53 protein-coding genes, 1 tRNA gene and 1 pseudogene (2 of these 55 cut by a window edge) are annotated in these 57,671 nt (G+C 60.3%); 24 read left to right on the top strand and 31 right to left on the bottom strand.

Features of this window, described 5'->3' with window-relative positions:
* The 4 genes from fixL to ACFPTO_RS02300 all read left to right on the top strand — a co-directional run.
* Positions 1-1,175, top strand: the final stretch of a protein-coding gene (fixL, locus tag ACFPTO_RS02315; RefSeq protein ID WP_377709191.1) for an oxygen sensor histidine kinase FixL. The gene continues 1,345 nt to the left of window position 1, outside the view; only the last 1,175 of its 2,520 coding nucleotides appear in the window; its start codon lies off the left edge, out of view; it ends in the stop codon at positions 1,173-1,175.
* The gene (fixJ, locus tag ACFPTO_RS02310; RefSeq protein WP_296651790.1) at positions 1,172-1,819 is read left to right on the top strand and encodes an oxygen response regulator transcription factor FixJ; all 648 of its coding nucleotides are present in this window, start codon (positions 1,172-1,174) and stop codon (positions 1,817-1,819) included. The genes fixL and fixJ overlap by 4 nt, the downstream gene beginning before the upstream one ends.
* A gap of 270 nt (positions 1,820-2,089) precedes the next feature.
* Positions 2,090-2,947 (top strand): bifunctional methylenetetrahydrofolate dehydrogenase/methenyltetrahydrofolate cyclohydrolase FolD, encoded by an 858-nt coding sequence (gene folD / locus ACFPTO_RS02305; protein ID WP_377709189.1) that lies wholly within the window; start codon positions 2,090-2,092, stop codon positions 2,945-2,947.
* Positions 2,948-3,319: 372 nt separating this feature from the next.
* Positions 3,320-5,419 (top strand): M3 family metallopeptidase, encoded by a 2,100-nt coding sequence (locus tag ACFPTO_RS02300; RefSeq protein ID WP_377709187.1) that lies wholly within the window; start codon positions 3,320-3,322, stop codon positions 5,417-5,419.
* Positions 5,420-5,604: 185 nt separating this feature from the next.
* Here ACFPTO_RS02300 and dinB read toward each other — a convergent pair whose 3' ends face one another.
* From dinB to ACFPTO_RS02285, 3 genes are all read right to left on the bottom strand, one after another.
* Positions 5,605-6,759 (bottom strand): DNA polymerase IV, encoded by a 1,155-nt coding sequence (dinB, locus tag ACFPTO_RS02295; RefSeq protein ID WP_377709397.1) that lies wholly within the window; start codon positions 6,757-6,759, stop codon positions 5,605-5,607.
* 370 nt (positions 6,760-7,129) lie between these two features.
* A tRNA-Met gene (locus ACFPTO_RS02290) sits at positions 7,130-7,206 on the bottom strand.
* Positions 7,207-7,330: 124 nt separating this feature from the next.
* Complete coding sequence (locus ACFPTO_RS02285) at positions 7,331-7,918, bottom strand: PadR family transcriptional regulator (RefSeq protein ID WP_377709185.1); 588 nt, start codon at positions 7,916-7,918, stop codon at positions 7,331-7,333.
* 216 nt (positions 7,919-8,134) lie between these two features.
* Here ACFPTO_RS02285 and ACFPTO_RS02280 point away from each other — a divergent pair, with 216 nt between their 5' ends.
* From ACFPTO_RS02280 to ACFPTO_RS02270, 3 genes are all read left to right on the top strand, one after another.
* Positions 8,135-9,127: an NAD(P)H-dependent flavin oxidoreductase gene (locus tag ACFPTO_RS02280; protein WP_377709183.1), complete on the top strand. Its 993-nt coding sequence runs from the start codon at positions 8,135-8,137 to the stop codon at positions 9,125-9,127.
* 458 nt (positions 9,128-9,585) lie between these two features.
* Positions 9,586-10,836, top strand: coding sequence for a tyrosine-type recombinase/integrase (locus ACFPTO_RS02275; RefSeq protein ID WP_377709182.1), 1,251 nt, complete (start codon positions 9,586-9,588; stop codon positions 10,834-10,836).
* Positions 10,837-11,238: 402 nt separating this feature from the next.
* Positions 11,239-11,679 (top strand): hypothetical protein, encoded by a 441-nt coding sequence (locus ACFPTO_RS02270; RefSeq protein ID WP_377709180.1) that lies wholly within the window; start codon positions 11,239-11,241, stop codon positions 11,677-11,679.
* Between the two features lie 220 nt (positions 11,680-11,899).
* Here the strand turns inward: ACFPTO_RS02270 and ACFPTO_RS02265 are convergent.
* Positions 11,900-13,020, bottom strand: a protein-coding gene (locus ACFPTO_RS02265) for an IS3 family transposase (RefSeq protein WP_377709178.1) whose coding sequence is annotated in 2 segments (ribosomal slippage) — positions 11,900-12,762 and positions 12,762-13,020 — 1,122 coding nt in all. Because the reading frame shifts where the segments join, the coding sequence is not laid out codon by codon here.
* 653 nt (positions 13,021-13,673) lie between these two features.
* Between ACFPTO_RS02265 and ACFPTO_RS02260 the strand changes: the two genes are divergently transcribed.
* Both ACFPTO_RS02260 and ACFPTO_RS02255 read left to right on the top strand, forming a co-directional pair.
* Positions 13,674-15,095 (top strand): PIN-like domain-containing protein, encoded by a 1,422-nt coding sequence (locus ACFPTO_RS02260; protein WP_377709176.1) that lies wholly within the window; start codon positions 13,674-13,676, stop codon positions 15,093-15,095.
* A gap of 5 nt (positions 15,096-15,100) precedes the next feature.
* The gene (locus tag ACFPTO_RS02255) at positions 15,101-15,475 is read left to right on the top strand and encodes a barstar family protein (RefSeq protein WP_377709174.1); all 375 of its coding nucleotides are present in this window, start codon (positions 15,101-15,103) and stop codon (positions 15,473-15,475) included.
* 210 nt (positions 15,476-15,685) lie between these two features.
* Here the strand turns inward: ACFPTO_RS02255 and ACFPTO_RS02250 are convergent, their stop codons facing one another.
* The 3 genes from ACFPTO_RS02250 to ACFPTO_RS02240 form a co-directional block, all read right to left on the bottom strand.
* Positions 15,686-15,859, bottom strand: coding sequence for a helix-turn-helix transcriptional regulator (locus ACFPTO_RS02250; RefSeq protein WP_377709396.1), 174 nt, complete (start codon positions 15,857-15,859; stop codon positions 15,686-15,688).
* Positions 15,860-15,887: 28 nt separating this feature from the next.
* A protein-coding gene (locus ACFPTO_RS02245) for an IS3 family transposase (protein WP_377709173.1) occupies positions 15,888-17,029 on the bottom strand; the annotation gives its coding sequence in 2 pieces (ribosomal slippage) (positions 15,888-16,783 and positions 16,783-17,029; 1,143 coding nt in all).
* Positions 17,030-17,229: 200 nt separating this feature from the next.
* Positions 17,230-17,619, bottom strand: coding sequence for a hypothetical protein (locus ACFPTO_RS02240; protein WP_377709171.1), 390 nt, complete (start codon positions 17,617-17,619; stop codon positions 17,230-17,232).
* A gap of 939 nt (positions 17,620-18,558) precedes the next feature.
* On the opposite strand from ACFPTO_RS02240, the pseudogene ACFPTO_RS02235 reads away from it, so the two are divergent.
* Positions 18,559-18,819 (top strand): annotated as a pseudogene (locus tag ACFPTO_RS02235) (energy transducer TonB); the annotation flags it as partial.
* 355 nt (positions 18,820-19,174) lie between these two features.
* On the opposite strand, the gene ACFPTO_RS02230 reads toward ACFPTO_RS02235, so the two are convergent.
* The 5 genes from ACFPTO_RS02230 to ACFPTO_RS02210 form a co-directional block, all read right to left on the bottom strand.
* On the bottom strand, positions 19,175-21,883 hold the full coding sequence (locus ACFPTO_RS02230) for a phage tail tip lysozyme (RefSeq protein WP_377709170.1): 2,709 nt from the start codon (positions 21,881-21,883) through the stop codon (positions 19,175-19,177).
* Positions 21,884-21,994: 111 nt separating this feature from the next.
* The gene (locus ACFPTO_RS02225; RefSeq protein ID WP_377709169.1) at positions 21,995-22,294 is read right to left on the bottom strand and encodes a hypothetical protein; all 300 of its coding nucleotides are present in this window, start codon (positions 22,292-22,294) and stop codon (positions 21,995-21,997) included.
* Between the two features lie 57 nt (positions 22,295-22,351).
* Entirely contained in the window at positions 22,352-22,927 is a 576-nt protein-coding gene (locus ACFPTO_RS02220) for a hypothetical protein (RefSeq protein ID WP_377709168.1), read from the bottom strand.
* 26 nt (positions 22,928-22,953) lie between these two features.
* Positions 22,954-23,295, bottom strand: a complete 342-nt coding sequence (locus ACFPTO_RS02215) for a hypothetical protein (protein ID WP_377709167.1) — start codon at positions 23,293-23,295, stop codon at positions 22,954-22,956.
* Complete coding sequence (locus ACFPTO_RS02210; protein WP_377709165.1) at positions 23,265-23,471, bottom strand: helix-turn-helix transcriptional regulator; 207 nt, start codon at positions 23,469-23,471, stop codon at positions 23,265-23,267. The genes ACFPTO_RS02215 and ACFPTO_RS02210 overlap by 31 nt, the downstream gene beginning before the upstream one ends.
* A 325-nt stretch (positions 23,472-23,796) precedes the next feature.
* On the opposite strand from ACFPTO_RS02210, the gene ACFPTO_RS02205 reads away from it, so the two are divergent.
* The 11 genes from ACFPTO_RS02205 to ACFPTO_RS02155 all read left to right on the top strand — a co-directional run bounded on the left by ACFPTO_RS02205 (position 23,797) and on the right by ACFPTO_RS02155 (position 34,035).
* A complete protein-coding gene (locus tag ACFPTO_RS02205) occupies positions 23,797-24,423 on the top strand; it encodes a hypothetical protein (RefSeq protein WP_377709163.1) in 627 nt (208 codons plus the stop codon).
* A complete protein-coding gene (locus ACFPTO_RS02200) occupies positions 24,420-24,614 on the top strand; it encodes a hypothetical protein (protein ID WP_377709161.1) in 195 nt (64 codons plus the stop codon). Before ACFPTO_RS02205 ends, ACFPTO_RS02200 begins: the two co-directional genes overlap by 4 nt.
* A complete protein-coding gene (locus tag ACFPTO_RS02195) occupies positions 24,611-24,871 on the top strand; it encodes a hypothetical protein (RefSeq protein WP_377709159.1) in 261 nt (86 codons plus the stop codon). The genes ACFPTO_RS02200 and ACFPTO_RS02195 overlap by 4 nt, the downstream gene beginning before the upstream one ends.
* 197 nt (positions 24,872-25,068) lie before the next feature.
* Positions 25,069-26,937: a hypothetical protein gene (locus tag ACFPTO_RS02190; protein ID WP_377709157.1), complete on the top strand. Its 1,869-nt coding sequence runs from the start codon at positions 25,069-25,071 to the stop codon at positions 26,935-26,937.
* Positions 26,938-26,980: 43 nt separating this feature from the next.
* Positions 26,981-27,406 (top strand): BRO-N domain-containing protein, encoded by a 426-nt coding sequence (locus tag ACFPTO_RS02185; RefSeq protein ID WP_377709156.1) that lies wholly within the window; start codon positions 26,981-26,983, stop codon positions 27,404-27,406.
* Positions 27,407-27,493: 87 nt separating this feature from the next.
* Positions 27,494-28,240: a DUF2971 domain-containing protein gene (locus tag ACFPTO_RS02180; RefSeq protein WP_377709155.1), complete on the top strand. Its 747-nt coding sequence runs from the start codon at positions 27,494-27,496 to the stop codon at positions 28,238-28,240.
* Positions 28,241-29,128: 888 nt separating this feature from the next.
* Complete coding sequence (locus ACFPTO_RS02175) at positions 29,129-29,905, top strand: hypothetical protein (RefSeq protein WP_377709154.1); 777 nt, start codon at positions 29,129-29,131, stop codon at positions 29,903-29,905.
* 208 nt (positions 29,906-30,113) lie between these two features.
* A complete protein-coding gene (locus ACFPTO_RS02170) occupies positions 30,114-30,653 on the top strand; it encodes a hypothetical protein (RefSeq protein WP_377709152.1) in 540 nt (179 codons plus the stop codon).
* A gap of 75 nt (positions 30,654-30,728) precedes the next feature.
* A complete protein-coding gene (locus tag ACFPTO_RS02165) occupies positions 30,729-31,430 on the top strand; it encodes a hypothetical protein (RefSeq protein WP_377709150.1) in 702 nt (233 codons plus the stop codon).
* 45 nt (positions 31,431-31,475) lie between these two features.
* A complete protein-coding gene (locus ACFPTO_RS02160) occupies positions 31,476-32,099 on the top strand; it encodes a hypothetical protein (RefSeq protein ID WP_377709148.1) in 624 nt (207 codons plus the stop codon).
* A 292-nt stretch (positions 32,100-32,391) separates the two neighbouring features.
* Positions 32,392-34,035: a restriction endonuclease gene (locus ACFPTO_RS02155; RefSeq protein ID WP_377709147.1), complete on the top strand. Its 1,644-nt coding sequence runs from the start codon at positions 32,392-32,394 to the stop codon at positions 34,033-34,035.
* 387 nt (positions 34,036-34,422) lie between these two features.
* On the opposite strand, the gene ACFPTO_RS02150 is transcribed toward ACFPTO_RS02155, so the two are convergent.
* From ACFPTO_RS02150 to ACFPTO_RS02095, 12 genes are all read right to left on the bottom strand, one after another.
* Complete coding sequence (locus tag ACFPTO_RS02150; protein ID WP_377709145.1) at positions 34,423-34,728, bottom strand: Rha family transcriptional regulator; 306 nt, start codon at positions 34,726-34,728, stop codon at positions 34,423-34,425.
* 52 nt (positions 34,729-34,780) lie between these two features.
* Entirely contained in the window at positions 34,781-37,165 is a 2,385-nt protein-coding gene (locus ACFPTO_RS02145; RefSeq protein ID WP_377709143.1) for an ATP-dependent nuclease, read from the bottom strand.
* Positions 37,166-37,317: 152 nt separating this feature from the next.
* On the bottom strand, positions 37,318-37,803 hold the full coding sequence (locus ACFPTO_RS02140; protein ID WP_377709142.1) for a Rha family transcriptional regulator: 486 nt from the start codon (positions 37,801-37,803) through the stop codon (positions 37,318-37,320).
* 289 nt (positions 37,804-38,092) lie between these two features.
* Positions 38,093-38,932, bottom strand: a complete 840-nt coding sequence (locus ACFPTO_RS02135) for a hypothetical protein (protein ID WP_377709141.1) — start codon at positions 38,930-38,932, stop codon at positions 38,093-38,095.
* 688 nt (positions 38,933-39,620) lie between these two features.
* Positions 39,621-40,415: a hypothetical protein gene (locus ACFPTO_RS02130; RefSeq protein WP_377709139.1), complete on the bottom strand. Its 795-nt coding sequence runs from the start codon at positions 40,413-40,415 to the stop codon at positions 39,621-39,623.
* Between the two features lie 482 nt (positions 40,416-40,897).
* Positions 40,898-41,035 carry a hypothetical protein gene (locus ACFPTO_RS02125; protein WP_377709138.1) on the bottom strand — a complete coding sequence of 46 codons (138 nt, stop codon included), beginning with the start codon at positions 41,033-41,035 and terminating at the stop codon, positions 40,898-40,900.
* A 61-nt stretch (positions 41,036-41,096) separates the two neighbouring features.
* A complete protein-coding gene (locus ACFPTO_RS02120; protein WP_377709137.1) occupies positions 41,097-41,612 on the bottom strand; it encodes a hypothetical protein in 516 nt (171 codons plus the stop codon).
* Between the two features lie 75 nt (positions 41,613-41,687).
* Positions 41,688-42,224, bottom strand: coding sequence for a hypothetical protein (locus tag ACFPTO_RS02115; protein ID WP_377709135.1), 537 nt, complete (start codon positions 42,222-42,224; stop codon positions 41,688-41,690).
* Between the two features lie 50 nt (positions 42,225-42,274).
* A complete protein-coding gene (locus ACFPTO_RS02110; protein ID WP_377709134.1) occupies positions 42,275-43,240 on the bottom strand; it encodes a BRO-N domain-containing protein in 966 nt (321 codons plus the stop codon).
* Positions 43,241-43,253: 13 nt separating this feature from the next.
* Positions 43,254-43,604, bottom strand: coding sequence for a hypothetical protein (locus tag ACFPTO_RS02105; protein ID WP_377709132.1), 351 nt, complete (start codon positions 43,602-43,604; stop codon positions 43,254-43,256).
* Positions 43,601-44,833, bottom strand: a complete 1,233-nt coding sequence (locus tag ACFPTO_RS02100) for a hypothetical protein (protein ID WP_377709130.1) — start codon at positions 44,831-44,833, stop codon at positions 43,601-43,603. The genes ACFPTO_RS02105 and ACFPTO_RS02100 overlap by 4 nt, the downstream gene beginning before the upstream one ends.
* Entirely contained in the window at positions 44,833-45,189 is a 357-nt protein-coding gene (locus ACFPTO_RS02095; protein ID WP_377709128.1) for an AP2/ERF family transcription factor, read from the bottom strand. The genes ACFPTO_RS02100 and ACFPTO_RS02095 overlap by 1 nt, the downstream gene beginning before the upstream one ends.
* Before the next feature lie 552 nt (positions 45,190-45,741).
* Between ACFPTO_RS02095 and ACFPTO_RS02090 the strand changes: the two genes are divergently transcribed.
* Entirely contained in the window at positions 45,742-46,167 is a 426-nt protein-coding gene (locus tag ACFPTO_RS02090; RefSeq protein ID WP_377709126.1) for a helix-turn-helix domain-containing protein, read from the top strand.
* A gap of 109 nt (positions 46,168-46,276) precedes the next feature.
* Entirely contained in the window at positions 46,277-47,062 is a 786-nt protein-coding gene (gene xth / locus ACFPTO_RS02085; RefSeq protein WP_377709124.1) for an exodeoxyribonuclease III, read from the top strand.
* 30 nt (positions 47,063-47,092) lie between these two features.
* On the opposite strand, the gene ACFPTO_RS02080 is transcribed toward xth, so the two are convergent.
* The 4 genes from ACFPTO_RS02080 to glnA form a co-directional block, all read right to left on the bottom strand.
* Positions 47,093-49,183: a prolyl oligopeptidase family serine peptidase gene (locus ACFPTO_RS02080; protein WP_377709122.1), complete on the bottom strand. Its 2,091-nt coding sequence runs from the start codon at positions 49,181-49,183 to the stop codon at positions 47,093-47,095.
* Positions 49,184-49,292: 109 nt separating this feature from the next.
* A complete protein-coding gene (ntrC, locus tag ACFPTO_RS02075; RefSeq protein WP_377709120.1) occupies positions 49,293-50,849 on the bottom strand; it encodes a nitrogen regulation protein NR(I) in 1,557 nt (518 codons plus the stop codon).
* A gap of 37 nt (positions 50,850-50,886) precedes the next feature.
* Complete coding sequence (gene glnL, locus ACFPTO_RS02070; RefSeq protein WP_377709118.1) at positions 50,887-52,029, bottom strand: nitrogen regulation protein NR(II); 1,143 nt, start codon at positions 52,027-52,029, stop codon at positions 50,887-50,889.
* A gap of 229 nt (positions 52,030-52,258) precedes the next feature.
* Positions 52,259-53,674 carry a type I glutamate--ammonia ligase gene (gene glnA / locus ACFPTO_RS02065; RefSeq protein WP_296660823.1) on the bottom strand — a complete coding sequence of 472 codons (1,416 nt, stop codon included), beginning with the start codon at positions 53,672-53,674 and terminating at the stop codon, positions 52,259-52,261.
* Positions 53,675-54,164: 490 nt separating this feature from the next.
* Here glnA and ACFPTO_RS02060 point away from each other — a divergent pair, with 490 nt between their 5' ends.
* The gene (locus tag ACFPTO_RS02060; RefSeq protein WP_377709116.1) at positions 54,165-54,629 is read left to right on the top strand and encodes a rhodanese-like domain-containing protein; all 465 of its coding nucleotides are present in this window, start codon (positions 54,165-54,167) and stop codon (positions 54,627-54,629) included.
* 196 nt (positions 54,630-54,825) lie between these two features.
* Here ACFPTO_RS02060 and ACFPTO_RS02055 read toward each other — a convergent pair whose 3' ends face one another.
* The 3 genes from ACFPTO_RS02055 to ACFPTO_RS02045 form a co-directional block, all read right to left on the bottom strand.
* The gene (locus tag ACFPTO_RS02055; protein ID WP_377709114.1) at positions 54,826-55,659 is read right to left on the bottom strand and encodes a competence/damage-inducible protein A; all 834 of its coding nucleotides are present in this window, start codon (positions 55,657-55,659) and stop codon (positions 54,826-54,828) included.
* A gap of 55 nt (positions 55,660-55,714) precedes the next feature.
* Positions 55,715-56,536, bottom strand: a complete 822-nt coding sequence (locus ACFPTO_RS02050) for an EI24 domain-containing protein (RefSeq protein ID WP_377709112.1) — start codon at positions 56,534-56,536, stop codon at positions 55,715-55,717.
* A 236-nt stretch (positions 56,537-56,772) separates the two neighbouring features.
* On the bottom strand, positions 56,773-57,671 hold the 3' portion of the coding sequence (locus ACFPTO_RS02045) for a YVTN family beta-propeller repeat protein (RefSeq protein WP_377709111.1). Its footprint extends 115 nt past the window's final position; 899 of the gene's 1,014 nt are visible here — the last part of the coding sequence; its start codon lies beyond the right edge, outside the window — the gene reads right to left on this strand; the stop codon is at positions 56,773-56,775.

Raw genomic sequence — 57,671 nt, 5'->3', positions numbered from 1 at the left:
ACGAACGCTTCACGACCGTGCTGGAAAGCCTCGACGCCGCCGTGTCCGTGCTCGCCGCCGACGAAGCCGAACTGCTGTTCGCAAACCGCTACTACCGTCACCTCTTCGGCATCCGGCCGGACGGCCACCTGGAGCTGGCCGGCGGCGGCGGGTTCGATTCGGCGAACGCGTCGTCGGACTCGATCGACATGGTCGACGCGTTCGCGGGCCTGCCCGCCACGGCGCTCACCGAGAGCACCGCCGACGCGCAGGAGGTGTACGTCGAGAGCATCCAGAAGTGGTTCGAGGTGCGGCGCCAGTACATCCAGTGGGTGGACGGCCACCTCGCACAGATGCAGATCGCGACCGACATCACCACGCGCAAGCAGGCGCAGGAACTCGCGCGGCAGCAAGACGAGAAGCTGCAGTTCACGAGCCGCCTGATGACGATGGGCGAAATGGCGTCGTCGCTCGCGCACGAACTGAACCAGCCGCTCGCCGCGATCAACAACTACGCGTCAGGCACCGTCGCGCTCGTCAAGTCGGGCCGCGCCGCGCCCGATACCCTGCTGCCCGTGCTCGAAAAGACCGCCCAGCAGGCGGTGCGCGCGGGCATGATCATCAAGCGCATCCGCGAATTCGTGAAGCGCTCCGAGCCGAAGCGCCAGGCCACGCGCGTGGCCGACATCGTCGCCGACGCCGTGGGTCTCGCCGAACTCGAAGCGCGCAAGCGCCGCATCCGCATCGTGACCGACATGCGCTCGCGCATGCCCGTGATCTACGTCGATCCGGTGCTGATCGAGCAGGTGCTCGTCAATCTATTGAAGAACGCGGCCGAAGCGATGTCCGAAGCCCATCCGAACGCCATGGATCCGCTGATCCGCGTGATCGTGAAGCGCGACGGCGGCCACGTGTGCATCAGCGTCGTGGACCAGGGTCCGGGCGTGGACGAAGCCACGGCCGAACGCCTCTTCGAACCGTTCTACAGCACCAAGTCCGACGGCATGGGGCTGAACATTTGCCGTTCGATCATCGAATCGCACCGCGGGCGCCTGTGGGTCGTCAACAACATTGAAGCCGACGGCCACATCAGCGGCGCCACGTTCCATTGCAGTCTGCCGATTGGCGAACCGGACACACCGTCTCGCGACGGCGCCGACGAGCCGACTCCATCAACCGTTACGGGAGAGCCATGAACAGCCCAGTCACCACCCAGGAAACTGTCTTTGTTGTCGACGATGATGAGGCAGTACGAGATTCCTTGCGCTGGCTGCTCGAAGCGAACGGCTACCGGGTGCAGTGCTTCCTGAGCGCCGAAGAGTTCCTCGAAGCGTATCAGCCGGCCCAGCATGCCGGGCAGATCGCCTGCCTGATTCTGGACGTCCGGATGTCGGGCATGAGCGGGCTCGAATTGCAGGAACGCCTGATCGCCGAAAACGCTTCGCTGCCGATCATTTTCGTGACCGGCCACGGCGACGTGCCAATGGCCGTCTCGACGATGAAGAAAGGCGCGATGGACTTCATCGAGAAACCGTTCGACGAAGCCGAACTGCGCAAGCTCGTCGAGCGCATGCTCGACAAGGCACGCAGCGAGAGCACCAACGTGCAGCAGCAGCGCGCCACCGCCGAGCGCCTCGGCAAGCTGACCGCACGCGAGCACCAGGTGCTCGAGCGCATCATCGCGGGCCGCCTGAACAAGCAGATCGCGGACGATCTCGGCATCAGCATCAAGACCGTCGAAGCGCACCGCGCCAACATCATGGAAAAGCTGAACGTCAACACGGTCGCCGACCTGCTGCGTCTCGCGCTCTCCAACAAGCCGAACCAGCCGCAAGCGTAAGCGTTCGTCAGCGCCCTCAAGCACCCTTAAGCGCCCTTAAGCACTCACCCTGCCCGATGTCGCTGTGCGCGCCGCCTGCCCAATCGGGCGGGCGGGTTCGCGCGGCACGCGGCATCGCTGCACATCGCTGCAGATCGCCGCGCCATCCCAGGCACGCCGAAGCGCGTGCGCCGCGACGGTATAATGTGACGCTTCGCAACAAGCGCGCCCGGCTCGCGCCGGGCGCGCTTTCCATTGCCCCCGCACTGCCCACTCTCATCTCGACCGACCATGACAGCCACCCTCATCGACGGCAACGCCCTGTCCAAGCAACTGCGCGCCGACGTCGCCACGCGCGCCGCCGCCCTCACCGCCCGCGGCCATCAGCCGGGCCTCGCCGTCGTCCTGGTCGGCGACAATCCGGCAAGCGAAGTCTACGTGCGCAACAAGGTGAAGGCCTGCGAGGACAACGGCCTTTATTCGTCGTACGACCGCTATCCGGCCACGCTCTCCGAAGCCGCCCTGCTCAAGCGCATCGACGAGCTGAACAACGATCCGAAGATTCACGGCATTCTCGTGCAGTTGCCGGTGCCGAAGCACATCGACAGTCACAAGGTGATCGAGGCGATTGCGCCCGAGAAGGACGTGGACGGCTTTCACGTCTCCAACGCCGGTGCGCTGATGACGGGCCAGCCGCTCTTTCGCCCGTGCACGCCCTATGGCGTGATGAAGATGTTCGAGGCGTACGGCATCCCGCTCGCGGGCGCCAACGCGGTTGTGATCGGCCGCTCGAACATCGTCGGCAAGCCGATGGCGATGCTGCTGCTCGAAGCGGGCGCGACGGTCACGATCTGCCATAGCAAGACGCGCGATCTCACCGCGCACACGCGCACGGCCGATATCGTCGTGGCGGCCGTGGGCAAGCGCAACATTCTCACCGCCGACATGGTGAAGCCAGGCGTGACGGTGATCGACGTCGGCATGAACCGCGACGACAACGGCAAGCTGTGCGGCGACGTCGACTTCGCCGGACTCAAGGAAGTGGCCGGTCACATCACGCCGGTGCCGGGCGGCGTCGGCCCGATGACGATCACGATGCTGCTCGTCAACACGATCGAAGCGGCCGAGCGCGCCGCCGCGAACGCGTAACGCCGCTTTCATTACGCGTTTCATAGCGCCTGTCATAGCGCGTTTCATTACGCACCTTTCAGTTGGGTGGCCTGCGTCGCAGCGATTGCGCGCGGCCAACGAAAAGCGGCCTTGCTTCGAAGGCTGCTTTTTTTACGCCCTCTCCCTGCGCTGCGCCAGGCGGTGCATCGCTTCGTACATCACGCAGCAGCCGCATCGCGTGAAGCACCGTTTCGCCATCGCATCCCGACATCTGTTAATTTTGCAGACATCGCCCGGTTGGAAAGTGCGCACCGCGCCCCAATAACTCGTACATCGGGGTGCGCGCCGCATGCACGTTCATCGGCCGGACACCCTCCCTCGAACCGCGACAGACAGGACACAGGACGCATCATGGCTACTTCTTCCTCCGATAATCCGCTGCTCGATTTCACCGGCCTGCCGCGCTTTGGCGAAATTCGCCCCGACCACGTGACGCCCGCACTCGACGTGCTGCTCGCCGATGCGAGCGCCGCAGTCGAGCGCGCAGCCCAGCCGATGACGCCCGCGCAATGGAGCGACGTAGTCGAACCGGTCGAGCGCGCCACCGAGCCGCTCTCGCGCGCGTGGAGCGTGGTCGGGCATCTGAACGCCGTCGCCGATACGCCGGAATTGCGCGCCGTCTACGGCGAGAATCTGCCGCGCGTGACCGAGTTCTGGTCGAGCGTCGGCCAGAATCTCGCGCTCTACGAGAAGTACAAGGCGATCACCACGCACAACACGTTTGCGCTGCTTTCGGGCGAGCGCAAGAAAATCCTCGACAATGCGCTGCGCGACTTCCGCCTGTCCGGCGCCGAGTTGCCCGAAGATCAGAAGCCGCGATTCGCCGAACTGCAGGAGCGCCAGGCGGCGCTCTCGAAGGCGTTCTCCGATCACGTGCTCGACGCGACCAACGGCTACGCGTTCTACGCGACGAGCGAAGCCGATCTGGCCGGATTGCCCGACGATGTGATCGCGGCGGCACACGAAGCAGCCGAGCGCGAAAACAAGGAAGGCTGGAAGTTCACGCTGCATTTCCCGTCGTATTTTCCGGTGCTGCAGTATTCGGAAAACCGCGCGATGCGCGAAACGATGTACCGCGCGTACGTCACGCGCGCCTCGGAACTCGGCCCGGTTTACGGCAGCGGCAATGCAGAGTGGGACAACACGGCAATCGTCGACGAGCAACTGAAGCTGCGCGCCGAAGAAGCGAAGATGCTCGGCTACGACAACTTCGCCGAAGTCTCGCTCACGCCGAAGATGGCCGAGTCGCCGCAACAGGTGATGAGCTTCCTCGAAGACCTCGCGACGCGCGCACGCCCGCACGCCGAAAAGGACTGGCAGGAACTGCGCGAATTCGCCGCGAGCGAGCTGGGTCTCGCGCAGATCGAGCCGTGGGACATGGCATTCGCGGCCGAACGTCTGCGCGAGAAACGCTACTCGTTCTCCGAGAACGAGGTGAAGCAGTACTTCCCCGAGGACTTCGTCCTGCAAGGTCTGTTCAAGGTCACCGAGACGCTGTTCGGCGTGCGCATCCGTGACGACAGCGCGCCGGTGTGGCATCCGGATGTGCGCTTTTTCCGCGTCGAAAACACCGACGGCACGCTCGTCGCGCAGTTCTATCTCGACCTCTATGCGCGCGAAGGCAAGCGCGGCGGCGCGTGGATGGACGATGCGCGCTCGCGCCGCAAGCTCGAAGGCAATGCCGTGCAGACGCCGGTTGCGTACCTCACCTGCAACTTCTCGGCTCCGGTCGGCGGCAAGCCCGCGTGCTTCACGCACGACGAAGTCATCACGCTGTTCCATGAGTTCGGTCACGGCCTGCATCACATGCTCACGCGCGTGGATGAACTAGCCGTGTCGGGCATCAATGGCGTCGAATGGGACGCCGTCGAATTGCCCTCGCAGTTTATGGAAAACTTCTGCTGGGAGTGGGACGTGCTGTGCGAAATGACCTCGCACGTCGATACCGCAAAGCCGCTGCCGCGCGAACTGTTCGACAAGATGCTGGCCGCGAAGAACTTCCAGAGCGGCCTCGCCACGCTGCGCCAGATCGTGTTCTCGATGTTCGACATGGCCTTGCATGTCGACTTTGAAGCCTCCGCAGGCAAGAGCGCGAACGACCTCGCGCGCGAAATCAACGCGCGCTATCACGTCATCCCGCAGGCCGCGTTCTCGCGCTGGCCGAACACGTTCAGCCATATCTTCGCGGGCGGCTACGCGGCGGGCTACTACAGCTACAAGTGGGCTGAAGTGCTCTCCGCCGATGCCTACGCCGCGTTTGAAGAAGCAGCGCAGGCGGCAAAGTCGAGCGTGCTCGATGTGGCCACCGGCACGCGTTATCGGCAGGAAATTCTGGAGGTGGGCGGCAGCCGCCCGGCGATGGAATCGTTCAAGGCGTTCCGCGGACGCGAGCCGCGCATCGACGCGCTGCTGCGTCACAACGGCATGGAAGAGCCGCCGGTACAGCAATAAAGCTGGCGCCGAGCCGCATCGAAACGAGCCGCGCACGGGAGCAATCCCGTGCGCGGTTTTTTATTGCCCGCACCGCTCGTGCGATGCACGCCTGAACGCACCGCTTTTCGATAGATATCCGAACTGCTTCGCAGCGCGATATCGACGAGCCGATTCACAATGCCCGCTTGCCGCCAGCGCAGCCTCTACGCGTCGGGCGTAAGGGGGCTGTCGTTGGGGCTGTCGTTAGGGCCGTCGTTGGCATCTTCGTCGGGATCTTCATCGAAGAGCGCGAACTGGCCGCGCAGTGCGGCATTCTCCTCTTCGAGCCGCACGCCCACACCGAGCAGACGCACGGCCTGCTTGCGCCGCGCGAGACCCTTTTCGAGCATGGCGAGGAATATCGGCAGGCTGGTTGCGTCACCGACACACTCGACCGTCGTGCGCTGAAAATTCGCGAAGCGGATCTTCACGAACAGTTTGCGCACCGCATGCGCGCAGCCCGCGCGCTCGATGCGCGCATCGAGTTGCGCGGCGAGCGGCTCGAGCGCGTCGCAGCATGCTTCGAGCGTGAGCAGATCGTTGACGTAAGTCGTCTCGACGCTCACCGACTTGCGCTCCTGGTCCGCGCGCACGGGCCGCTCGTCGATGCCTCGCGACAGTTCATATAGCCGCTTGCCGAACACGCCGAACTGGCGATGCAGATCGATCAGCGACCACGTGCGCAACTGCGCGCACGTCGAGAGCCCGAGCTTTTCGAGCTTCGCGGCCGTCACCTTGCCGACGCCGTGAATCTTGCGCACCGGCAACGCCGCCACGAACGCATCGACTTCGTGCGGGCGCACGACGCACAGGCCATCGGGTTTGTTCCAGTCCGAGGCAATCTTCGCGATGAACTTGCTCGGCCCGACGCCCGCCGAAACCGTGACGCCCACCGTCGCGCGCACGCGCTCACGGATCTCCTGTGCGATCAGCGTGGCGCTGCCCTTGCAGCGCGTGGCGTGCGTCACGTCGAGATAGGCCTCATCGAGCGAGAGCGGCTCCACGTCGGGCGTGTAATCGCGATAAATCGCCATGATCTGACGCGATGCGATGCGGTACTTTTCCATCGCGGTTGGGAGAATCAGCAGATCCGGGCACTTGCGCATGGCGAGCGCCGACGACATCGCCGAATGAATGCCGAAGCGCCGCGCCTCGTAATTGCAGGTGGCAATGACGCCGCGCTGGTCGGGCCGCCCGCCGACGGCAAGCGCGCGCCCGCGCAACGACGGATCGTCGCGCATTTCGACCGACGCATAGAAACAGTCGCAGTCGCAGTGGATGATCTTGCGAGCGGTGCCTGATGCGGCCGGCGACGGCATAGCGGAAGATGACGCGTTCAAGGTATCGATACTGTACAAAAATACAGTATTCTTTTCAAGGCAACTGTCGGCAATCCGACCGGCGCGGCGCTGACGGCCGCTGACGTGACGCGCGCGGGGCTGCTCGGCACACGCTACACGATGGAGCAGGACTTCTATCTGGGCCGATTGCGCGACCGGCACTGCCCGTGTTCGATACCACGGCATTGCATGCGCGCGCGGCGGTCGATTGGGCGATTGATGCATCGATCGATGCGTAAAACGCGGGGAAAATGCGGGTATGAAATGCGCAGTGAAAAATGAAAAGCCCGCATGACTTGCATCATGCGGGCTTTGAGAAACTTGCTAACGGTTAGCTCAGTTGCGTAACTGGTTGCGGGGGTAGGATTTGAACCTACGACCTTCGGGTTATGAGCCCGACGAGCTGCCAGACTGCTCCACCCCGCGTCCGTTAGAGATAAAGATTATAGTCAGCTACAATCACGATGTCAAACATTTTCTTGATGCGGGTAATTAGCGCGGTATCAAACGTGTTGCCGGTCTAAACGTTTAAGCACACGGCGCATGCGATTTAATCTGCACTACGAAGCGGGTCACAACGCCGCTTCACATCGATATCGACATCGGAATCGCCATCAAGCAACGGCAGCACGTCCGCAGCCCATTCGAGCCACACCTCCTGGGCGCGTATCCCCGCCTTCAGAATCGCATACTGCAATTGCTGGCCGCGCATGAGCGACGGCGTTCCGAAGTCGCGCTGCTCGATCTCGCGATACAAAACAAGCTGCGCCCGGTTCTCGTCGATCAGGCGCAACAGTTCGTCGCGAAGACCCAGCGGACCCACCACCGCATCCGCGCGCAGCTTCAACAGGAACGCATTTCGATCCTCGCGCCCGAGCGGCGTCTCGCGCACCCAGCGCACGACTTCCTCGCGCCCCACGGCCAGCACGCAATAAACCTTTCTGCGCGTTGCGGCGTCGGCCTCGTCTTCGACAACGGCCACCCACCCCGCCTCCACCATGCGGCCGAGCTCGCGATAGATCTGCTGATGCGTCGCTCGCCAGAAAAAACCGATCGCGCGATCGAAGCGCCGCGCGAGGTCGTAGCCGCTGGCGGGCTTTTCCAGCAAGGCGATCAGAATGGCGTGGGGTGTCGACATCCGCTGATTCTAAACCACGGGCTGCGCCGCACCGTCCCTCAAATCATTCGAATACGGGCACTATGCAACTGGTTGCATAGTGCCCGGCCGTTTGCTATGTTTATCCCGTCGAGCCTCCGCGCGCCCCGCCGTGCCGTGGTCTCGGTGCCTTCCGAATGCAACGAACAATATGACGGCGCCCGCATTCCGCCGCCGTCGCCCTCCCAGGAGATATGGATGTCCCTGCCCGCCGTGCTGCGACGCGGCCTGTCGATTCCGGTCGTCGGCTCGCCGCTCTTCATCATTTCGAACCCCGATCTCGTCATCGCGCAGTGTAAGGCGGGCGTCGTCGGCTCATTCCCGGCGCTCAACGCGCGGCCCGCGCACGTGCTCGGCGAATGGCTGGATCGCATCACAACCGAACTCGCCAACTACAACGCCAGGCATCCCGACCAGCCCGCCGCGCCGTTCGCGGTGAATCAGATCGTGCACAAGTCGAATGACCGCCTCCAGCACGATCTCGGCGTCTGCGCCCAGTACAAGGTGCCCATCGTCATCACGTCGCTCGGCGCGCGCGAGGAAGTCAATCACGCCGTGCACGCGTGGGGCGGCATCGTGCTGCACGACATCATCAACAATACGTTCGCGAAGAAGGCCATCGAGAAAGGCGCCGACGGGCTGATTGCCGTCGCCGCGGGTGCAGGCGGCCACGCGGGCACGCTCTCGCCGTTCGCGCTGATTCACGAGATCCGCGAATGGTTCGACGGGCCGCTGCTGCTGTCGGGCGCCATCGGCAATGGCAATGCGATCCTCGCCGCGCAGGCCGCGGGCGCCGATCTCGCGTATATCGGTTCGGCGTTCATCGCAACGAACGAAGCGAATGCCGTCGAAGCGTACAAGCAGATGATCGTCGACAGCAATGCGAGCGACATCGTCTACTCCAACCTTTTCACCGGCGTTCACGGCAACTATCTGCGCCAGAGCATCGCGGCGAGCGGGCTCGATCCGGACGCACTGCCCGTGTCCGATCCGTCGAAGATGAACTTCGGCTCGGCGAATGCGAAAGCGTGGAAAGACATCTGGGGTTCGGGCCAGGGCATCGGCGCGGTGAAGAGCGTCGTACCGGCCGCCGAACTGATCGCGCGTCTTAAGCGCGAGTACGAGGCGGCTCACGAGCGGCTCGGCGTTTCGGTCACTGCGGCTGCTGCGGCCGAAACGGTCACGGCATAAGCTGCCCGGAGTAGCACAACCGCGAAGCCGGTATGCGTCGGCTTCGCGTTCATCCCCTCTGCGCCTCGATGCGCACGATCTCGGCTTCCATCGAATTTCAAGCGCGTTTTCAACTTCATGCACGCGCGTCGGCACCGCAAGCGCGACGCACGGTGACGCGATTCACGCCGCCTGTCCGAAGCAGTTCATAATGACGCGTCATGCGCGCCCGTCGCTGCGGCGCGCGTTCCGTTTCAACGCAGTACGCCGACCGAGCCTCACATGAAAATCGCCACCTGCGATTTTCAGAAGAATCTCCCGTTGCATCCACTCCGCTCAAACATCCCCGTAGAATCGCGAAAAACCCTGTAATCTCGCCTCTGCTTGTCTCATCCTGTCTCGGCATGGCTCACCCAAAGTGGGTAGCTAAGTGGGTAGCTAGGCATATAATTCCTCCTAGCTACCCACCGCGAGCCGCCATGTCCAAACAGACCAACATACTCGAAGACCTCCAGATAAAACGCCTGATTGCAAAGGGGGAACCTATCGCGAAGTCTGATGGGGACGGACTCACCTTCACCCTGTCAAAGGCGGGCACCGCGACGTGGGTGCTTCGTTATAGGATGGGCGGAGGACGCCGCCGGGAACTTACCTTGGGGAACTACCCGGACGTTTCCCTCGCCACCGCGCGCAAGCTGGCACTCAAGCACCGCGCGGCCATTGATTCAGGAGGCGATCCCGCTGCCGACAAAAAGACCGCGAAGGCGCGGTCGGTAGCCGCGTGGACAATCACTGAGTTGGCTGACGACTTCGAGGACAAGGTGCTGAAAGCGCCGCTGGCCGATGGCACGATCTACTACAGAAAATGGGACCTGAACAACGTTCTGAGACCGAAGCTGGGCTCCATGTTGGTCCGCGACGTGCAGGCGGCAGATGTCGTCCACATGATTGAGGCGAGCGGCCGTTCGTGGACGGTGAGCAAGCGCATTTTGACTACGGCGACGCAGCTTTTCGACCACGCAGCAGGCAAGCGAATGATCGACGCCAACCCCTGCACTGGGATCAAGCTCAAGGCCCTCAAAGGACCACGGCCACCCGTCAAGAAGCGAGTAATGCTCACAGAGGGCGAGCTACGCATTCTGCTGTCCGACGTAGACAACACCGTCGGTCGCGAAAACGGCCTAGCGCTACGCATCCTTCTCGCAACCTGTGTGCGATCCGTAGAACTCGCCAAGGCGCGATGGGAGAACGTCGACTTCGAGCACAACACATGGCTCGTCCCCGACATCAACGTGAAGACGCGCTCAGGATTTCTGGTGCCGATCACACCCACTGTCCGCCAATGGTTTGAGTGTCTGAGGGCGATCGCTGGCGATTCTGAATGGGTACTACCTGCGCGCACGACCCTGCGCCGCAAGAAGCACGGTGACACCCATGTTGGCGGAACAACGCTATGGGCGTCGATTGATCGCGCCTTCACGCGCGGCGGCCTGGACATCCGCCGTTTCACGCCGCACGATACGCGCAGCACAGCCAAGGGTCACATGATGAACATGAAGATCCCGAAGGAGATCACTGAACTGGCTCTCAACCACAAGCTTAAGGGTATGGAGGCAATCTACGACGTTCGGGAAGAGATTCCCGAGCGCCGCCAAGCCCTTGAGCAGTGGGCGGCGTTTATCGTTGCTTGCACCAAAGGGCCCGAGGTTAACGCCGAGCAAAGTGCTTGAAAGCGATCGGCGGCCACGCCCAAGACGCCCCCCTGCTCGGCTATACGCCGGTAATTCGTTGATTTTTTGATCGGGGACCACTACGGACAATATCGAAGCCACTCCCGCCGCGGCGTCTCGGACATCCGCACGGCCATCCATTCCGATAAACATCTTGCACGAAGCAGACACGCGGCGCATAAGAGCCAACTGCGACCGTCATTGAGCGGAGCGCAGTCGAAGTGGCGACGTGGACAGCCGGCGCCCATGAGCGCTCTGGTGGGGCCAACCAAACGAGGAGTCAGGCGATGCATTCTGCAACCGAAGCTTTCGTACGGAACATGACATTGCGCATGTACGCGGCTGGCGCTGGCATGGCGGCGACTCTCGGCCTGATTCATCACTTCTGGAAGTGAGTGTCCCATGGGCGCAATGCATGATCCGGCTGGACATGATGTCGGACACAGGGCATCAGTCGGCGATCCAGCCGTAGTCGAATCGCTCGTCCGGCAGTTCGGCAAGCACTGCTTCGACACGCGGGCTGCCTTCCTCGCGGGGGAACCCGGATTCGAGGCTCCCTTGGAGTTGATCGAGCGTGAGGCACGGGCCCTCGGCGACAAACTCGTGGGCGGCCGGAGCGACCGTCGTGGCTGGCGGCGTCCGCAATGGGAACTGGCGGTGCTGTTACCCGATGAGACAAAACACTACGGTACGCCGGGCGCCGCGTTGTTCATGTGGTTCGCAAATCAGTTGCTACAGGGCGCCAAAGCGGCCGAAGACGGCATGCCCGAGCCCGAGGTCCACCGCAGGCTTGAGCCGATCATCTCCGACGTGGTGACACGGTTGCAGCGCGCCAAGCACTGAGCGCCTCACCCAAATATGGGACGAGCATCCGTAGCGAGTCGCACTCGAATTCCGCTGGGAGATCCATAGCCTTCGCGCGACCATCATGCGCGCCGACCAGATTCGGCAAATGATTAAGCAGCCAGCGGCGGATGGCTGGTTCCCGGCATCGATCTGGAATTGTTTCGTCCGCGTGACCTGCCCCCTTCAGTAGGGCCAATGGGCTTCTAGCAAAGTCCCTTTAAACCAGCTCCTGGAATGCGGCAGGAGCATCCGCTGTTGCCCGATGTTTCGCCGCAAACTCTGATGGCGAGAGGTAATTCAGTGCGCTGTGCGGTCTCTGCTCGTTATAGTCCTGACGCCATGCCGCGATTACAGCGCGAGCGTGGGCGAGCGTCGTGAACCAGTGCTCGTTAAGGCATTCGTCGCGGAACTTTCCGTTGAACGATTCGATGTACGCATTCTGCGTCGGCTTGCCGGCCTGAATCAACTTCAGGTTGACGCCACTCGCATAGGCCCACTGGTCGAGCGCGCGGCTCGTGAATTCGGGTCCCTGGTCTGTTCGTACCGCTTTGGGATAGCCACGGAAGCAGGCGGCACGGTCCAATGCGCGAGCGACATACAAGCCTGAGATGCCGTGGTCGACGACGATGTCGACGGCCTCTTTCGTGAAATCGTCGACGATTGTCAGGCACTTCAGGCGCCGCCCATTGGCGAGTGTATCCATCACGAAGTCGATTGACCAAACCTCGTTGGGTGCGTTCGGCAAGGCCAGTTGCTCGCGTTCAATCATGACGCCGTGGCGCTTGCGACGGCGCCGCACAGTCAGCCCCGCCTCACGATACAGGCGATACACCCGTTTGTGATTGGCGTGCGTGCCTTCGCGCTCCACCAGGGCATGCAGCCGACGGTAGCCGAAGCGGCGACGCTCGTGCGCCAGCTCAACCAGACGCGACGTCAACGCGTCATTCTCATGGTCCGGCTTCGCCTCATAGTGCAACACGCTGCGAGAAAGCCCGACAAGCCGGCAGGCGCGGCGTTCCGAGATGCTGACCTTCTCCCGAATCGCCACCACTGCTTCGCGCTTGGCTTGCGGGCTCAGGGCTTTCCCTTGACGACAACCTTCAACGCTTCCATGTCGAGCATTGCCTCGGCCAGCAGCTTCTTCAGCCGCGCGTTCTCAGTCTCCAAATCCTTCAGCCGGCGTGCGTCTGACACCTCCATGCCGGCGAACTTCGCGCGCCACGTATAGAACGACGCGTCACTGAACCCGTGCTTCCTGCACAGTTCCTTAACCGGCATACCGGCCTCGGCTTCCTTCAAAAACCCAATGATTTGCTGTTCCGTAAAACGCTTCTTCATGTTCGTCTTCTTCTCCGAAAACGAACTTTACTAGACTCCGCTTGGCCCTGTTTGCAGGGGGCAGGTCACGCGAACTTGACGCCGAGCCCCGGCTTACCGACAAGCCAACGACTCGGCAACAAACGGTGATTGACAGAATCGTAGCGCGCTCGCGCTAAAGAAAGAGCCCGCACGTGGCAGGCTCAACACGGTCACACAGACTCACGGTTTTTGGATGATCTTATGCTGGCGTCACGACGCGCGCGTGGCTCGGGCGCAGCATCTGCCTGTCGGCGGCTCGCGGCCAAAAAGCCGCCAGCCAACCATGCCGAATAGTTGTCGCTCCAAAGTCCGCTTCTCGCCGAAAATGGCGAATCGCCATCATATGCAACTCGGCCCATCCAGCCACTCGGGCATCGATTGCAGCTAAGCAAATGTGTATCATTTACCTGCCGCTCGACCGAGAATGAAACAAAGCAATAGCTTGTTGATTTGCAGCGCGCGGCGCAGCCCCTCCAGAACGGCTTCGTAGCCCCAAACTGACGCTTCTTTTCCCCTCTGGCGGTAGGCTCACGAAGCCATTAAACTTCCCGACCACGCCCGTAGGCAGCGTGTAGACCCGCGATGTCGCCCCAAGAGTACATTTATCCCAGCGCCGCAGAGAGCTAATTGCGATGAGTAACGAAAACGTAGCCAAATTGCTTAAGATTCACCGTGGCTCTGAGCAACTGAATTTCAAGGACATATGGGAGACGGGGCTCTTCGTTTTCGATGCCAACGTCCTCTTGGATCTGTACCGACTTCCTCAGTCCGCAAAGAACGATTTAATCGGCGTATTTCAAAATAATCGATTTAACGGCAGGATCTGGACCGGGTTTCAAGTCGCACTGGAGTTTTTGAGCAACCGGCTAGACGCTATTGCTGACCAAAAGGCAAAGTTTTCCAAGGTGAGAGAGCTTGTTACAAAAGCGATTTCCGGATACGAGGTGACCGGGGAAACGCTCATCACTGAGTTGGACCAGCTCAAGCTGAAGAAGCGACACTCGGTGATAGACCCAGATCGCTATATTACGCATGAAAATATCAAAAAAAGCGTGAGATTCATGGCCGATTTTTTAACCGAGATCGACCGGTTGGAGGAGCAGCACGCAGACGTGAATGATTCCGACCCGATCAAAGACTTGGTGTTCAAAATCTTTGATGGAAAGATTGGAGAATCATTCGATCAGAAAAAGCTCGACGATATCTGCAAAGAGGGGGATGACCGGTATAAAGACAAGGTTCCACCCGGATTCAAGGACGAAAAAAAGCCCGGCTTTTATTCGTTCGGGGGCGCTCGATATGTGAGGAAATTCGGGGACCTCATATTGTGGAAAGAGATTATAAGTAAAGCTCAATCGGAAAAGCTGAAGTACGTGGTGTTGGTGACCGGTGACGTAAAGGAGGACTGGTGGGCTGAAGGGCGCGGCAAGCGACTCGGACCAAGGAAGGAATTGCTGGACGAGATTTATAGGGATGCGCCATCGGTGGAGGCATTCCATATGTACGATACCTCCAGTTTTTTGCAGTACGCGAAGACATATCTCGACGATAAGATCAAGGATTCTTCAATCAGTGAAGCAGAGGAGCTGATTGCATCTAATAAATTGGTACGATCATTTTCACCTGCCGATTCCTTTAGCGTGAGGGAGATGATCGTGACCGCCGCGCAATATTCCCCGGAATTACATATCGGTTTTGCCGAATCCGTCAATCGCTTGCCCCCGATACGCGGTAACCCTGGGCGGTTCATTCGCGCAGTGCTGGAAATTTTGGCTAATGGATTCCGGCATGGCACAGACAGACATGTGAGTGTAAGCGCCGCCCAAGAAAATGGGTTATTGCGCTTGAGGTTCAAAAATCGCAAACCGCTGAAGGCGGGGTTCGCACCACGCTGGTTCTCGTCGCGGACCAAGTTGTTTGGTGGCCTTGAGGGTAAGACCGGGTTGGCGGTTGTGGGTCAGTCACTGGCTGAAGAAGGCATTGATTTAGAGGTGGTGGATACGGGCGGCAAGTTCATCGTCGATTTGCTTATACCGCTGGGAATGTTTGTCTGATTGCAATGCCGCCTTCAACCGCGCCCGCGCTTTTACGACGCACTTTGCCTGCAATGAGCGTTCCCGCTCGGGCGCTGCATCAGCCCCCGAGCGCCGCGGGGCCGCCATGGTTCGCGGTTCCTTCGGGCCCCGCGTTTTTTGGCAACAACATGGACGCTTTGATTGACTGTTTGAGTTACCTCGATGAGCGCGAGGCCGAGATGACAGGCGTGCACGTTAGACCGGGTGATACGTTGGCGATACAGCTTGGCGCTGTCAATAGCTTCAGGAGGCGCTACCCGGATCAGTTCGAGGCTTTGCAGGACACGTGTGCTTTTGTGAGCTGGCATTGCACGCGCGAGTACGGAGCCCCTTTGGTCGCACTTTCGTACTACGACTGAATCGATATTGGAAAGGCCGGCTATGTGGTGTTCGATCTTGCCAACCACAGCAACTGGCCTCAGAACGGGGTGAAGTGCATAGCTGACTGACCGCTCTAGGGAGTCCCGTTTGACCGCTTCGGGTCGGTTTATGCCCTTCGTATAGTTCGCGGTCTGTCAACCGAAGTCAGCGCAGCGTACAACTTGGTACAGCTCGTTTGCCGGCCCAAATCAAGATTCCCGCCGCCGACCGACATTAATTGGCGGAAGCATCTCCGCCACCGGTCGTGACATCGCCCATTCCTCGATCTCGGATACCAACCACCCCACGCGCCTCACGCTCAGCGCGCGTGGCTTCGGGAAGTTACCTTCACGCACGAGCCTCTGGACGTTCCCAGTCGACAGAGTGGACCGGCCAGAGTTTCATGGACACTCACGAGCCGTTTAGCGCATAGCGCCTTTCAAACTCTACAGGTGACAGGTCGCCAGCAAAGCCGTGCCGACGAACGGGGTTGTAGAACATCTCAATGTAATCGAACACGTCCGTCGTCGCCATCGCTCTCGTCGGATAGATTCGCCGTTTGATTCGTTCCTTTTTCAGCGCACTAAAGAAGCTTTCCGCCACGGCATTATCGTGGCAGTTACCACGACGGCTCATGCTTGGCACCATGTGGTGAGCCTTCAGAAACGATTGCCAGTCATCGCTGGTGAACTGGCTGCCTTGATCCGAATGAATCACGACGCCCGGTTCCGGCTTGCGCTTCCATACCGCCGCCAACAGGGCCTGCAACACCAGATCACTGGTCATCGTCGCGCGCGTGGCCCAGCCCACGACCTGCCGCGAGTACAGATCCGTGACTGCCGCCAGATACAGCCAGCCCTCGTAGGTCCGGATATAGGTGATATCCGTTACCCAGGCCTTGTTCGGCGCATCAGGCGCGAAGTCGCGGTTCAGTACGTTAGCCACCACGCCGACCGGACCGCCGCGATAGCGTGGCTTGCTGCCGTAGCCAACCTCGGCGCGTAAGTCTTCACTCTGCATCAGCCGGAGCACGCGGTGGCGGCTGCACGCCTCGCCCGATTCGCGCAAATCCACTGTGACTTTGCGATAACCGTAGACGCCGCCGCTGGCCAGCCAGTGATGCTTGATCAGGCCCAGCAGTCGATCATCCTCGCGCTTACGCGCGCTGACCAACTGACGCTGCCAGACGTAATAGCCGCTGCGATGCACGCCGAGCACCCGGCACATCGTGCGCAGACAATGCTCATTGATATGGGCTCGCATGAACGCGTACCTTGCCGTTATCCCTTTGCAAAGTACGCGGCGGCCTTTTTTAGAATGTCGCGCTCCTCGGTCACGCGCTTGAGTTCAGCCTTCAGTCGCCGCACCTCGGCACTCTGGTCCAGTTCCGCCTGCCGCACGACATCCGGCTTCTCGAACTTCGCCTTCCATGCATACAAGCTGTGCGTCGTGATGCCCAAACGCTGGGCCACATCTGCCACCGAATGACCACGCTCGGTTACTTGCTTGACTGCCTCGATCTTGAACTCATCCGTGTACCGCTTGCCGCTCATACTGACCTCCTCGGTTGCCATAAATTATGGCTCGAAGATGTCCACGAAAGGCTGGCCGGTCCAGAGACACCGCCTCAGCGACCTCATTCAAGTCGAAAAAAATTTTCATTACAGAAGTCCCGTGACGCGCAATCGGCGTCGGCACGGGCATAGGCCCGGTCGCGCCAACCCAGTTACCAGTAATCCCCGCCGACCCCGAACTACGCGCCCATATCATCCAGGATCGACGAAGCCAAAGTCATGCCGAGTTGAGCCAGCTCTCCGATTTCCACATCGCTAATCTCTTTGATGATCGAAAGCAGATCCTTCGCGATGCGGTGCGCGCTCGCCGTACGTGCGAGGCAGTCAACGAGGCCAATGATATCGCCCGCGCCCGCGTGCTCCCGGCACTCGATAAGCGCATCACCGAGGGTTCGGCTACCCACGCTGGCAAGCTCCGCAACGTCACTGTCCAAAGCGAGAAGCTCAATCCGAGCGAACAGAATCGATAGCAGGTCGAGGCCAACCATCGCATTTTGCAAAGTGCTGTCTGTCCGAAGCAGGATATGCGCGACGATTGATTCTTGCTTACGAACTGAAGTGGCGTTCATGGAGGACTCCTACGTTAGGTATAGACCCCGCAGGCCCGGTTCCAATCGGGTGAGCAGGGAAACATGGCAGGCTTGGAACACCGGAACGTAGGAACCGGCACGGTCGAAACCGTCCCTGCCATGACCCCGCCCATAGAGAACGCGCCATAGCATATTACGAAAACGCCCAAAGGCAACAGTTTCCGCCCACGTTGCTCGGGGTTCCAAGCCCGAATCGCTTCTGTCTCAGCGACGACCGAACGATACCGTGCTCAGGCACACAAGCGCAAGAGTTTTGTGCAACTTATCTATTTGATTTGACAGAATAAAATCTTCTTATCGCACAGATTGAAAGCCACAACTTGCATCTAACGCAGAATCGTCGAAGGCTACATTCAACGTTCAATGCATCAAGAAAGACACGGGGGTAGATGAGTCGCGAGCGAAGCCAACATTCGAGCAGCGAGGTTCACCGAACGCACCTACAAAAAAGCTCCGGGGATTCATACCGGTTTTTTCTTTCTGGGAGCCCGCGCACGCCGTGCCGTGACAGCGAACGTTGCGCAAACCAATGTCCGCGCATCCGTAAATGAGGTAGTGTGCCGGTGGCAATAAATACAACTGCTAGAGAACACGAGGATCACTATGAAACGCCATATCATCGTCGTCGCACTCGCAGTCGCCGTTGCATCCGCTCATGCGCAAACGTATCAGCTTTCAGAGTGCCAAGCGGATGCCGCGAACGTCATCGCGGCCATATCGGTTGCACAATCCGGCGTTCCGCTCAACCAGGCTCTCGCCAATGCAGGCGACACACCGCACTCGCGGGACCTGATCAATGAGGGATATCGCATCGCTGCTACCGGACCCGCAGCAGCAAATAAGCGCATTCAAGCGGAGATCGCGAAGTGCGGCGGCTACGAACCGAAGTTGTCCGCAAACGTGGGGGACAGCGTACCACCTCGCTATGTGGACAAGGTGTATCGGCTCGTACGGCCGCGCATTGTGTGGAGCGGAGACACGAAAAATCTCGTTACAGTAATTGCGGTGCGCTGCGATCCGAACGGTACTCTCGTCTCAGCGACAGTCCGCCGCTCCAGTGGAAATCCGAAATGGGATGACGCCGCGCTGAACGCTGTCAAAAGTTCAGACCCGATGCCGCCAGATGCGGACGGAAAAACACCCGCGAACTTCGATATCACGGTTCGGCCCGCTGGCTGATAGTTCTTACCCGGAAATCCGCAAAGCCCCGATGCGAGCCGGGGCTTTTTCGTTACGTACCCGCGATAGCCGCACTCCTCGGCGTGCCCGGAGATTCGGACGTGTGTTGGTGTCCGATCTGAGAGATTCCGTTTGCGAGCTGATCGCCGGTTGAGTCGACCACCCCGTCGATTTCCACCGTGTTACCTAAGCCGCCAGAACCCGACATGCCGACCTCGAAGGTCACTAGACGCTGCACCGTCAGCGTGCCACTCCCAGTCGTCGCCGACACGTTTCCGGTCACGCTCGTACGCGTCACTTCCTTATGCAGGAGGACCTGGATATTGGGGTTTCTGACCTTTGCATACAAGCGTCTTTAGCCCGGCAGATGGATGTTGGTCGGCATGCCCTGCGAGATCGGCTTCGAAATCTTCGTGTTGAGTACCTTCGTCTTCGACTGCCCATCCGGGCCGGCGATCGTCTGGTGCAGGGTAATGTTGATGTCGCCGCCAAGCTGGCTTGCGATGCCAGAGCGGATATCGCTCTCTTTGCCGGGGTGGTCCGTGCGCTCAATCTTCCTGGCGAAGACGCTCGCGGCGTCCTTGGCACTTGATGCCCAAAACGCTTTTCCAGGAACGCCCTCTTCGTCGCCCGCCTGCATGGACTTCACCATGTAGGCGATTTGCTCAGACGCGGATGAGCCGATGATGCCTTTGCCCATGACATTCTTGAAGTCGGCTTGACGGCTTTTATCAAACTGGAACAGGCCGTACATGTTGCCGTTGCGCGCGCCCGGGTTCATCGAGCTTTCGCGAATCGCGCTCGCCATGATCGCTGCGGCGTGAGCCTGATCGACGCCGAGGCCCGCAAGCTGGTTCATGGCGCCTCGTACGTCATCGCGATAGCCGTACGCCTTCCCGGTCGCCGCCCCGTATGCGTGGTTGATGAAAGCCGCTGCGTCATCGCTGGACGTGTCGGTCGTGCCGGGACGAATGAATTTTGCGTTACCGCTGCCGCCCACCGTGGAGCCACCGGGCGCTCTTGATGCTGCACCCGTAGATGCAACCAAGCCCTTGCTCCCACCAAATCCATATGGAGCGCTAGCGCCGGTCGCCGCAACGGCAGCCGTATTCATGCCAGCCTTCTTCAGGACGGCCTGCATGATGGCCTGCGTGTCCGGGACAAGCTTGTCGCCGATCTGCGTCTTGATGTCGGAGATATTCGCGTCAATGCTGCGCTGGGTCGTGGCCTGGGTGTCCTCTTGCCCCTTCCCGGCCAGCACGCGCACAAGCTCGTTCTGGAATGTCTGGAAGTCGCCTGTTTTTTCGGCGCCACTGAGCGCTTGCAAATCAGCGGGGCTCATGTCGCTGCGACCCCGGATGCTGCCTTTGTACAAGCTGTCGAGGTCGTCGAAAGAATGCGCCTTCGAGATACCGGCGATGGTTTGAATGCCGCCCTCACGCACGTCACTGAGGCTTACCTGGGCGTTTTTCAGCACCGTTTCGATGCCATTGTGGTCGGACGTTGTTCCATCAATGACGGCGCCAGCAAGACTCGCCGCGTCACCGAGGGACTTGAGCCCGAACATATTTTTGATGGCGTCAAGCTCCATCTCGCGCCCGTACTGGCCGCGCCCGGCATATGCCTTATCAAGCCCACCAATAGCGACACCGAGGTTTGACCCGGCGCCCCCCTTGTCCTGGCTATCCCAATCCTTTATGCCGCGGCGCGACATGAAACCGGAAATATCCCGGTTGTCGAGCCCGTTGGAAAAAAGGCCGCCCTCTGCGCGAATAGATGCGCGGATGGGGTCGAGCGTGCCGAACTGCTGCATCAGGAAGTTGCGCGACGCCTCCGTGCCACCCATCTGCTGCATAGCCGAGTTGGCCTGCCCGAGAATCGAGGAGGCGTGGTCCGCAGTCATATCGTCCCGGAGCATCGAGCCGAACGCGTTCCCGAACATATTGAGATTCGGGTTGACTGCGTTGAAACGGTTCTGCGCGGATGTAAAGCTCTGCATGTACTGCATGACTTCCCCAGGCGTCGCCTTCCCCTGGGCGTTCTTGATCGCTTCCGCAAGCTGTACTGCCAGCTCCTTGTTGTTCTGGCGCGAGTCAAGGCGCTGCATACCCGATACGAAGCTGACGCCCTGCCCCGGCTGAAGACCGTACGCGCGAGCCAGATCAGCACCAGAGCGGGTCGCGCCAGCGAGTTCCGTGGGCGTGCCGTATGCACCACCGCTTGACGAGTTCGCAAGCTGCTCCAGCTTAACGAATTCACCGTTCGCCATGCCGAGGCCCTGCGCCGCCTTCCACGACGCATCGCTCAGGCCGGCGAACGACACCCCCAGGTCTCCGAGCGAGCGCTTGAGCGTGTCGATGTCAAGGTTGCGCGACTTGGCTTGATCGATTCCCTCAGATGCAAATTGGACGCCCTTACCGATGACCGATGTGACGCCCGCCAGAAGCGCCCCAAGCGGACCGCCCGCAATGCCTGCGGTGACCATGTTTCCAACAGTGCCGCCGATACCATTGCCGACAGCCAGCGCGGTTGCAGTGCCGAGATTCTTCGGGCGCCGCGCCCACCATGGACCGCGGCCTTCATCATCCGTACCGCCGCCCTTGCGACCACGACCACCACCTTGACCACCCGAGCCGCCGCTCGCCGGGGGTTTGGGCGGCAGTGCGGGCGGAACGATATTGCCACCCTCGTCAACCTCATTCGCCAGCGTAGGGTCGAGCGACGTGCCGCGCACTGAATGCACGAACGCGCGGTCACGCATGCGCTGCGCTACGCGCGGATCGGAAGACAGCTTCGAGAAGTCGACTTGCGATAGATGCAGTCCGCTCTGCCCGGTCGTCTTTAGGGCGTTTCGCAACGACGCGCTTAGAGCAAGCGTCTGCTTGAACTGCTTATTGATCAGTTCAAGGTCGCGCGCCATCGTCTTCACGTCGGTCGGCTCGAACTTCAGCTTCTGGTTCGCTGCCACGGCAGCGCCGAGCTTGTTCATTGACGCGGTAATCTTGTTGAGAGCCGTGTCTACGCCGCTCGCGTTCGCGCCTACCCCAATCTTGACTTCAGGCATATCAGCCCCTGTATTCGACTGCCTTCAGCTTGGCGTCACGAAAGCAACGAAGCCCCCGTGCGGTGGCCTGTTCGGCTCCTCATATGGACGCGCGACGGCGTCCCGTGTCGATCAGGAAGCCGACGTAGCCGACGACGTATCCGGGGAGGGAGTGAACGATGCCGCGGGAACGGACGTGGCAGCAGCGCTCACATCATCAGCCAACCACACGGGCGGCGCGGGCAGGCTGTCAGCCTTGTATTTTTCGAGGTCGCGAAGCTGGAGACGGTAGCCGCAGAGGTCAACGACCTGAGTCGGCGTCAGCGTGCGACGCTGTTCGGGGGCTCCGGCCAGAGTTTCCTCGTGGTGCCTGTCAAGATGTGCTGCGGTCGCGGCCAGAATGGCGTCGCGCTGGAGAAGCATTGTGGACATATACCGATCCTTTGAAATGACATGAAGCGAGCCGCGCGAAGAAGGCTCGAATGGGGATTAGGCGGCGACAGCGGGCGCGGGCATTGGCGGCGCAGCGTAGTTTTTCACGAGATCCTTCAGCGCGTTGCTTGGCTCGTAAAATTGGATCGTGCTGGACTGCTGAAGCGGCGCTTTGCCATGCTCAGCGATATGCAACGCGATATACACCTGACTACGACGGGCGACCAAGGCAAGGAACTCCTTCTCGGCGCTGGCGATAGCCCGGTCAAGATCGCGCGCTAGCATCTCGTGCTCTTCACGATTCGCGTCCTGTTCGGCCTTAATCTCGCGGGACTTCGCTGCGTTCATGGCGGCGTCAACTTGCGCCAGCTTCGCGGCCGATTCATTCACGAGGTTCAGCAAATCGTTGGCATCGGCTTCGGCGCTCGCCTTGCGCAGGCTTGCCGTGGCCTCATCAATCTTGCCGGCGCGGAAATCCGAGAGCGCTTCGTCGGCTTGCGTTTTGGCTTCGGTCAGGCGCACGAGCAACTTCGAATGCTGCTGATGTGCGGCCTGCGACGCAGTAGATGCTGTTACGAATGCTTCACGCGCGGCAGCTACAGCTACGAGTGCGGGAGTCGGGGTTGTGGACACGATGAATTCTCCTATGGTTCGGCTGGTTAGACGTTGAGGCCGATGTCGAAACGGATTGCGTTAGCGATGCGTGCATCGCGCGCTTCGGCGAGTACGGTGGCACTCGCGAGGATGCGATCCCTTTCTGCGTCAGCGGCAGCCTGTTGGCGAGCCGTCTGTGCAGCCTCGGCGGCATCCTCGTGCTTCTGCTTCTCAAGCAGTTCGCTCAGGTACTGGCGCATCGCAACTGTGTCCTCGCCACGAATCAGCTTGTCGTTCAGGGCCGAACGCGCGTCGGCGATTTGAACTTTCAGAGGCTTCGTCGCGTTGCCCTCCCGTGTGCGCTGGGTTGTCTTACTCACTTCTGCTCCTTTCGCGAGTGAAGCCATTCAATGAATTCAGCCTTGCTGTACCTCACCGTGCGCGCGTTGAAGCGGAACGGTTTCGGAAAATCCGCAGCACCAGCGATGAGTCGCATAGCTGCGGGCTTCGAAACGGACAGGATGGCGGCTACCTCGGCGATGGCGATCAGATCCGCTCCCTGCCCGATGTCGGTATCACTCACATTCACACCTCCCTGTTTGATATCACTTGACTCGTTAGGCTCAACTTTGTAGTCACGACTTATTACTTGTCGCGCCGGATGCCAAATTGATATCAGTTGCGTGCGATTCGGGTTCGTGACGACAGCATTGGGGCATGGCGGAAGAGCCGCCATATTCCACTCAGAACGCGGTGAGCGCCGCAGGGAGCATTGCAATGAGTGACGCACAGGCAACGAAGACTGCAAGCCAGAAGCGCACGGCCCGCGTAAGCGTCGGCTACTCAGAAGAGAAGGCTGAGCTTCGGCACAGGCTCGCCGCCGCACGCAAAAGCAAGCGGAGCGGCAAATGAGCGAACGACATCGTCAGCACGTAATGAAGCACGGCGAGCACAACAATACGACCCCGCCCGCGAACCCGGCGCGAGTGATCAGTGCAAGCACAAAGGACGTTCTTGACGAACAGGAGCCAGCGACCGGCGAGGAGAAGAGCGTGAAGGGAGCATTTGAACGATTGAAGGCTGGGCTACGTGCCTATGCGGCAGCAACCGGGTGCACGACCATGACGAAGTCCGTGCCCGCGAGCGACTACGACGCCGACGCCGCGTGTTCAGACATTCGGAGCATGCAGAAGACGACGGCGCCGCGTAAATCCATCACCACAGTGTTGGCGAACGCGGCCGCACACATGACAAAGTCGCTGGCCCTGCCGACCGGCACTTCGCTCGTGGCTGGCTACGGCACCGACTCCTCCGACCTCACGGGAGGCTCGGCGCTTCGCCAACAGTCGCTCCAGAAGAAGTGCGTGTACAGCGGAGATCAGCTTCTCAAGGCGGGAGAGCAGGCTCTCCGCGACGGCAAGATCACCGCAGGTGAGGCGTATCACTTGAGTTCGGCCGTGACCATGGGCAAGCATCCGGGCGATGACATCGGCGCGAAGCTGAAGGACTACCTGCCGCAGCCGAAGGCGCAATGACCGTCCACAAGGCACGCTTCATCATTCGAGTGCAGCCACAACGAAACGACGCTCTTGAGATGGCAAGCCGTGCGCTCTCCAATGGCGCCATCGACGGCGCTGAGTCCCAGGCCGTCGAGCGCGTCGCCCAGGGTTCTGGCATCTATCCACCGCAATTGCTGCACAAGATCCGCAAGGGCGCTGGCAAATGAGCAAGTATCAGGACGAGTTTCCGGTTCTCGGGTCGAACGGATGGTGCGTGCCGATGGCAGCCGTTCGCGCGCATGCTCACCAATGCCAGATCAACCACGGCCAGTCTCCCGAGCGACTGCGTGAGCGCGGCGGCTTGTCATGGTGCGAACTGCACGCCGTACTTATGGACCGTTCGTGGCGCAAACTCAGCGATGTGCGGCTAACGCGCATCGGCGTGCTCGACCTAGTTGAGCATTGGGAGAAGTCAAAGGGGTGAGTGCGACACGCGCCCATCCCACGAGCCCGCCTCGTGCGGGCTTTTTCTCGCCTACCGCAAGGGCATAACGATCAGCCCCCCCTTGCATTTCCCCTTGCACTACCGAGATTTTTGCCCCTTCTCGCCGACCTTTCGTGACAGCCAAATAGATCCATTGGACGACATTGGGTTGAGGCATGCGCGCGCGAGACAAGGGTTTGGACGTTGCATTCGGAATCAAGCGCAAGCAGGCGCTTGAAGCGTCGAACATGACACTCGCCGACGTTGTGCTGCGCTCCCATCCTGATTTCCCTGATCTGACGGTGTTCCACTGCTCAGCCCTGAACGCCGATATCAGCGCATCCGCCTGCGCCTCGAACTTCACGAAGGGGCAATACGTCGCGTGCAAGGGATGCGAGGTAGGAGCATTCCACTGCGGCAAGGATGCCATTGCGAAGATGCGTAGGGCTCGTGACCGCCATCAGCTCCACGAAGAGACGCAGGGCATGACGTGCGTGCGCTGCCTGCGTTCTGGCCGCACTGATACCACTCACATCGGGCGATTTCGCATCATTCCATCTGCCATGCTCTGCGTTGGCTGCTATAACAGGAGCCGCGAGGTTGCACGCGGCGGTCTGAACTCAAAAGGAGCACCATGCAAAAAATGGGCTCACCTACGTCAGGCTACCGCCACCATCGAACTTGAGGATGGCACGTGGCAAACGCTCGACCTAGGGTTTCGCACTGGCCGCCCTGAGTGCGAGCGCTTCGTCTCGCAGGCACACCCTGGCGCGAAATTGGTTGAGGTTTTCATCGACGGACGCGCTGTGCAGCCGGGCGAAGGCAAACCCGAGCGCAAGATCGCCGGTAGGAAGGACGCGTGGAGCGCAGCCAAGCCGAAGGCCGAGCCGAAGAAGCGCAAAGGAAAGCCACGGCCGGTCGCATCTGACGACGGCCTTGACGAATTCGGCGACCGCGTGCCGATGCAGTTCAAAAAACCGAACGGACGCACGACGTGGGGCCCGGCGCTGTCCGAGGACAGCGATGCGGCCTATCGCGCGTCGTTCGACAAGCCGGAGCCGCTGGACGTAGACACGCTGGGCACGCTTCCGTGGGATGGCTTGGACACCATCAGCGACTACTGGGACAGCACGGCAATGCTCGTGCGCTACCTGCTCCGCGACGACACAACCACGAAGCAGCCGATCGCCGATCGCGACGATAGCGAACTCACGTGGGGCGGAAAGACGCTAGCGCACTGGTCCGAAGTGACTGGCGTGCCCGTCGACGTTCTCGCTGGGCGCATGGTCGCGCACGGGAGCCCGTTCTCCGAAGGCCGAGCATCGATTCAAAAGTGCCCAGATCCTACGCATAGCGTCGCAGTATGGTCCACAGGTGTCTCCGCGCCCTCAGTCCAAAACTCAATTCCTGAGATTCCAGTGAATGAGTCAAAGCAATGGGTTAGCGAATCTTCGGCAATCAAGGATACCCCACTTGAACCCGCGCAGGCTCTTGTGGTGGCAGTTGGGCAATCTATCAAGGCACGCCGCAAGCGCATCGACGCCGGACGCATCGGACACCCTAACGCCGAAGACCTAACGGGCAAGCGCTTCGAGTTCCTCAAGGTTCTCCATCGGGACGGCGTGACCCCGTTTAGTCGTGCAAAGTGGCGCGTCGTCTGCGATTGCGGGACGGAAACCGTTGTCCGCGCATCCGACCTAAAAGAAGGCAAGCAAGTCTCCTGTGGTTGCTTCGCCAAGTCAACCATTCGCCAGCGAGTACGTCAGAAAGGCCCAATCACCGAGCAAGAACGCGCCGAGTGGAGTGAAATCGTCGGGCGGGATAGCGCGCCCGCTATAGCGCTAGCATGCCAGCCGCAGGAAACAGTGCTGGCATCGGGACCGAAGCGCCCACGCAATGGCAAGGCTCTGCGCCGCATGGAGAAGACCCGGCGCCGCGCGGAGCGCGAGCAGCAGGCCAACTCCGCGAAGCTCAACACGAAGGCCACGGACGCAGCCATCGGCTCGCGCGCCCTGGTCCTCGCGTTCCGCTGCGGCGTCGCCGACATCATCGCTCCACGCTCGTGATCCGACCATTCTCCTCGTACCGCAAGGACTTTGAGGACTCGACATGGGCGAAGCAGTGCAAACCTTCACATTCACTTTCGGCGATGCCGTCGTGAAGGTGCGTGGTGCTGTGCGCGAGGATGGCGTGAAGGTGTTCGTGGCGAAGGATGTTGTCGAGGGGCTGGATGCCGTATGGAATGGTAAGCCCTGCATCTTGCACGTCAAAGAGGCGTGGAGGGGGGTCAGCCTAGTCCTGACCCCCTCTGGAGCGCAGAGTTTGTGGGTTCTCACGGAGCAAGGCATCAATCACTACTGCATGCGCTCCGACAAGCCGAGGGCAGTCCCGTTTCAGGAATGGATTGCTGGCGATGTGCTCCCGCAGATCGACCGCACGGGCCGCTACGAGCAGCCGCAGGCGCTCCCCGCTTCACCGTCGACGGCGTACCCACGTCGCCCCTGTGGAGAGAGTACGGGACAGAAAGACCCGTGACGCTGGGTGAAATCCACGCCGAGAAATGCTAGTCGAGTCGATTGGCGAGCGTATGATAGTTGCCACTCGCGTTTGAAGGAGATCTTCATGAGCGAATTGAAAGCGGATGCTGCGGCAACGTTCGATCTATTCAAATTCAGACGCGTTTCGGATCGCCTGATCGACTCATTGAAAGCGTCGACGCTTTGGTGCGCTAGCCCAGCCTCCTTAAACGACCCTTTCGATTGCCAGCTAGACATCAGGGCCTCGTTGGTTCTCGCAACCGCGAAAGCAACTGGCACGCACAAGAGGTGGCTGCAAAGCGCACTCGACAATCCCAAGTTTCTTGACGACTGGAAGACATTGTTTGCCCAAGTCGGCGTGTGCTCATTCTCGCTTGATCTCTACAATTCGCTCATGTGGGCGCACTACGCTGACGAGCACAAAGGAGTTTGCCTGCTCTACAGGCTTACCGAACAGTTCATAAACGACCCTGCCAACGAGATCATCGGCATAGACAAGGTTCGCTACGAAGCCAATGGCCTAACGGATTGGCTGGTGAATGAACCACCCAAGGAATTTTTCGAATTCCGCGCAAAGCTCACGGAACTCTATCTGACTGCAAAGGCGCCAAATTGGAGCTATGAGAAGGAGTTGAGGATAATCCGGTTTAAGCACGGCATATTCAATGTTCCCGCCAAGTCTTTAATACAAGTCTGCTTCGGTTTGCGAACGTCCGAGGCAGACATCGACAGCATCAGGGAAGTTGCGACCAAATACTGCGGGTGCGAACGGTTCTGCAAAATCGTCCGTGACGAAGAAACGGACTTCGGCATTAAAGCGGTCGAACTGTAGACCGGCAGCCATTCCTCGCGTGCAGTCGCGCTTCGCCGGAATCACGACGCGGCCGTACGCCCGTGCAGCCTTTCATGGTTTTTGAAAATTGCGGCGGCGGCGTGTGCCGCTCACTGCTTCGTCGTCTCGCGTTCCCTATTGCTGGATATCCGCCGATGATGGGGCTGCGCGCGACATCGTTGCCATCGGCGTGCGTTGCTTGGCGTAGCCATCGAATTCTCCCAACCGCACGACATTAGTGAGAATATTCGGGAGCGGTATCAGCTTTTCTTCGCAAGAGCCAACATCTTCGTTTGAGACGCGGCAGACGACGCGGGTAAGCCCTTGATTTTGTTAAATTCCTCCAGAATGGAGGAATTGCCATCGGCGGCGCAAAGTTCCGCGATGTACTCGACATTGTCGCGGTTGCGCAGGAAGTCTGCTCCTCCTTCTCATACCTGGCTGCGATCGGCATCGCCCCTGGTCCGGGAATTCGTCCTTCGAAGAAAGTTCGCGGAATGTAATGAGTCGCACACACCAGCCAGACCATCCGAGAGACGACACCGGCCGCACTTGGGGCAAGCTCACTGCGCTGCGCTACGTCAACCATGGGCGCAACGGCGCGCGCTGGGTATGCCGCTGCGATGGATGCGGCGTCGAGAAGATCTATCCGATCCGGTTCGTAGCGAACGGCAAGCGCACCTGCCCATGCAAGACGCCAACAGGTGCCAATCCACCAGCGAAGCCCGCGTCGGCCGTCGGCTGGCCCTTCCCTCGCGTGCTCGGCACCGACGGTGTGCCCATCAGCCCCATCTGGCGCGCCTCCAGGCGGACTTGACGCGTGCCACGTAGCGGGACGAGAGAATTCGCACGGTATAGTTGGGGACTTGTCGATCGAGTCCGGCCGCCATGTCCTATACACCTAAGCAGCAAGAAGACCTCGCGCACGACTGTATTTTGGCGCATTCTGAATTGCGGGACCTCATGCTGGAATGCCTGCGCCAAGCGGATGCCACCGACGTTGCCGCATCAAAAGAGCACCTGCGCTATGGCGCAGCACGCCGCCTTGGAGTAATGGCTCGTGCCATGCAACAGATCTTCTCATTGTTTCCACCGGATACCGAAAGGCCCTTACCGATGGAATCCCTGCATGATGTTCAGATAAATCTCCATGCGTTCGTGATCAACGTCTTTGGCGTATTCGAGAACTTCGCATGGGCGTTCGTGCATCGGCACAACCTGTTGCCGACAATCGGCAGACCTGTGAATGTAAGTATGTTCAAGGAGGCGACGCGACGGCACCTGCCGGTTGCCGTGGAGGACTATCTCTCGTCCGATGCGATAGCGCGATGGCATTCCGAGTACCTGAAGAACTATCGTGACGCGTTAGCTCATCGGATTCCGCTGTATATCCCGCCAAAGGCTATGACGAAAGAAGAAGGTGAGCTATTTAGCGCTCTCGAAGCCGAAAAGTGGGGGCTTGCCGGGCGTGCAGATTGGGATCGGATAAACGTCATTTCGGCAGAGCAGGATGCCATCGGCTCACCATGCTTCACCTTCCTCCATTCGTTCGAAGACGGTGGAGCGTCGCGCGTTGTCCTTCTACACCCGCAGATAATTTCCGACAGCAAAACGGTTATTGACTTCGGCCACCGGTTCCTTGCTTCTTGGCATCAACGCAGGTAGTAGCAGACCCGCACGAACGCCATCACGCACTGGAGCTTCGCGTCACGCGCCGCTTCGTGCGTCTCGCGTCCTCCCGCGCGTCCTCATCACTGGCGAGGTCGCATCTCCCGTCTGGCAGCACGTCGAACGCGGGCACGCGGTCGGCTCGTCCAATTCTTCAGTCTCAGTCAAGGTATGATTCTAGGACCGAAATGATGGAGCGGATTCAATGGCTATGCGTAACCGTCGAACATTCTCGCTTCAAACCCCCTCCGACCTCTACAGGAAGCTAAACTTCGAAGCCCTTGCGTTGCACAACAGTCCCCCTGAAGACCTAGAGCAGCGTGCGTACGCTGTTATGAACGCGGTCACTACCGCGTGGCAGATGAAGGATTGGGTCTACGAGGCGCTCCGCGAGGCAGACGCGCTCGACCGCCTGAACGACTTCGCTGGCCGCATCATTGAAGGCAACCGCGACTTCGGCACCTTTTTGTGCGAAAACAGCCCGTGGATGAATGTGTGCTTCCAGCTCGCCACGGCGGCCAAGCACTTCGGCGTTGGAAGAGACACCGGCCTCGAAGTGATGACCACCGTTGAATTTCAGGTTGGCCCTGAGACAACCGTTTACGAACTGCGTGGGCAAGACGAGATTATGGTGAGAACACCCCATAACAGCATCTCCGGTCCCGATCTCGTGCTGTTGCTCGATTACATCTGGTCCCGGGCACTTCCTGAGCTTGGCCTAATGGAGCGACGAAACAACGAGTAGCGGACGATACGCTATGACGCCACTTTGCGTACGTTAGACGTATTCGTGCGCGGACAGAATCAACGGGAGGACGGTGTGACCGATTCATACGCAAGCGTTGATGGGATATGGCTGGACGGCCTTGAATTCTGTTCCCGGGTCTACCTCATCCATGCAGCACTCATGCGACGAACCGACGCCGCATGCCGCTTGCGGCTTCGTCCTACCGATTTCGAGAAGAAGTTACTCGAAGAACTCCTGCCGTTGTGCCGATACATCCAGACCGTCTATGGGCCTGGTCGTCAAATGTCGGTACACTGGTTGAGCGGCGATCAGTCGTACGACGCCGAATATCTGCAACGCGGCGCGATAGTCGACAACTGCAACCTTCCGTCCAGCGGCTATATCGAAATAACCGGCGCGATGCACCCAAACGAGCATCTGTTGCGCGAACGGCTCGAATCGCATGGTCATGCCTTCGGCGTCGACGGTCTGAGCGTCACCGGCACGCGACGCGATGGAAATCGTACGGTCCAATCCGAGGTTATGATTTACAGCGATCCCGAGACCATTGCTGCAATGACCAAACTCGTGCTGGAAAGCATTCATCGCAAGGCGGGTCGTTATGCCGACCATACTACGCTGATCGTGGAGTGCACCCTGAACACCCTGTACCTGGAAGACAACTGGCAGGCTCTCATTGCGGCCGTCAGTGATGCTCGACCAGAGCACAGCTTCGATGGCGTCTTCATATGTTCAGTATCCCGTGGCTATGTTGCTTCACTGGGGCGTCCGTAGCTTCCCACAACTGCGCCGCGTTATGCACGGCTTGCTGAAGGTCCGTTGGCCATCGATAATCGCCCCATCAACAACAAGGGCCGTGTTATGACAGCCAATATTGCCGATATCGCGGGGATCGTTCAGGGAATAGGATCGCTGGCTGCCGTCGGGGCGGCAGTCTGGATTTACGCGCGGCAGTACGCCGACAAGAAGGCCGACGGCGAAAACGAAACGCGGGCATTCGTGGAAGCGATCCTAGCCGAAGTGCAAGAAGCGTGGGACGGCTACTGTGTCGAAATCCACCCAGCGCTACAGGCTCTACCGGAAGGGCAACATTTTGACGTGGTCTACCCTGTCTCGGCCGAGCCGTTCACGATCTACAACAACAACGCATCGATCGTCGGCAAGATAGACGATCCCGAACTACGCACCGTGATTGTCAAAATTTACGCGCTCGCGAAGGGCACGATCCACTCTTTCCAGCTTAATAACTCATTGCTCGCCGAATACAAGCAACTGTCGTTGCTGTATCAACAGCCTAATCGGGATGCTGTCCTTGCGGCACACTTGAACAATCTCCGGGACTACGCTGTCAAGCTGAAAGAACGCAACCAATGGATGACCGAAGCGGTCTCCGCCTTCCTCGCGCGAGCCAATCAATGGTTAGCGAGTCATCCTGCACGCTAGCCGTGCAATCAATTGTGCCGCAGCAGCAGCCTGCCTCGCGACGTTCAGCGGTGAGCGCCTCATCGAACAGATATTCGGCGTCACTTTAGTGGAACGCGACGATACATCAGGCTCTTGATTTGATAAGGGAATTGTCATTATCAATGCAGGAATTTCGAGATTTCCGGATTGGTAAATTCACGACGCATAATTGCAGATCGTTTCTCTGACGAAATACACCGGAAGGCTGCCATCGAGTCTCGTATCCTCGGTATGATCGGGATCGGACACTAAAAGCACTGCAGGAGACCGCATGGCACGCCGGGGATTTGTGAGTACCTTGAACCGTATTTCTCGCGAGATGGAGCGTTCTGCCCGTGCGTCGCAGCGCGCCTATGAGAGCGAACAACGCGCACAAATTCGCGCGGTCCGAGAAGCCGAGCGTGCCGAAAGGGCCTATCAGCGCGCTTTGACTGCCGACGAGAAGGAAAACAAGCGGCTTCACGTCGAATCTCAAATGGAAGACGCGCAAAGCCAGAACCAGGAGCTTGAGGAGCAGGTTCAAGCGCTTGGGAAGATCCTGACTGACGGCATTCGACGCAATCCAGTCCTCGATTTCGCGAAGCTGCGGACCAAGCCAACCTACAAGCCTCTGGAACTGGGAAATTTCTCGCTCATCGAAGATCCTCCTCGTTGGGATGACTACGCTCCGGCAAAGCCCAAGGGCATGTCGAATCTCTTGCCGTGGGTGAAGAAAAAACATGTGGAAGAAGAGTCGTTGGCACGACAACGCTTTGAGGCAGAGGCCCAGGCCCGTGTCTCCCGAAATGCAATGCGTCAGGCTGAAGTAAAGAAGCGCCGCGACGCCCATGAGCGTGTCGTCGAGCAAGCTAAACGTGAAGCGGACGAACACAATCAGCAAGTCGAACAGCTTGAGGCGGAGTTTCGTGCAGCAGACCCAAACGCAATTGCATCTTACTTTGCAACGGTTCTGGAAAGTAGCCCTTATCCCGACGGGTTTCCGCTGGCAACCAACGCCGAATATCAGGCCGAGTCGAAACAGCTGATCGTGGCCTACGATCTGCCGGAATACGACGAAATTGTTCCGGCGGTGAAATCCGTCAAGTACGTCAAAACCTCGGACTCTTTTACGGAATCAGCTCGACCCGAGAGTCAGCGGCGCACGATGTACGCCGACGCCGTTGCCCAAACGACGCTGCGCTCACTGCACGAAATTTTTGTATCTGACACGGCCGGGTACGTGGAAACGGTCGTGTTTAATGGATACGTGGACACCATCGATAGAGGCAATGGTAAGCCCATCCGGCCCTGCATCATCACGGTTCGAACAACGCGCGAAATATTTCACGACATGGACTTGGCAAATGTCGAAGCGCTTGCCTGCCTGAAGTCGCTGAACGCGTCAGTCTCGAAGAGCGCCGCCGAACTGGCGCCGGTACGTCCCGTGCTCGAACTGAACATGACTGATCCGCGCTTTGTCCAGGAGGGCGATGTCCTCGCCACGCTCGATCAGAGGCCTAACCTGATGGACCTGACGCCGGGCGAATTCGAGTCGCTGATTACCAACCTGTTCACGACCATGGGGCTGGAGTCTCGCCAGACGCAGGCATCTCGGGACGGTGGCGTGGATTGCGTAGCCTTCGATCCTCGTCCGATCTTCGGCGGCAAAGTGGTGATCCAAGCCAAGCGGTACAAGAACACCGTCGGCGTCAGCGCCGTACGCGATCTGTTCGGCACCATGCAGAACGAAGGTGCGTCAAAAGGCATCCTCGTTGCGACCAGTGGTTACGGCAAAGCGGCCTTTGAGTTCGCTAACGGCAAACCGATTGAATTGCTGGCAGGCAGTAACCTGCTGTATCTGTTGAAAGAACACGCCAACATCGACGCAAAGATCGTTATGCCGGAAGACTGGAAAGATATTGGCCCCGATGATTGACCGCGAGCTATTCATCGGACGTAGTCACAATTTTCCAACATCAGTAGGGAGCGGCACGCAACCGCCATCCGGGAACTTCGCACAATCTCATCCGAAGCGAAGGCAGACGCATGAGCACCGTCATCGGCATCGATCCCCGTCAGCAAGACTTCGACTTCGACGCGCCAGAGCCATCTGCGCAACCGGCACCGGCACACGAACCGGAGCCAGAGCCGCTCACACCGACAGCGCCGGTCACCAGTGCGCCGCCGTTCGAATGGCCGAGCCCGTGGCCGCCAAACGTTGACCGGGCGCGGTAGCCATGGGGATGATCCAGTTTTGGATCATCACATTTCCGCTTTCGGCATAACGGGAAAGGTGGATTCCGGCAATTGCTTGGTCGGCACGTCACCTCCTGGCGCACAAGCACGTGCGCGCAACCGGCGACAACCTCCTCACAACATGAAGGCGCGAGAGGGCTTTCGCGCGGTGTGGGACGCCGTATCCAGTCACCAGAAGTTCGACAACCGGGCGGGACATCAGGAATTCCTTTGTGTACCCGCGCTCGTCCTTAATCTCTGTAAGCCCTTGATTGTATTCATGACTCAGTTTTGAGTCATCCGCCTTATTCAGGGCTTCCATCATGTCGCGAATATCGCGAATCACGTTCGTGTGCTTCTTGTCGGTCCGCTCCGCGACATCCTTAGAGGACATGACGTGATTCTCATCCGGGTCATCCCAATTCGCTATCGGTCGTCAAGGCCTGTCAGAGCGCATTCCAGCAGGCAATAGTGTCAATGAGCTGACCGATATGCTGAGCAAGCTCCGGGCGACTGCCAAAGCAGCTATCGAAATCGAATTGACCGTCGACAAATTCGCGAGCGATGTCAACCTTTGACCGGCTCGATTGCTTCTCCAGCCGGTCCGTCTCGTCGGAGGAAAAAAACTTGCCCCTGAAAGGCTCAGGCAGATAATTTTCAATCGTGTATTCAGCCGTTATCCACGACCAGCAGGTGTCCGACTTGAGCTGATCGACGGCACGCTTAATTCTGGCCTTTGCTCGCTCTGGATAACATGCAGTCCACGTTCCGTCCGACTGCCGCTCGAAATCATGATCCCGGTCGATGACGACGACCATGTTCGTATTGATACGCAGCATGTTGATCAGGTCTGCGCTGTGACCGACAGAAAAATGCTTCAGGATCGCCCCACCATAAAACGCGAACGAGAACTCCAGATCTTCGATGGGCGCCTCTTTCCCAAACTGTCTGCAATACAGCGCGAGCCAATAACGCAAATAAATGGCATCCGACGGCCCCTCAACCCATACAACGCCATTTGCCTGCTGGAGATCGCTCTGCCGGACACCGAGATCGCGCAATAGCCCAGCAATATTGGGCCGATCCTCGATCACGCGACCTCGCATCCTGAATAGTTTCGGGGTAGTGCCCTCCCACCACTGCGTATTGATCAAGGTCGCCGAGTGCGTAGCAATAAACAGTTGCAGTGACATTTCCTCGGCAATCTCGCCGACGCGTCGCACCAGCAGCCGCTGAAATGTCGGATGCAGGTGCGTTTCCGGCTCCTCTATTACGCAAATGGAACCCGACGGGCGCGTAGAGAGCCATGCAGTAAGCTTACCAAACGCTCGCCAGCCAGACGGCAGCAACTCCTCTGATACTCGGCTGGGCTGGTCTATGTCATCGCAAAACCAGATATTAAATTTATCTTCATCATCCACATAAATCGGTTGATTTAGCTTTGTCGCCTTAAGCTCGTCCTGATGCTTCCAGACCCACTCCGCCCCCTCGCCGGATACCTTACATCCCTCGCGGCTACCTTCGACATTCGGTAAATATCGCGCAACCTTGCACAGCGCATCCGCAATGGCTTTCCGCTCAACGTCTGGTGGCCGCCGCGCATCGAACATCGCGACCCCGCAATCCAGCGCACGCAGCAGCGGATCTGCATCTTCGACGTCCTCCTTCTTTGCGTGAAATTTTGGCAGCTCCAGTTCCACGTGCTCCGGCTTAACGCCATCCAGGTACGCGTAAATGTTGGCTGTTTGCCAATTCATGTCGCTATATCCGCGCTTCAATTTGTTCTGCTGCTTGAGCCTTACCATTAGCACGCGACCGTTGACGAGCCGAATTAAGAACCCAGAGAATGCACTATTTCTCGTATTTTCTCTCTGTAGTCCAGCAAGCTTCGTTGCATCCTGCATCGACGCGATAATATCAATAACCGTCGATTTTCCCCCGCCATTTGCGCCCGTAAAGAGGTTGATCCGTGAAACAGGGATAGATTTGATCTGATCTATCCAGTCGTCTCCGGAAGGTGGTTCGATTGAGTCGGAGTTTTCGTAGAGTCCGATTGCTCTGATCGTGTTCAATGCGAAGTGTGTTATGTGATTCAATCGACAGGCTGGCGGTCCATCGGAGGATTCCAGATCCACGTCAAGCTGTCTCGCCATCGCTACCATTGGTAACGCATGCGCTGCCAGCAGAATCTCATCTCTAATATTTTTTTTGAGATCATCCAGAATAATTTTTCCTGTTGCTGGATTCCCGGCGTAAATAGTCGCAAGCGCGACCGCCGGATAGGCGACTAACACACCGTTGCCAAACTGAAGATACATAGGCGATGGAAGCCGTTGCTCACGCGACTCCGTCTCCTCTTCACTACACACGACGTCAGATGGCATATGCGGGAGGAACGCGGGCGCCAGGGGCATCTCCCACTGTTGCAGCGCATTTCGCCAGAATATCGGCAGAACGAGAACACCACCAGCTGGATATCTTTCAAGAAACAGTCCGATATCCGTGACCAAGGGGTCCCCCCTCCTCGCTTCCCAGCACAGCGCCATTCGCCTCGAAGACTGCTGCTGCGCAGCTTCGCCAACCAACGTGATGGCAGTCCGCCACGGCGCCGAAATGCAGATGGGCCGTTTTAGCGATACAGGGACATAAACCCGGCTATCACCGGGCTTCACAATCTCATCTAGCTGCTGCTTCGCCGCTGGAAAATCATATTCGGCAGCCCGACACAAGAGATCGAGCACCGCCTCGATTTGTTTAGTGCCGTACGCGAGGCAAACTGCGTCAGGTTGCGCACGAATGCTTCGCAAAACCTCAGATTTGTAGTTGAGCATATTCCAAAGAATGTGGGTTTTAACACTACCTCATTCAATAACTACGTCGAGCAGGCGAAAAACATTAGCTATATCGGCTCTCGACAGCGTGCATTTGCAGACGGATCCGGACCACCCGCCCCTGCTCGTCCCATGTGCCACCTCGCACAGCGTCAATCCATCAACGGAGCACGACGACACCCTGCGTCATTGCGCTTTCGCGCCTCCAGTGAGTGCCCAGCAACAATCTTCTTAAGCTCATTGAGGCGCTTGATGACGCCGTTGCGCAGCCTCACGTCGTAGCCCGTTACGAGAGTGATTGTGTGCTCGCGATCTAGGCGGAATTCCGAGAAACGCCCACGCGCGTCGCGGGACCAGTCAAACGAGCGGCCGATAAGCTGAATCCAAAGGGTATCTGAGCTATCGCGGACCCATGTTGAGCGCGCTGCGCCAGGCGGGATGCCAGCATCAATAAGGTCCCGCGCATGCAATTCGAGCAGCATGCAGCGGATATCGCGGAGGACATTCGGATGACTATTATCGACGCCAAGCGCCTCCGCCACCTTAACGATCTCTTTGCTCGACATCATCTTCGGATCGTCGGGCATCGGCGATGCGCGCAGCGCATTGCGCGAGGCCTGCGGTTCGGTTTGACGCATCCGCCAATGTTCGAGTCAACCGACTTGCGTTCCGCTTCCGACTGCGTCGGCTGCCCAGCAACGATGCGCTCCAACTCGCCCCAGCGCTTCACGAGCGCGGCCGTGAACTCGCGGAAGGCTCACGTAAAACCGGTCCGCGAATTGCGTTAGCCGTAGATTCCGCGTTCGCACCAGCAGCACGGATTCTCTGACACCGCCGGACGTTCATCCGAAAGCTTCGTCTGCAAGTAGCCATTCGATGACCGGGCCGTGACTGCTTCTCGCGGCCACGCCACGCGCCCACGAAAAGCTATCCGATTCCATATTCCGTAAGCGTCTTAGCGCAGAGTTCGTCGGTGAACTGGTCTTCGCACAGCTTGATCAAGAGCGCTTCCGCCCCAGCAGGGAGACTCAAACTACATTCGACACAGCGAGCGGCGATGGGAACTATCCGCCGATCGTCAAGTGCTTCTTCGTCTAGCTTAACTACCAATGAGTCTAATCCGTCGCAAATCGGACAATCGATGACTAAGACTGGGTCGTCTTCCAAAAGCTGCTCTTTCAATTGCTCCCGCAGGTCAAAACCGGAAATCCGGTGCGTGCCAAATGTAGAGGCATCGTTATCGAGAACTTCCCTTTCCCACCACGTTAGATAGGAATACCGCGTATGATGCAATATCCAGTGAGCAACGCCTCGAATGGAATCTATTGCGGATATTTTTTCCCGTGGTGTTGGGCGATTAAGGTCGATGGCATGGCGAACTTTTTTCCCAAGGTCAAAATACAATGATTCGACGATTGAAAATCCATTTGAATGTTCCAACCACGCATCGAGGAAGGGAAGCGCTGTTCCGATAAAAAGTGAAACCGACTCCTCGTCGTCCCGCGGGCTAAATCCATAGTGAGTGATTCTATTTCGCGTCCGACGGAATTTATTGAGCTTGCTCGGTGTGACTCTCTTCTCTCTTGGAAGCGCTTCCTGGAGAATCTCATTCAACTTTGCGAGTTCACATTTTTCTTCTGGCCCGAGGCGAAGATAGGCTTTGCCAGCGCTTTCGATTGCTGAAGCGATCGTAGTTAGCGCTTGAGGATAACGACCTTGGGCAAGCAACAGAAGTGCAGTCTCGTAACCCTGGAGTGAACTGATCAACGGGGGACTTTCGTGGATTCTCCTGAGATGCTCTGAGGAGAGTCCGAGAAAGATGAACCTGTCAGTATCCATTGGCCTTTCCCCCCGGGATCGTTATCGAGTCATCTGTAGGCTCACGCATTAGCTTCGCGCGTTTGGTCTGACGGACATGATAGCTGAATCGAGTCACCTACGTCGAAGTAGTAACCTGTACTTTCGACAAGTATTTGCGAGCAAAATATCCGACGGATCGACATCAAATTCGGCGAGCTTCCTTGAGAGTCGTGTGCGGTTACAGTGAAACGCGATATTCGCGGTAGTTAAGGGGTGCAAACGTCGAGAATGCATTTCGTGACCGCCTCGCTTACGCGGACGTCCGAGTGCTAGCAAAGAACGACCTACAAGCAACATTTCAATATTGCAAAATGGCCGGTTACGGACTGGAACCAACGTCTAAATGTCCGACGGGCGGTACTAGCGAATGGCGCTCGCGATCAAGCGCCGCTCGCCTGCGCGACTCCTCAGCGCTGTGCGGCTTCCACACGCGGCGCGGCCATGGGCGACTCAAGCTAAGCGTACGCTGCCCCTCGGGAACACAAAAGGACTGCCCGCGCGCTATCTCCCACCGCGCGATCAGCGGCGCCCTCTTTTCTGAGAAATAGCGCTCTCCCTGCTCGATCAGGCTTTCATGGCTCACGTCGAAAACCTCCTAAACGCCTTTCGGCACAACGGATTGTTCGCGAGCCGCACCTGCCTCGGCCACGATCTTCCTAGCGATGGCGAGTCGAGCGTCACGCACGCGGGCATCAACCGATGCGGCATCGTTCAGTTTGCCGAAAGCCACCCCCTCGCGCTGATGGACGACAATGATGCAGGGACGCGGGCCCGTGTCGCCGCGGTACACCCCTAACCGGATGCGTGTCCACTCGGCGAGATGATCCAATTCCAGCTTGTGCTTGCGGGTCATCGCCTGCGCTAGCGCGTTAGCTGCCCGGGCCGCCTCACCCACCCCCTGCTTGCCGATCTTCTTCAACCCGTCATTGATCGCGGCCGTCATGTACTTCAGTTCCAGCGCGTGGCGGCTCATCAGCGCGTTTTGCTGCTCTGCAACTTGCTTTTCCACCCAATCCGCCTCCTCTGCCCAGTTCGCAAAAACCGGCTTGTCCGGAAGCGCAGGCAGCGTGACGGGAGCAGACATTGCAGCCGTCGTGGCGACCGCAGGTTGCGAGGTTGATGCTGGCGACGACGGACCGTGCAGGTGTACGGCTCGGGCCTCTTCCTGCACGGCACTTTCTGTATCAATTACGAATTGCTTGGCCCCGTTGCCGTTCGCGGCAGGCCCCCCCGGACGAGCCTTCACCCAACCCTGCTCTTTAGCCTTAATCGCGACCAAAGTTTTTGAACATTCAAGGAGTTGAGAGAGTTTTCCAAGGCTGACGCCTTCAACCTCATGCTGCCTGCGGGCATCAATCCAGTCTGCGTCGCTGACGATTTTCTTGCTCATTCTGGCTCCCGTTTATCTAGCGTCAGATTGGCGTCCCGACCGGCCAACGTGTACGACACCTGTACGCCGTACACCATCGTGCAGGAACCCTAAATCTGCTCGAAGTGCAGAGGATTTTTTACAAAGGAAACGGTCACGGCAAACGCCAGAAACGGCGTATAACCGGCAGCAGGAGTCGGGGGAGGCGTGGAGATCGGCGACGGGTCGCGAGGCCGCTGTGCTGGCTGCGTGAGAGTTCGGCAGCGCAAATACGGAATCCCCTTTTCAAAACCAAACGCCCGCACACAGTATCGGCACTGTGGCGGGCGCTCTATACTTCTGCGCGCGCGGCTTGTCCGAGCGCATACACAACTAGTTGACGCCTTCGGCCGTCAGAGTCCACACGTCCTGCGTTCCGCCAAGGGTAGTAATCGGATTACGCCCCTTCCACGCATCGCGAACGCACACGACCATGTTGATCGGCTGCACGACCAATGCTGCCGTTACGACACGCGCCGGGCTGCACGAGCGTTCAGCAGCCGCAGCAGCACCGCCGTCGCCGCCTTTCGTTGGTCGGGTGGCAGCTTGGAAATCTTCTCCAGCCACGCCGCGATCGCCTCACTCGCCATGCCGATCACCATTCCGTCCGTTTCGATGCCTAAAAGATAGCGCGGAACGCGTTGCGCAACAACGAAAAAGTGTTCATTGAGAGAGCATCGGTTCCGCGTGGATGAACCGATTGCCTGCTGCCATCTGCTGCTCGTACGCGGCAACGATCGGGGCGAGTTCTCCCTGGCGCTTGTGGACCTCTCGCCGCATGAAGATGTGCCCGACCGCCCACAGCGGACCGGAATAGTTGCCATGGCGATCGGCCGGCTGCTCCAGACCAGCGCCGAGCATTTCGGCGAAACTGTCGCTCACCTGGTGAACGCACGGGCGGCGTCCAGCGCTGAGCAAATCCAGCTTCTGCTCTCGGGTTGCGAACCGGTCGACCAGCCTGGCAATTTCGAAAAGGTCCTCGCCGCAGGACAGGATGTTTTCCATCGCGCGCCAACGAAAAACACTCACTATGGCGAGCACGTCTGGATTCTGTAGCTCGCCCGCAACTATCCGTTTGGCAATAATGCGTTCGGCGGCTTCGCACTCGCGTAGAGCGGCTTGGGCAGAACGAATGCGCCTCCTCAAATAGAACCACCCAGTAACGAATGGAGTATGCATCGCTAAATCCTTTGTTAAACAGCAAAGAGAAACTTTGCGTTGTGCGCGCCAGCACCTGCCAGCGCGCGGCAGCGATCAGAACGGGATCAAATCCTCTTCCGAAACGGTCGCCAGTTCGATGAAGTGCGCACGGTCGCGCACCATCGGCGCCCCGTCAGCCTTACGCACGGCGAGTGCATCCTTCATGGTGATTTCGCCGCGCTCGATCAGCCCCACCAGCGCCGCCCAGCGCTTGAGCTCCTCTTTCTGCCCCTTCGTCAGCGGCGGAGCGGGCGGATTCAGCACGCGGCGGCACGCTGTGTCAAGGCGCGCCTTCGCCTTCTTCACTTCGGCCTTGGCGTCGAGATACGCAAACCACGTATCGCGCGTGAAGTCCTGGAATTCTGGGTCATTCAGATCGACGCGGACAATTGCATTCTCTTCCTTGAACTCATCAGCGCGGCGCAGCGCGGCACTGTACGCAGTCGATGCTTTGCGCTCCAGCTCGAACCACTCCAGCGCGCGCTTCGCGACTTCGCCTTCATCCCACGTGACGCGCGGCTTCGGTGTAGCCGTGGGCTCCAGACGGATCACGTTGTTGGTGACGAGCGATACTGCTTTCTTTTTCGACATAGTGGACTCCTAAAAAATGCTTGTACCGAAAGGCGGGCAGCGGGACTTCATTATCGCTTTTCGCCCTTTGCGTAGCCGTCTGCGAGATTGAACGAGCGGTCTGGCATCGCCGGATGAACGGCCTTACGCAGGTTCCTCGGATGGCGCTCGCAAAGAGCAAGGAAGCGCTCAATGGCCCGCGTGACGACGCCGATCTGATAGACGAAATACGGGTCGGCCAGAACGGGCGAGCCGTCCGGACGTGCAACCACGCCGCCGTTGGAATGGTGGCGGACACCACGCGCCACATACGCACGTGGCACGATCCGGTATTGCTTGATCTGGCAGAGGATATCCTCGACTACCCACCCCGGAAGGCCGGCCTTGTCGCTCCATGCATCTTTCAGCTTGGAGAGACTCTCGCAGCCAGCGGGCTTGTCAGCGACGGGCGCACGTACGATCGCGGCAATTTGCTCTTCGAACGTTGCGCGAAACTCACTCACTTCAGCGCGAACGCCACGGATCTCCTCAGCCTGCATTGCAATGCGCGCATCCTGGTTACGCATCTGGTCCAGCATGGCCTGCATCAGGTCCAGCGGGTTCGCGGCGGCCGGTTGTGCATCGTAGCGGCCCGTCTTGCGGATGCTGGGGATCACTTCGGATGTGGCCCACTTGCGGAAGCGATGTGGCACCGTGCCGGGCGTCACCGCAACACGGCAGCGCAGAATCAGCGTGTAGAGCCCCCCCTCGCTAACGATCGACTGAAACTGTGCCCCACCGCGCCGCCCCGAATGACTATCGGTTGAAGCGATGGTCATTTTCTCGTCTGCGTCGAGTTTCTCCAGCGCGTCGCTCACGTTGGCAACACCCAGCGCAGCGCACACATCCGCAGCGAAAAACCACGGCTCACCATCAACGGGAATGGCGCGAATTTCATAGCGATCATCGAAAACGAAGCGCATTGCGGCCTCAAGCGGCGCCATCAGATCGCCGCCGTTCAAATTCACAACTTGATTTGAATTCATCAGTTCGTTCATTGCAGAGTTGCGATTAATGATTCAAGTAGTACGGTACGCGCGGCACGCCTCGGGCTGCATTCAGTTCGGCGCGGATCTCGCCCCGGACTTTCAGTATCTCGACACGTTCCTGGGCGATCACCATGTGGTCGTATGCGTTCCCCCAGCGCAGTACCGCCTGCACTGATGGGTTCTCGTCCGCCTCGCGACGTGCCTCGCGCGTTTCGACCATCGCCTCCATGTGCTCGACACCTGCCTCGTCAAGTTCATCAAGCAAGTGGCCCCCTACCAGCGCACGAAACTCTGCGTTGCGGCGCTCAAGGAGCGCACGAAGCGGCGCGCTCTCCGGGCTGAAAATGTCGACTGTGCTCACTGCTATGCTCATGATATGTTTGCAATCCAATCACCAATCGATGTGCTCGATGGCACAGCGGCAACGGGGACCGCATCGGGGGGGGGCTTGCGCAGCGCACCCAACAGCGCCGCGCTGCGCTCTGCCTTCTGCTCAGGCGTCAGTTCAACGCGCAGGGATTCCGGTTCAGCAGGTTTCAGCACAGACGCAGCGAGCGGCGCAAGCGGTTTGCCGCCGTTGTCGATCGCAGCGCGAATGCGCGCGTGCCACGTCTCGCGCGATTCGCTCGGGAGCGGGCCACCAACGCCGACGAGAGCGGCCTGCTGCTTCGCGAGTTCATCCGAATTCCACCAGCCAGGGATGACGTTATCGCCCTTTTTCTCGGGTGCCTTCGGCGGGGCCGTGCTGTTCGCGACGAAACGGTCGATCTGATCGGCACTCCCGAGGCACACATGCAGCCCGAGGTACTTCTGGCCGCGATCGTTATTGCCTTGGTTGTGAGGCGTCAGCGCGCAGCCCTGAATCGCGCGGCACAGATCGCGAGGCGGGTAGCCCATCTTCAGCGCGTTGCGGATGGTGCGCTTGCGCTTGTCGTCCAGCTTCGAGCGCGGCGAGTCCATCGTCTGACGCCAGTAATCGAAAATCTTCGCGATATCAGCCTCGGTCACACCCTTTACCGGTTCGTCGTCTTCAGCGGGCGGCAGGCAGCCGGGTTCATCTGTGCAGCCTTCAGCATCTTCACCGTCGTCTTCGGGCCAGAGTCCTTGCTGCTCAACCTGATGCTCCGCCGGACTAGCAACTTGCGAATCAGCACACGAACGGTCGACCGTCAGGTCGACAGTGGGTTGGATTTTGTCCTTTCCCTTCCCTTCCTTTCCCTTCCCTTCCGTCAGTGAGGGATCACCGAGTCCTCCGTGAGCGCCGCATGACTCGTCACTGAAAATGGGCTCAGGAATGTTGCTCTTGGACGGGCGATTGATCACTTGATGCTTGCGGAACCCCTTGATGTGCAAATAGGTTTTCCCGCTCACTGAGTACTCAATGAGCATCCCCTGCGCGATCACCTCCTGAATGAGCGGTTCGCAGTCGATCGCGTCGGCCGGGAAGACTTGCATTTTCAGTTTCTTCGGCGAGCGATCGAGATTGCCGTTGTCGTCAGAAAAATTCAGTGAGCCAAGCACCATGAGGCGGGCGGGCATCGAGAGTTCGACCACTTTCTCATCGGTCCAGAAGTCCGGCTTGATCGTGCGGATGCGAGCCATCACGCCACCTCACAGCGCGCAGCGACTTTAGCTTTAAGCGTGGCGATGAATGCCTCGCGCGCGGTGGCGGCCTCAGCCTGCACGTTGCGCCCGACCGACACCTTATCGTCCACAGCCGCGACACCGCATGCAGAAATGAACGCGACGCGTGCAGCATGTGCGGCCTCCGGAGAGCCGTATGTACCAGGAACATGCTTGCGAATGCGCTTGCCGTCAGGCCCGACCAGTGTGACTTGGGCGATCCACTTGCCGGTTGCCTTATGGTGGCTGACGCCCGCGTATCCGGACGTATTCGGACGCGCGCCACGCGGCGTATTACCCGTCACTGAATGTAGATAGGACTGCTTACCAGTCATTTTTGACCTTCCTAGAATTGGAAGGCCGGAAGGGGCTAAAAACTCAGAATCCGCTTGCCGAACAAGTGGACGTTCGGATATTCTTCTTCCTTCGGTTCGGTTGGGACGCTAATCCCGCCGCACCTGTTTTACCCCAGTCGGCCGTTATCCGATTGGGCAGCATTACAAGGTCTTCCTCGCCACAGGTTGACCACGAGAGAGCCGCCCGCCAAGGGCGGCTTTTTCGTTTCTGCTCGCTGCACGTGAGGAATTCTTGCCTAAGCTGGATCGGCGCGTCAAGCAGATTTTTCTGTAACTTTATGATTTTAAAGAAATAAAATCTGCCTTCCGAGCAGAAATTCAAGAACGTCGATAGAACCACTAAGACACCAGTTGATCGCAAGCATCTGATTCGTCTCATGTTGCCTTGAAAGCAGAACTTCAGATAGCTTTCAAATCCACCAGTCGATCAAGTTCGAGACTTTTTCGCGGTGTTGCAATCCGTCTTGAGGTCATTTCCGGAGCGCCGGATCAGCGCTACAGTGCGCCCATTGCCCACCAATAGACCGCAGCGTGACGCCCTTCTTCGACTTCGATTCGGCCAGCCCAGGTTACCGTAACCCGCTCTTGATGCGCCATGATGACTACCATGAGATGTGCCTGCGTCTCTGCGACGTCCGCCGCGACGATCTGATGCATTCCGACGGCGGCTCCGCAGACGCGCCGGCGCGTACGCCGCGCCGCGCGCCGGGAACCGCGAAAGCGAAGACCTCCGCCGACGGCGGGAGTGGCGGCGATTCAGACGGCGACGGACCTGCGCACCCATCGGGTGCCCCACGTCTGTACCGGGTGAGCGATGCCATGCAGCAACTGGCGGTGAGCCGGGCGACGCTGTATCGCTTGGTCGCGGCTGATAAACTTCGCCTGGTCAAGATCGGATCGGCAAGCCGCATCACTGCGGCGAGCATTAATGCTTTTTTAGTTTCGAGCGGCGCGTAGGGTCGCCCCGCCTACCTTGCTTCGAATGGGTAGCTAGGTGGGTAGCCAGACGACGAAAACAAGTCACAATCAACCTCAAACCCTTATCCAATAAACCTCGGATTTTTACGTGAAAATCGCCACCTGGAACGTCAATTCGCTAAAGGTCCGTCTACAGCACGTCATCGACTGGCTCACGGAAAGCGGCACCGACGTTCTGTGCCTCCAGGAACTGAAGCTCCCGAACGAAAAATTCCCCACGGCCGAACTCGAAGCGCAGGGCTACCGCAGCTGGTTCACAGGCCAGAAGACCTATAACGGCGTGGCGATTCTCGCGCGCGACGGCCTTGTCGTCGACGAAGCGACGGTCGTGCGCAACATTCCCGGCTTCGAGGATCCGCAGCAGCGCGTGATTGCCACGACGGTCGGCGGCGTGCGCGTCGTGAGCGCGTATTTCCCCAACGGCCAGGCGCCGGGCACGGAAAAGTTCGCCTACAAGCTCGCATGGCTCGACGCGATGCACGACTGGCTCGCACAGGAGATGCAGCGCTATCCGTTGCTCGCGCTGCTGGGCGACTACAACATCGCCCCCGAAGATCGCGACGTGCACGATCCAAAAGCGTGGGAAGGCCAGAACCTTGTCTCGCCGGAAGAGCGCGCGCAGTTTGCGCGGCTGCTCGACCTCGGTCTGGTCGATGCGTTTCGCCAGTTCGAGCAGCCCGAAAAGACCTTCACGTGGTGGGATTACCGCATGTTCGCGTTTCGCCGCAACGCGGGCCTGCGCATCGACCACATCCTGCTCTCACCGGCACTCGCGCCGCTATGCCAGGCGGTCGACGTCGACAAGACGCCGCGCAAGTGGGAGCAGCCGTCCGACCACACGCCGGTCGTCGCGCAACTCGACGTCGCGGGCTAAGCGGCGCGCTCTGAGCGGCACACGCACGCCTTACCACGTCCCGGCGAGCGTCGTCCACAGGAAGCGGAACACGAGCGCGTCGTACTCGGCGCGCTCCAGCGCATCGCTGCCGGGTCCGTGGCCGCCTTCCGTATTCTCCAGATACCAGGCATTCGCGTGCCCCTGCGCCTGCATGCGCGCGACCATCTTGCGCGCGTGACCGGGATGCACGCGGTCGTCGCTGGTCGAGGTCGTAAAGAGCGACGGCGGATACGGCACGCCCGCCTGCACGCGCTGATACGGCGAATACGCGGCCAGCGCACGCGCTTCGATGTCGTCTTCGGGATCGCCATATTCGTCGATCCACGACGCGCCCGCGTGCAGCAGCGGATAGCGCTGCATATCGAGCAGCGGCACTTCGCACACCACCGCGCCGAATAGCTCGGGCCGCTGCACCATGCACGCGGCAACGAGCAGACCGCCGTTGCTGCCGCCCTTGATCCCGAGTTGCGCGGCGGTCGTGAAACCCTCGGCAACAAGCTGCTGCGCGACCGCGATGAAATCGTCGAACGAACGCTGCCGATGCTCGCGCTGTGCGTCGACGTGCCAGGCGCTGCCGTATTCGCCCCCGCCGCGAATATGCGCGACGACGGTAATCCCGCCCTGCTCCATCCAGCCGATCCCGGAACTCACGAGATATTGCGGCGTAAGCGCAATCGCGAAGCCGCCATAGCCGGTCAGCAGACACGGCGCGGGCTGGCGCGAATCGACGTCGATCACCGCGCGCGGGCCGATCACCGTAAACGGCACGCGCGTGCCGTCCGCCGACTGCGCATGCGAACGGCTCACGGCGAGCGGCGCGGCGTCGAACTGCGTCGGCCAGCGATCGATTAATTCCCACTCCTGAAGATCAGGCTTCGCGATATCGGCGAGCCAGTATTCGGGCGGTTGAAGGTAATCGTCGACATCGACGAACACTTCGTCGTCGAGCGTGTCTTCGACCGGCGCGACATCCACCTGCGCCGCCTGCAACCCCGCTCGCCCCGGAAACATGCGCGAGCGCCACGAACTCGCGCCATCAGCCGATGGCGGCTCCCACAGCATCGTGCAGCTTTGCACGTCGTCGAGCCACGAGACCACGAGGTAGTTTTTCGTATTGGTCCAGTCGCACGCGGACGTGACCGGCGTCGGCGTGAACAGCGCCGTCATCGTGCGGTCGCCCGCGAGGAACGCATCTTCGCGGATCACGAGCAGCGCACCGCCCGGATGCGTGACGCCCGCGCAGGTCCAGTCGAGACGCGGCTCCAGCAGCAGCCAGCCCTGCCATGCGCCGACCGCGACATGCGTCGGCAAGTCGTACTGCTGCCACGCGCCGTGCGGGTCGAGCCAGTAGTTGTACGCGTCGAAGAAGTCGACGTTGCGCACCACGTCATGACGCCGCTCGACGGGATCGTAATCGGCTTCGACGCCGATATCGTCGAATTCGCCGCGAAACACGACGGGCGCTTCTGCGAGCCGCGTACCGCGCGTCCAGCGCCGCACTTCGCGCGGATAGCCCGAGCGCGTGAGCGTGCGGCGGCCGTTTTCCCAGCCCACGTAGACGGCGTCGCGATCGATCCATGAGATCGTGTGCTTGCCCTCTTTCGCGATCGCGAAGCCGCCTTCCACGAACACGCGCCGCTCGATATCGAACTCGCGCACGATCACCGCATCGGCGCCGCCGTCCGAGAGCTGGATCAGCGCGCGGTCGCCGTCCGGATAGAGGATGTCGATGCCCGCGCAGACCCACGGCACGTCTTCGTCGCGTCCTAGCGCATCGAAGTCGATCAGCGTCTGCCACTGCGCCTTGCCCGCGCGCCAGTCGGCCCACGGCGCGCGGCGCCACAGGCCCTTGGGGTTCGTTTCGTCTTCCCACAGGTCGTAGGCCCACTGTTGCCAGCGGCTCGGGATCACGGGACGCTCGCGCGGGAGATACGCCTCGCCAAGACGCTTTTGCAGCGCGTCGAAACGCGCGCCGCCGTGCCATGCGGCACGCGTGCGCGCGTTCTGCTGCTCGACCCACGCACTGGCGGCGGGGTCATCGAGCGATTCGAGCGAAATAAAGGGATCGGCCTCGGCGGGCCAGGCGGAATTGACGGGCATGATCGATTGCTGGCAGGAAACAGCGTCGATTATGCCCTGAGCGCGCGACTGCAAGCGACCGCGACGGCGCGTATCGATCCGCATTTGATGCCGGATCGATACGCCCTCGTCACTCCAGATCGAGTTCCTGGATCTTGCGCGTGATGGTGTTGCGGCCGATGCCGAGGCGCTCGGCGGCCTCGACCTTGCGGCCGCGCGTGAAGTCGAGCGCCTCGCGGATCACGGCGGCCTCGAAGCGGCGCGACAGCTCGTCCATGACGTCCGCGCTGTTCTCGCGCAGCAGCCGTGCGACTTCGGTGCGCAAGCCGGCTTCCCAGACGGCCACCGCCGCAGGCGCTGCAACGCCTCCGGCAAGGCCACCCGCAGTGCCGCCTGCAACGCCACCCGCGGCGATCCCGCCCGGCACGCCGGCAAGCGCTGCCGCGCCGGCGAACGGCGTTGCGCCGGATGCCGCCACGTGCATGGCCTCGCCGTGCGCGGTCACGGCAGCCGCATCGACCGCCGCGCCATGTGCAGGCACGAGATCCGGCGGCAGATCCTTCAACTCGATCGTCTGCGCGGGCGCCATCACCGTCAGCCAGTTCGCGAGATTTTCCAGCTGGCGCACGTTGCCCGGGAAAGGCAACGAAGACAGATACGCAAGCGCCTGGTCGGACACGCGCTTCGGCTCGACGCCCAGCTCACGCGCGCTCTTTTGCAGGAAGTGGCGCGTGAGCAGCGGGATGTCTTCGCTGCGCTCGCGCAGCGCGGGCAGCCGCAGACGGATCACGTTGAGGCGGTGATACAGGTCCTCGCGGAACAGGCCCTGGCGCACGCGCGTTTCGAGGTTCTGATGCGTCGCCGCGATCACGCGCACGTTCGCGCGCAGCGGATTGTGTCCGCCCACGCGATAGAACTGCCCGTCCGAGAGCACGCGCAACAGGCGCGTCTGCAGATCGAACGGCATGTCGCCGATTTCGTCGAGGAACAGCGTGCCGTTCTCGGCCTGCTCGAAGCGGCCCTGGCGCATCGACTGCGCGCCCGTGAACGCGCCGCGCTCGTGGCCGAACAATTCGGATTCGAGCAGATCCTTCGGAATGGCCGCGGTGTTGAGCGCAATGAACGGACCGTCCGCGCGCGGGCTATGGCGGTGCAGCGCACGGGCCACCAGCTCCTTTCCGGTGCCCGACTCACCCGTGATGAGCACGGTCGCCGCCGAGTGCGAGAGCCGCCCGATGGCGCGGAACATGTCCTGCATCGCGCTGGCCTGGCCCAGCATCTCGGGCGCTTCGGCGGGACGTTCGTCCTGCGGATGCTCGCCGCGCATGCTCTCATCCACGGCGCGGCGGATCAGTTCCACCGCACGGTCGATGTCGAAGGGCTTGGCCAGATATTCGAACGCGCCGCCCTGGAACGCACCCACGGCGCTGTCGAGATCGGAAAACGCGGTCATGATGATCACGGGCAGCCCAGGCAGGCGCTCGCGCACCGTCTGCAGCAACTCGAGCCCCGAGCCGCCCGGCATCCGGATATCGGATACGAGCACCTGCGGGCTGTCGTTGTCGAGCGCGCTCACGGCCTCGCGCACGTTCGAAAAGCTGCGGGTCGCGAGATTCTCGCGGGCCAGTGCCTTTTCCAGCACCCAGCGGATCGACTGGTCGTCGTCTACTATCCAGATCGGCTTCATGAGGTCGGTTAGAAGTCCTGTTGACGTGCGGGCAATGTCAGTAGTCGAGCGGCAGCAAAATCTGGAACTCGGTATGACCGGGGCGGCTTTCCACTTCGATCAGACCGTCGTGCTGCTGCACGAAAGTCTGCGCGAGCGTGAGACCGAGGCCGCTACCGTCCTCGCGCCCCGAAACGAGCGGATAGAAGATGCGGTCGCGGATGTCCTCGGGAATGCCGGGCCCGTTGTCGGTGATATGCAAGTCCAGTGCCAGCTTGCACAGGCGCTTGGAAATCGTGACCTTGCGCGCGACGCGCGTGCGGATCTCGATGCGCGCATCGCCCTGCGAGATGCGTTCGCGCAGCGCCTGCGCCGCGTTGCGCACAATGTTGAGCAAGGCCTGAATCAGCTGCTCCTTGTCGCCGCGCAGATCGGGCACGCTCACGTCGTAATCGCGCTCGATCGTGAGACCGCGCGGGAACTCCGCGAGGATCAGCGCGCGCACGCGCTCGCACACCTCGTGGATATTCACGTCGCCGACGATATGCGGATGCCGGTGCGGTTCGAGCAGCCTGTCGACGAGCGTTTGCAGCCGGTCCGATTCCTTGATGATGACCTGCGTGTATTCACGCAGCTCGTCGCGCTGCAGCACGCCCAGTTCGAACTCGAGCAGTTGCGCCGCGCCGCGAATGCCGCCGAGCGGATTCTTGATCTCGTGCGCGAGATTGCGGATCAGATGCTTGTTGACGGCCGTGAGGTCGTGAATGCGCTCCTCGCGGTCGCTCTTCAGGTGCCGTTCGATCTCGAACAGTTCGAGCACCACGTAATCGGGCGCGCTTTCGAGAAAGCCGACGATCGCGTGCACGTGCAACGGCTCGCGGCCCGGGCGTTCGAGCATCGCATCGAGGCGCGTCGCGTGAAAGCGGTGCTCGGCAATCGCGGCGATCGTCGAGATCAGTTCATCGGCGTTCGAAAACAGATCGGGCCAGGCCATCTGCGCCAGCTGACGGCGCGAGAGGTCGAGCATCGCCTCGGCGGAAGGATTCGCGAACGCGACGCGCAGCGTGCGTTTTTCGAGCACGAGCACGACCGTCGGCAGCGCCTCGAAGCCGGGCAAGAAACCCGAATCGGCGAGTTGCCCGTCGTCCGAAAGCGATTCCGCGTGGCCCTTCCTGGCCTTGATCAGATTCTTGAGCACCATGTGGCTGGCCGGGCGCCGTGGGGCACACCGGCAATGTCTTTGTCGTTCTGGCCTGGCGCGCGAGCGCGCAGGGCCTCGGCGCAAGATGCCGCGCTAGCCACGCTATGCCGCGCAACGAAAAAGGGACGGCGACGCCGTCCCTTCGTGATTGATCGCGGCTATCGCGCGCATCTAGCGAGCACTTCAGAGCGCTTCGCCGCGTCGTCGCGAGCGAAGCGCCATCGCCGGATTACAGCGAGTAGTACAGCTCGAACTCGACCGGGTGCGTGGTCATACGCACGCGTTGCAGTTCGCTTTCCTTCAGATCGAGGTACGCGTCGATCATGCCGTCGGTGAACACGCCACCGCGCGTCAGGAACTCGCGATCCTTGTCGAGCGCTTCCAGTGCCTGGTCGAGGCCCGCGCAAACGGTCGGGATCTTTGCATCCTCTTCCGGCGGCAGGTCGTACAGGTTCTTGTCGGCGGCTTCGCCCGGGTGGATCTTGTTTTGCACGCCGTCGAGACCCGCCATCATCAGCGCCGAGAAGCACAGGTACGGATTGGCCATCGGGTCCGGGAAGCGCGTTTCGATACGGCGGCCCTTCGGGTTGCTGACGTGCGGAATGCGGATCGACGCCGAACGGTTGCGCGCCGAGTAGGCGAGCTTGACCGGGGCTTCGAAGTGCGGCACGAGACGCTTGTACGAGTTCGTCGTCGGGTTCGTGATCGCGTTCAGGGCACGGGCGTGCTTGATGATGCCGCCGATGTAGAACAGCGCGAATTCCGAAAGGCCTGCGTAGCCGTTACCCGCGAACAGGTTCTGGCCGTCCTTCCAGATCGACTGGTGAACGTGCATGCCCGAACCGTTGTCGCCGACGACCGGCTTCGGCATGAACGTCGCCGTCTTGCCGTAGGTGTGCGCGACGTTGTGGATGATGTACTTCATCTGCTGCGTCCAGTCGGCGCGCTCGACGAGCGTCGAGAACTTCGTGCCGATTTCGTTCTGGCCCTGGCCCGCCACTTCGTGGTGGTGCACTTCGACCGGAATGCCGATCTGTTCGAGCAGCAGGCACATTTCCGAGCGGATGTCCTGGAACGTGTCGACCGGCGCGACCGGGAAGTAGCCGCCCTTCACGCCCGGACGGTGGCCCGTGTTGCCGCCTTCGAGTTCCTTGCCCGACGACCACGGTGCTTCATCCGAGCCGATCTTCACGAAGCAGCCCGACATGTCCACGTTCCACTGGACCGAGTCGAAAATGAAGAATTCGGGTTCCGGGCCGAAGAACGCCGTGTCGCCGAGACCGGTGCTCTTCAGGTACGCTTCAGCGCGCTTCGCGAGCGAGCGCGGGTCGCGCTCGTAGCCCTTGCCGTCGGCCGGCTCGACCACGTCGCAGGTCATCACGAGCGTCGACTCTTCGTAGAACGGGTCGACGAACGCGGTGTTCGCGTCCGGCACGAGCAGCATGTCCGACGCCTCGATGCCCTTCCAGCCGGCAATCGACGAACCGTCAAACGCATGGCCGCTTTCGAACTTGTCTTCGTCGAAGTGCGAGACCGGCACCGAAACGTGCTGTTCCTTGCCGCGCGTATCGGTGAAACGGAAGTCGACAAACTTGACGTCTTCGTCCTTGACGAGTTGCATGACGTCGGCCACGGATTTACTCATAACCTTTTCTCCTGATTAACGATTTCGGCGTAATTTGCCGCCGTCCCAATACGTTTGATCCTGCTTGATCCCGCTTGATCCTGAGCCTGACGCGCCTCTGCGGGCTTGCCCAGACTGGCTGCGAATCGATCGCGACCATTAAAGCAGCTTCCATGCCAGGCACGCGCCACGCCCCCACGTACACACCAGGCAGAGTCGAATCCCTTCATCGACGCAAGCCTGACGGGAAAGTCCGACCGGCTGACGCTGTCACGCGAAGCCGATACAGCCGTCAGAAAAAAGCACCGCTTTCGTGCAATCCCAACCTTGGCGCACCGGATGCTGCTCATTATGGTGCAAACCAGAATTTTTGCACCATCCGGATGCACGAGTGGATGCGTCACGTGCGCCCGCCAGCCGCTTCGGCGCCTGGCCGGGGCGCGCCGCCCGGCGTAAATACCGCGCGCTAGAATGATCTTTTGGCCCAACAAGAAACAGGAGATCCGCTGTCATGACTACGCTCGAACAGTTGTACGCCCAGGCCGACCGGCGCCACATCGAGAATCAGCTGCCCTACGCGGGCGCGATGGCGCCTGCCGAGGCATTCGAGCTGCTGCAGCTCGACCCGCGAGCGCGCCTCGTCGACGTGCGCACGCGTGCGGAACTCGACTGGGTAGGCCGCCCGTTGATCGGCGACGGGCAATACGCTCATGTCGAATGGACCCGCTACCCGGGCGGCGTGCCCAACGCCGAATTCCTCGCCCAGTTGCGCGCTTGCGTCGAACCCGACACGCCGGTGCTGTTCCTGTGCCGCAGCGCCATGCGTTCGAAACTGGCAGCCATCGAAGCCACGAAGGCCGGTTTCACCCAGGCCTACGATCTGCTGGAGGGTTTCGAAGGCGACAAGGACAGCCAGGGCCATCGCAAGACCGTGTCGGGCTGGTGCTTCCGCGGCTTGCCGTGGATCGGCGCCTGAACGCCGCACGGCCATCGCGCATTGCGCGGCGCTTCCCGGCGTTGCTCAGCGTTTTCTCGACGAGTCACTCTGAGCGACGCACATGACAGCACAATGATGCGCCGGGCCACGGCACCGCCCATGCTTCGTGGCCGTGCCGACCCGCCCCACCCGCCGCTCGCGCAGCCAGCCGCGCGAGCGCGAACACTCCGAACACTCAACTGCCGGCGCGCGGCTCGCTGCCGTCCGCCTCCGCCGGTTCCACGATGTCCCCGCCGAGCAGATGCACGCCTTCGCGCAACTTCACGAAGGCCGCCGCCACCGCTTCAGGTTCGCCCTTCACGCCCAGATCGATATGCCGCCGCGCGTAGATGCCGCCGCGCTCGGCATCGCCGACACTCGGCAGGCTGAATACGCGCACGCCCGGAAAATCCTGTTCGATGTGCTCCATCAGCGGCGTCAGCGTCGATTCAGGCATCTCGAACACCAGCAGCGACTTCTCCGCATGCGGCGTCTGGTGGTGCAGGTGCGCGTATTTCGTGTCGAGCACCCATTCCATCATCGGCCAGGCCATCACAGGAAAGCCCGGTACGAAGTAGTGCTCGCGAATCGAAAAACCGGGGATCTTGTTGTAGCCGTTCGGAATGATCTCCGAACCCACGGGAAACGTGCCCATGTGGAAGCGGCGCTGGCTCTCCGGCGAGTCGAAATCGACCGGGTCGCTGCCCTTGTGCAGGTCGACGATGCGCTCGCTGATGGCCGTACGCGCGTCCGGATGCAACGCGAGCGGCACGCCGAGCGCCGCTGCCACGCACTGTCGCGTGTGGTCGTCGGGCGTCGCGCCGATGCCGCCCGTCGAAAACACGATGTCTCCCGACGCGAAGCTGCGCCGCAGCGTTGCCGTGATCCGCTGAGGATCGTCGCCGACGTATTCGGCCCATTCGAGCGCGAGACCGCGCGCGCGGAGCAATTCGATGATTTTCGGCAGATGCTTGTCCTGACGGCGGCCCGAGAGAATTTCGTCGCCGATGATGATGACGCCAAATGCCATGTGTCGCCTCGTTGTAGTCGTTTGATGTGAAAAGTCAGGGCAGAGTCAGGTTTATTCAGGGCACCGCGGGCACGTTGTGCTGCGCCTCGGAGCGCATGCGCTGGAGCGCGTGCAGGCAGTAGTTGCCGAACCAGAGCGCCGTGAATACAAGAATGAATGCGTAGATCCAGATGGTCAGCGCGGCGACCGCCGGGAAGAGCACGACGAGCCACGCCGACGAAACCCAGATCGCCGTGGGCAGCGAGCCGAGCAGCCCGCTCACTATGCCGATCGTGAGCAGCGGCAGCCGATAGCGGCGCACCAGCGCCCGGCGCTCCTCGGCGCTCGCGTGCAGCGCGAGCGCGTCATAGGTCATCACGCGATACGTGAGCCAGCCCCACAGGAGCGGCGGAATCAGCGCGAAGAACGGCGGCACGAGCCACAACGGCAGCGTGACGATCATGAGCACGATACAGACGAGCGTGGTCCACAGCGAATACACGAGACTGCCGTACCAGCTTCCGCCGCGCCGCATTTCGAGCGTCGTGTACTGCCGGGCAGACAGATAGCGGATCACGCGCGGCATCGAGAGCGCAACGATCAGCAGCAGCACGGTCACGACGATCAGCGGAATGGCGACGGCAATCACGACGAGCGGCGCAATCACGGCGCGCATCCCGCCGAAGCCGAGCCAGTCGAACAGGTGATAGAGCGTGGACGTGAATCCCCAGCTCTGGAGCCAGACGCGCGCGGTGTCGATCAGCGGCTGCCAGAAGGCGTAAAGCAGGCCGCCCCACACGATGGCCGCCACGAGAAACGGCAAGAACGTGAGCCACAGCATGACAGGGTGAAACGCGCTGGCAAGCGCGCGTCCGAACGAACGCATCAGATCATTCATGCGGGCGGAGAACGTCGACGGGATAGGTGGAGAACACGGGATTCGTGGGCGCGATTGACTATAGCCCGAAGCATAAACCAGCGCGGGCGCGACGGGTAAAGCGTGAAGAAACCGCCGCCCTGCTGCTTTGCAGCGCGCGAGCTTCGCTCCCGCCGCCCTCGCCCCCTCAGCTGCGCTCGGCTGCCCTCAGTTGCGCTCAGTTGCCATTACGCAATCTCAGGCACCGTCACGCAAAATCACGCGCCGTTCGGCGCCATGACGGGCGCGCGGTCGTAGAAGTAGATGCCGTGCGGCGAGCGGCCCACGGGAATCGTCTTGATGAGCTTTTTCGTGCGCATGTCGATGACGCCGACTTGCTTCGCGAAGCGAAACGTCACCCACAGATAGCGCTTGTCAGCCGAGAGTTCCATATCGTCCGGCCCCGGCAGCAGGTCGCCGATCTCGCCGGTTTTTTCGAGCGCGACTTCGTCGACGATGCTGATCGTGTTCGACACGCGGCTCGACACCAGCACATGGCGGCCGTCCGCGAGCGAGCGGAAGTTGTGCGCGGCCTTGCCCACCGCGATCTGCTTGACGATCTTCTGGTTGCGCCAGTCGACGACGGCAACGTAGTCGGCGCCCGTCATGCCGACGAGCAGGTACTTGTCGCCCGGCGTGAGCCACAGGCCCGCGGGCGCAGCTCCGACCGGCATTTTCCACAGCACCTGCTGCGAAGGCAGATCGACGGCCGCGATCTCGCCCGACGACTGGAGCGACACGAACACCGTGCGGCTGTCGCGCGTGAACGCGAGGTGGCTCGGCATGGCCGAGAGCGGCAGACGTTTTGCGACCGTGAATACGGCGCCGCCCGCGTAGTGATAGATGTCAAGCCGGTCGAGGCGCAGCGCGGTGGTGACGAACCACTTGCGGTTGGGCGAGAAACCGAGCTGATACGGATCTTCGACGTTCTCGACGAGCAGTTGCGGCTTGCCGGTTTGCGGATCCACGAACAGCAGGTTGTTCGAGACCGAATTCGCGACGATGAGCGACCGGCTGTCCGGCGTCGGAAAGAGGTGATGCGGCTCCTTGCCGGTCGGCACGGTGCCCATGACCTGATGCGTCTGCGAGTCGATCAGGCTCAGCGTGGCGTCACCTG

The organism is Paraburkholderia denitrificans, from assembly GCF_042655705.1.
GTDB lineage: Bacteria > Pseudomonadota > Gammaproteobacteria > Burkholderiales > Burkholderiaceae > Paraburkholderia > Paraburkholderia denitrificans.
Note: the sequence above shows the minus strand (reverse complement) of the source record. Positions and strands in the feature narration are given on the sequence as shown.

Bases quoted from the DNA above. Each gene is read 5' to 3' on its own strand.
- ACFPTO_RS02275 (WP_377709182.1), top strand. From the start codon at position 9,586: ATGTCCAAACAGACCAACATACTCGAAGACCTCCAGATAAAACGCCTG.
- glnL (WP_377709118.1), bottom strand. From the start codon at position 52,029: ATGGTGCTCAAGAATCTGATCAAGGCCAGGAAGGGCCACGCGGAATCG.
- ACFPTO_RS02300 (WP_377709187.1), top strand. From the start codon at position 3,320: ATGGCTACTTCTTCCTCCGATAATCCGCTGCTCGATTTCACCGGCCTG.
- ACFPTO_RS02120 (WP_377709137.1), bottom strand. From the start codon at position 41,612: ATGCATACTCCATTCGTTACTGGGTGGTTCTATTTGAGGAGGCGCATT.
- ACFPTO_RS02125 (WP_377709138.1), bottom strand. From the start codon at position 41,035: ATGGTGATCGGCATGGCGAGTGAGGCGATCGCGGCGTGGCTGGAGAAG.
- ACFPTO_RS02080 (WP_377709122.1), bottom strand. From the start codon at position 49,183: ATGCCCGTCAATTCCGCCTGGCCCGCCGAGGCCGATCCCTTTATTTCG.
- ACFPTO_RS02240 (WP_377709171.1), bottom strand. From the start codon at position 17,619: ATGAACGCCACTTCAGTTCGTAAGCAAGAATCAATCGTCGCGCATATC.
- ACFPTO_RS02095 (WP_377709128.1), bottom strand. From the start codon at position 45,189: ATGACTGGTAAGCAGTCCTATCTACATTCAGTGACGGGTAATACGCCG.
- ACFPTO_RS02170 (WP_377709152.1), top strand. From the start codon at position 30,114: ATGGCTATGCGTAACCGTCGAACATTCTCGCTTCAAACCCCCTCCGAC.
- dinB (WP_377709397.1), bottom strand. From the start codon at position 6,759: ATGCCGTCGCCGGCCGCATCAGGCACCGCTCGCAAGATCATCCACTGC.
- ACFPTO_RS02180 (WP_377709155.1), top strand. From the start codon at position 27,494: ATGAGCGAATTGAAAGCGGATGCTGCGGCAACGTTCGATCTATTCAAA.
- ACFPTO_RS02110 (WP_377709134.1), bottom strand. From the start codon at position 43,240: ATGAACGAACTGATGAATTCAAATCAAGTTGTGAATTTGAACGGCGGC.
- ACFPTO_RS02175 (WP_377709154.1), top strand. From the start codon at position 29,129: ATGTCCTATACACCTAAGCAGCAAGAAGACCTCGCGCACGACTGTATT.
- ACFPTO_RS02225 (WP_377709169.1), bottom strand. From the start codon at position 22,294: ATGTCCACAATGCTTCTCCAGCGCGACGCCATTCTGGCCGCGACCGCA.
- ACFPTO_RS02285 (WP_377709185.1), bottom strand. From the start codon at position 7,918: ATGTCGACACCCCACGCCATTCTGATCGCCTTGCTGGAAAAGCCCGCC.
- ACFPTO_RS02050 (WP_377709112.1), bottom strand. From the start codon at position 56,536: ATGAATGATCTGATGCGTTCGTTCGGACGCGCGCTTGCCAGCGCGTTT.
- ACFPTO_RS02155 (WP_377709147.1), top strand. From the start codon at position 32,392: ATGGCACGCCGGGGATTTGTGAGTACCTTGAACCGTATTTCTCGCGAG.
- ACFPTO_RS02280 (WP_377709183.1), top strand. From the start codon at position 8,135: ATGTCCCTGCCCGCCGTGCTGCGACGCGGCCTGTCGATTCCGGTCGTC.
- fixJ (WP_296651790.1), top strand. From the start codon at position 1,172: ATGAACAGCCCAGTCACCACCCAGGAAACTGTCTTTGTTGTCGACGAT.
- ACFPTO_RS02195 (WP_377709159.1), top strand. From the start codon at position 24,611: ATGAGCAAGTATCAGGACGAGTTTCCGGTTCTCGGGTCGAACGGATGG.
- folD (WP_377709189.1), top strand. From the start codon at position 2,090: ATGACAGCCACCCTCATCGACGGCAACGCCCTGTCCAAGCAACTGCGC.
- ACFPTO_RS02060 (WP_377709116.1), top strand. From the start codon at position 54,165: ATGACTACGCTCGAACAGTTGTACGCCCAGGCCGACCGGCGCCACATC.
- ACFPTO_RS02260 (WP_377709176.1), top strand. From the start codon at position 13,674: ATGAGTAACGAAAACGTAGCCAAATTGCTTAAGATTCACCGTGGCTCT.
- ACFPTO_RS02115 (WP_377709135.1), bottom strand. From the start codon at position 42,224: ATGTCGAAAAAGAAAGCAGTATCGCTCGTCACCAACAACGTGATCCGT.
- ACFPTO_RS02215 (WP_377709167.1), bottom strand. From the start codon at position 23,295: ATGGCTTCACTCGCGAAAGGAGCAGAAGTGAGTAAGACAACCCAGCGC.
- ACFPTO_RS02150 (WP_377709145.1), bottom strand. From the start codon at position 34,728: ATGTCCTCTAAGGATGTCGCGGAGCGGACCGACAAGAAGCACACGAAC.
- ACFPTO_RS02140 (WP_377709142.1), bottom strand. From the start codon at position 37,803: ATGCGTCAAACCGAACCGCAGGCCTCGCGCAATGCGCTGCGCGCATCG.
- ACFPTO_RS02205 (WP_377709163.1), top strand. From the start codon at position 23,797: ATGAGCGAACGACATCGTCAGCACGTAATGAAGCACGGCGAGCACAAC.
- ACFPTO_RS02130 (WP_377709139.1), bottom strand. From the start codon at position 40,415: ATGAGCAAGAAAATCGTCAGCGACGCAGACTGGATTGATGCCCGCAGG.
- ACFPTO_RS02145 (WP_377709143.1), bottom strand. From the start codon at position 37,165: ATGCTCAACTACAAATCTGAGGTTTTGCGAAGCATTCGTGCGCAACCT.
- ACFPTO_RS02270 (WP_377709180.1), top strand. From the start codon at position 11,239: ATGGGCGCAATGCATGATCCGGCTGGACATGATGTCGGACACAGGGCA.
- ACFPTO_RS02055 (WP_377709114.1), bottom strand. From the start codon at position 55,659: ATGGCATTTGGCGTCATCATCATCGGCGACGAAATTCTCTCGGGCCGC.
- ACFPTO_RS02230 (WP_377709170.1), bottom strand. From the start codon at position 21,883: ATGCCTGAAGTCAAGATTGGGGTAGGCGCGAACGCGAGCGGCGTAGAC.
- ACFPTO_RS02200 (WP_377709161.1), top strand. From the start codon at position 24,420: ATGACCGTCCACAAGGCACGCTTCATCATTCGAGTGCAGCCACAACGA.
- glnA (WP_296660823.1), bottom strand. From the start codon at position 53,674: ATGAGTAAATCCGTGGCCGACGTCATGCAACTCGTCAAGGACGAAGAC.
- ACFPTO_RS02185 (WP_377709156.1), top strand. From the start codon at position 26,981: ATGGGCGAAGCAGTGCAAACCTTCACATTCACTTTCGGCGATGCCGTC.
- ACFPTO_RS02100 (WP_377709130.1), bottom strand. From the start codon at position 44,833: ATGGCTCGCATCCGCACGATCAAGCCGGACTTCTGGACCGATGAGAAA.
- ACFPTO_RS02105 (WP_377709132.1), bottom strand. From the start codon at position 43,604: ATGAGCATAGCAGTGAGCACAGTCGACATTTTCAGCCCGGAGAGCGCG.
- ACFPTO_RS02255 (WP_377709174.1), top strand. From the start codon at position 15,101: ATGCCGCCTTCAACCGCGCCCGCGCTTTTACGACGCACTTTGCCTGCA.
- ntrC (WP_377709120.1), bottom strand. From the start codon at position 50,849: ATGAAGCCGATCTGGATAGTAGACGACGACCAGTCGATCCGCTGGGTG.